The sequence below is a fragment of the Pseudoalteromonas sp. S2755 genome (genome assembly GCF_005886535.1).
GTDB lineage: Bacteria > Pseudomonadota > Gammaproteobacteria > Enterobacterales > Alteromonadaceae > Pseudoalteromonas.
Genome location: NZ_PNDS01000063.1, coordinates 1 through 48,294, shown reverse-complemented (window position 1 = coordinate 48,294; position 48,294 = coordinate 1). Strand labels below are relative to the sequence as shown.

At 43.8% G+C, this 48,294-nt stretch carries 44 protein-coding genes and 1 pseudogene; 13 read left to right on the top strand and 32 right to left on the bottom strand.

The annotated features are described in order from the left end of the window. Positions 1–99 precede the first annotated feature (99 nt). The 4 genes from CWC03_RS12005 (at position 100) to CWC03_RS11990 (ending at position 4,159) form a co-directional block, all read left to right on the top strand. Entirely contained in the window at positions 100–795 is a 696-nt protein-coding gene (locus tag CWC03_RS12005; protein ID WP_069018565.1) for a 3-keto-disaccharide hydrolase, read from the top strand. 2 nt (positions 796–797) lie between these two features. Further along, a complete protein-coding gene (locus CWC03_RS12000) occupies positions 798–2,477 on the top strand; it encodes a GMC family oxidoreductase (protein WP_138582125.1) in 1,680 nt (559 codons plus the stop codon). Beyond that, positions 2,477–3,226: a gluconate 2-dehydrogenase subunit 3 family protein gene (locus CWC03_RS11995; protein WP_128726847.1), complete on the top strand. Its 750-nt coding sequence runs from the start codon at positions 2,477–2,479 to the stop codon at positions 3,224–3,226. The genes CWC03_RS12000 and CWC03_RS11995 overlap by 1 nt, the downstream gene beginning before the upstream one ends. A 78-nt stretch (positions 3,227–3,304) precedes the next feature. Further along, positions 3,305–4,159, top strand: a complete 855-nt coding sequence (locus CWC03_RS11990; RefSeq protein WP_138582124.1) for a sugar phosphate isomerase/epimerase family protein — start codon at positions 3,305–3,307, stop codon at positions 4,157–4,159. A 206-nt stretch (positions 4,160–4,365) separates the two neighbouring features. On the opposite strand, the gene CWC03_RS23880 is transcribed toward CWC03_RS11990, so the two are convergent. Beyond that, complete coding sequence (locus CWC03_RS23880; protein WP_171040241.1) at positions 4,366–5,022, bottom strand: GIY-YIG nuclease family protein; 657 nt, start codon at positions 5,020–5,022, stop codon at positions 4,366–4,368. 202 nt (positions 5,023–5,224) lie between these two features. Continuing rightward, complete coding sequence (locus tag CWC03_RS11980; RefSeq protein WP_017216159.1) at positions 5,225–5,614, bottom strand: GIY-YIG nuclease family protein; 390 nt, start codon at positions 5,612–5,614, stop codon at positions 5,225–5,227. 237 nt (positions 5,615–5,851) lie between these two features. Here CWC03_RS11980 and CWC03_RS11975 point away from each other — a divergent pair. After that, a pseudogene (locus CWC03_RS11975) lies at positions 5,852–6,214 on the top strand (transposase); the annotation flags it as partial. Between the two features lie 168 nt (positions 6,215–6,382). Here the strand turns inward: CWC03_RS11975 and tyrA are convergent. From tyrA to rpsP, 5 genes are all read right to left on the bottom strand, one after another. Further along, the gene (gene tyrA, locus CWC03_RS11970; protein ID WP_138582123.1) at positions 6,383–7,531 is read right to left on the bottom strand and encodes a bifunctional chorismate mutase/prephenate dehydrogenase; all 1,149 of its coding nucleotides are present in this window, start codon (positions 7,529–7,531) and stop codon (positions 6,383–6,385) included. A 211-nt stretch (positions 7,532–7,742) separates the two neighbouring features. Continuing rightward, a complete protein-coding gene (gene rplS / locus CWC03_RS11965) occupies positions 7,743–8,102 on the bottom strand; it encodes a 50S ribosomal protein L19 (protein ID WP_128726853.1) in 360 nt (119 codons plus the stop codon). Positions 8,103–8,135: 33 nt separating this feature from the next. After that, positions 8,136–8,903: a tRNA (guanosine(37)-N1)-methyltransferase TrmD gene (trmD, locus tag CWC03_RS11960; protein ID WP_138582122.1), complete on the bottom strand. Its 768-nt coding sequence runs from the start codon at positions 8,901–8,903 to the stop codon at positions 8,136–8,138. Next, entirely contained in the window at positions 8,903–9,436 is a 534-nt protein-coding gene (gene rimM, locus CWC03_RS11955) for a ribosome maturation factor RimM (protein WP_128726855.1), read from the bottom strand. Before rimM ends, trmD begins: the two co-directional genes overlap by 1 nt. A gap of 17 nt (positions 9,437–9,453) precedes the next feature. Next, the gene (rpsP, locus tag CWC03_RS11950) at positions 9,454–9,702 is read right to left on the bottom strand and encodes a 30S ribosomal protein S16 (RefSeq protein WP_017216164.1); all 249 of its coding nucleotides are present in this window, start codon (positions 9,700–9,702) and stop codon (positions 9,454–9,456) included. A gap of 258 nt (positions 9,703–9,960) precedes the next feature. Here rpsP and CWC03_RS11945 point away from each other — a divergent pair, with 258 nt between their 5' ends. Then, complete coding sequence (locus CWC03_RS11945) at positions 9,961–11,619, top strand: tannase/feruloyl esterase family alpha/beta hydrolase (protein ID WP_138582121.1); 1,659 nt, start codon at positions 9,961–9,963, stop codon at positions 11,617–11,619. Positions 11,620–11,678: 59 nt separating this feature from the next. Here CWC03_RS11945 and ffh read toward each other — a convergent pair whose 3' ends face one another. After that, positions 11,679–13,055, bottom strand: a complete 1,377-nt coding sequence (ffh, locus tag CWC03_RS11940; protein ID WP_138582120.1) for a signal recognition particle protein — start codon at positions 13,053–13,055, stop codon at positions 11,679–11,681. Between the two features lie 207 nt (positions 13,056–13,262). Between ffh and CWC03_RS11935 the strand changes: the two genes are divergently transcribed. Both CWC03_RS11935 and CWC03_RS11930 read left to right on the top strand, forming a co-directional pair. Further along, the gene (locus CWC03_RS11935) at positions 13,263–14,069 is read left to right on the top strand and encodes a cytochrome C assembly family protein (protein WP_017216167.1); all 807 of its coding nucleotides are present in this window, start codon (positions 13,263–13,265) and stop codon (positions 14,067–14,069) included. 68 nt (positions 14,070–14,137) lie between these two features. After that, the gene (locus CWC03_RS11930) at positions 14,138–15,400 is read left to right on the top strand and encodes an HlyC/CorC family transporter (protein ID WP_095727508.1); all 1,263 of its coding nucleotides are present in this window, start codon (positions 14,138–14,140) and stop codon (positions 15,398–15,400) included. Positions 15,401–15,667: 267 nt separating this feature from the next. On the opposite strand, the gene CWC03_RS11925 is transcribed toward CWC03_RS11930, so the two are convergent. From CWC03_RS11925 to rluD, 6 genes are all read right to left on the bottom strand, one after another. Beyond that, positions 15,668–16,276 (bottom strand): transglycosylase SLT domain-containing protein, encoded by a 609-nt coding sequence (locus CWC03_RS11925; RefSeq protein WP_128726857.1) that lies wholly within the window; start codon positions 16,274–16,276, stop codon positions 15,668–15,670. A 130-nt stretch (positions 16,277–16,406) separates the two neighbouring features. Beyond that, positions 16,407–17,984, bottom strand: a complete 1,578-nt coding sequence (gene gshA / locus CWC03_RS11920; protein WP_138582119.1) for a glutamate--cysteine ligase — start codon at positions 17,982–17,984, stop codon at positions 16,407–16,409. 128 nt (positions 17,985–18,112) lie between these two features. Next, positions 18,113–19,048 (bottom strand): NADP-dependent oxidoreductase, encoded by a 936-nt coding sequence (locus tag CWC03_RS11915; protein ID WP_138582118.1) that lies wholly within the window; start codon positions 19,046–19,048, stop codon positions 18,113–18,115. A gap of 129 nt (positions 19,049–19,177) precedes the next feature. Next, entirely contained in the window at positions 19,178–21,751 is a 2,574-nt protein-coding gene (clpB, locus tag CWC03_RS11910) for an ATP-dependent chaperone ClpB (protein ID WP_138582117.1), read from the bottom strand. 90 nt (positions 21,752–21,841) lie between these two features. Continuing rightward, a complete protein-coding gene (gene pgeF / locus CWC03_RS11905) occupies positions 21,842–22,558 on the bottom strand; it encodes a peptidoglycan editing factor PgeF (protein ID WP_138582116.1) in 717 nt (238 codons plus the stop codon). Between the two features lies 1 nt (position 22,559). Next, positions 22,560–23,537 (bottom strand): 23S rRNA pseudouridine(1911/1915/1917) synthase RluD, encoded by a 978-nt coding sequence (rluD, locus tag CWC03_RS11900; protein WP_138582115.1) that lies wholly within the window; start codon positions 23,535–23,537, stop codon positions 22,560–22,562. Between the two features lie 123 nt (positions 23,538–23,660). Here rluD and CWC03_RS11895 point away from each other — a divergent pair, with 123 nt between their 5' ends. Then, entirely contained in the window at positions 23,661–24,425 is a 765-nt protein-coding gene (locus CWC03_RS11895; RefSeq protein WP_128726863.1) for an outer membrane protein assembly factor BamD, read from the top strand. A gap of 217 nt (positions 24,426–24,642) precedes the next feature. On the opposite strand, the gene glnB is transcribed toward CWC03_RS11895, so the two are convergent. Further along, positions 24,643–24,981, bottom strand: coding sequence for a nitrogen regulatory protein P-II (gene glnB / locus CWC03_RS11890; RefSeq protein ID WP_010371023.1), 339 nt, complete (start codon positions 24,979–24,981; stop codon positions 24,643–24,645). A 137-nt stretch (positions 24,982–25,118) separates the two neighbouring features. On the opposite strand from glnB, the gene CWC03_RS11885 reads away from it, so the two are divergent. After that, the gene (locus CWC03_RS11885; RefSeq protein ID WP_249314018.1) at positions 25,119–25,655 is read left to right on the top strand and encodes a GspH/FimT family pseudopilin; all 537 of its coding nucleotides are present in this window, start codon (positions 25,119–25,121) and stop codon (positions 25,653–25,655) included. A 99-nt stretch (positions 25,656–25,754) separates the two neighbouring features. Continuing rightward, positions 25,755–26,261, top strand: coding sequence for a GspH/FimT family pseudopilin (locus tag CWC03_RS11880; protein WP_249314017.1), 507 nt, complete (start codon positions 25,755–25,757; stop codon positions 26,259–26,261). 62 nt (positions 26,262–26,323) lie between these two features. Here CWC03_RS11880 and CWC03_RS11875 read toward each other — a convergent pair whose 3' ends face one another. The 13 genes from CWC03_RS11875 to murJ all read right to left on the bottom strand — a co-directional run bounded on the left by CWC03_RS11875 (position 26,324) and on the right by murJ (position 41,024). Next, positions 26,324–26,761 carry a type IV pilin protein gene (locus tag CWC03_RS11875; protein WP_138582113.1) on the bottom strand — a complete coding sequence of 146 codons (438 nt, stop codon included), beginning with the start codon at positions 26,759–26,761 and terminating at the stop codon, positions 26,324–26,326. Further along, a complete protein-coding gene (locus CWC03_RS11870) occupies positions 26,748–29,882 on the bottom strand; it encodes a pilus assembly protein (RefSeq protein WP_138582112.1) in 3,135 nt (1,044 codons plus the stop codon). Before CWC03_RS11870 ends, CWC03_RS11875 begins: the two co-directional genes overlap by 14 nt. A gap of 22 nt (positions 29,883–29,904) precedes the next feature. After that, positions 29,905–30,366: a pilus assembly protein PilX gene (locus CWC03_RS11865; protein ID WP_138582111.1), complete on the bottom strand. Its 462-nt coding sequence runs from the start codon at positions 30,364–30,366 to the stop codon at positions 29,905–29,907. Next, positions 30,354–31,361 carry a PilW family protein gene (locus CWC03_RS11860; RefSeq protein ID WP_138582110.1) on the bottom strand — a complete coding sequence of 336 codons (1,008 nt, stop codon included), beginning with the start codon at positions 31,359–31,361 and terminating at the stop codon, positions 30,354–30,356. The genes CWC03_RS11865 and CWC03_RS11860 overlap by 13 nt, the downstream gene beginning before the upstream one ends. Then, a complete protein-coding gene (gene pilV, locus CWC03_RS11855) occupies positions 31,358–31,915 on the bottom strand; it encodes a type IV pilus modification protein PilV (RefSeq protein ID WP_138582109.1) in 558 nt (185 codons plus the stop codon). The genes CWC03_RS11860 and pilV overlap by 4 nt, the downstream gene beginning before the upstream one ends. 122 nt (positions 31,916–32,037) lie before the next feature. After that, positions 32,038–32,724: a LytR/AlgR family response regulator transcription factor gene (locus tag CWC03_RS11850; protein WP_138582108.1), complete on the bottom strand. Its 687-nt coding sequence runs from the start codon at positions 32,722–32,724 to the stop codon at positions 32,038–32,040. After that, positions 32,721–33,725 carry a sensor histidine kinase gene (locus CWC03_RS11845; RefSeq protein WP_138582107.1) on the bottom strand — a complete coding sequence of 335 codons (1,005 nt, stop codon included), beginning with the start codon at positions 33,723–33,725 and terminating at the stop codon, positions 32,721–32,723. The genes CWC03_RS11850 and CWC03_RS11845 overlap by 4 nt, the downstream gene beginning before the upstream one ends. Positions 33,726–33,738: 13 nt before the next feature. Next, positions 33,739–34,668, bottom strand: coding sequence for a 4-hydroxy-3-methylbut-2-enyl diphosphate reductase (gene ispH / locus CWC03_RS11840; protein WP_138582106.1), 930 nt, complete (start codon positions 34,666–34,668; stop codon positions 33,739–33,741). Further along, a complete protein-coding gene (gene fkpB, locus CWC03_RS11835; protein ID WP_138582105.1) occupies positions 34,668–35,108 on the bottom strand; it encodes an FKBP-type peptidyl-prolyl cis-trans isomerase in 441 nt (146 codons plus the stop codon). Before fkpB ends, ispH begins: the two co-directional genes overlap by 1 nt. After that, on the bottom strand, positions 35,105–35,608 hold the full coding sequence (lspA, locus tag CWC03_RS11830) for a signal peptidase II (RefSeq protein ID WP_138582104.1): 504 nt from the start codon (positions 35,606–35,608) through the stop codon (positions 35,105–35,107). Before lspA ends, fkpB begins: the two co-directional genes overlap by 4 nt. 9 nt (positions 35,609–35,617) lie before the next feature. Next, positions 35,618–38,446, bottom strand: coding sequence for an isoleucine--tRNA ligase (ileS, locus tag CWC03_RS11825; protein ID WP_138582103.1), 2,829 nt, complete (start codon positions 38,444–38,446; stop codon positions 35,618–35,620). Between the two features lie 21 nt (positions 38,447–38,467). After that, positions 38,468–39,394 carry a bifunctional riboflavin kinase/FAD synthetase gene (ribF, locus tag CWC03_RS11820; RefSeq protein WP_010370985.1) on the bottom strand — a complete coding sequence of 309 codons (927 nt, stop codon included), beginning with the start codon at positions 39,392–39,394 and terminating at the stop codon, positions 38,468–38,470. Between the two features lie 67 nt (positions 39,395–39,461). Continuing rightward, positions 39,462–41,024 carry a murein biosynthesis integral membrane protein MurJ gene (murJ, locus tag CWC03_RS11815; RefSeq protein ID WP_138582102.1) on the bottom strand — a complete coding sequence of 521 codons (1,563 nt, stop codon included), beginning with the start codon at positions 41,022–41,024 and terminating at the stop codon, positions 39,462–39,464. Positions 41,025–41,452: 428 nt separating this feature from the next. On the opposite strand from murJ, the gene rpsT reads away from it, so the two are divergent. Next, positions 41,453–41,713: a 30S ribosomal protein S20 gene (gene rpsT / locus CWC03_RS11810; RefSeq protein WP_010370978.1), complete on the top strand. Its 261-nt coding sequence runs from the start codon at positions 41,453–41,455 to the stop codon at positions 41,711–41,713. 92 nt (positions 41,714–41,805) lie between these two features. Here rpsT and CWC03_RS11805 read toward each other — a convergent pair whose 3' ends face one another. Next, the gene (locus CWC03_RS11805) at positions 41,806–42,189 is read right to left on the bottom strand and encodes a response regulator (RefSeq protein WP_138582101.1); all 384 of its coding nucleotides are present in this window, start codon (positions 42,187–42,189) and stop codon (positions 41,806–41,808) included. Positions 42,190–42,281: 92 nt separating this feature from the next. Here CWC03_RS11805 and CWC03_RS11800 point away from each other — a divergent pair, with 92 nt between their 5' ends. After that, positions 42,282–42,752 carry a hypothetical protein gene (locus CWC03_RS11800; protein WP_138582100.1) on the top strand — a complete coding sequence of 157 codons (471 nt, stop codon included), beginning with the start codon at positions 42,282–42,284 and terminating at the stop codon, positions 42,750–42,752. 116 nt (positions 42,753–42,868) lie between these two features. Here CWC03_RS11800 and CWC03_RS11795 read toward each other — a convergent pair whose 3' ends face one another. Genes CWC03_RS11795 through imuA form a run of 3 tightly spaced genes read right to left on the bottom strand, consistent with a single transcriptional unit; the run spans position 42,869 to position 48,032 of the window. Continuing rightward, positions 42,869–45,946 carry an error-prone DNA polymerase gene (locus CWC03_RS11795; protein ID WP_138582099.1) on the bottom strand — a complete coding sequence of 1,026 codons (3,078 nt, stop codon included), beginning with the start codon at positions 45,944–45,946 and terminating at the stop codon, positions 42,869–42,871. Next, the gene (locus CWC03_RS11790; RefSeq protein WP_138582098.1) at positions 45,946–47,343 is read right to left on the bottom strand and encodes a Y-family DNA polymerase; all 1,398 of its coding nucleotides are present in this window, start codon (positions 47,341–47,343) and stop codon (positions 45,946–45,948) included. The genes CWC03_RS11795 and CWC03_RS11790 overlap by 1 nt, the downstream gene beginning before the upstream one ends. A 2-nt stretch (positions 47,344–47,345) precedes the next feature. Further along, positions 47,346–48,032, bottom strand: coding sequence for a translesion DNA synthesis-associated protein ImuA (gene imuA, locus CWC03_RS11785; RefSeq protein WP_138582097.1), 687 nt, complete (start codon positions 48,030–48,032; stop codon positions 47,346–47,348). Between the last annotated feature and the right edge of the window lie 262 nt (positions 48,033–48,294).

Here is a 48,294-nt window from a genome sequence, read left to right as displayed (position 1 = left end):
ACGCAGTTAGCGTCAGATTTGCTCCTTCAAATTGAGCAAGTATTAAGACTAATTGGTATATGTAGCAACAAGTAAAAAGTGAACAGACGAGGTTCCAATATGCTCAACTCTATAAAAATACTAACGCTGGCATTGGCCGTTAGTTGTGCGGCTTGCGCTAGTACAACTGACAACCAATTGAGCCCGCAAGAACAACAAGCTGGATGGCAACTGCTATTCGATGGCAAAGATATGTCGCAATGGCGCAACTTTAAAAGTGACGGCCTAAATAGCCAGTGGCAAGTTGAGGACGGCGCGATGACACTTACCCAAGGTGGTGGCGGCGATATTCTGACCAAAAAACAGTATCAGAATTTTGAGCTCCAGCTCGATTGGAAGATTTCTAAAAAAGGCAACAGTGGGATCTTTGTATTGGCGGATGAAAAAGGCGGTGCAATTTACTCCCACGCCCCGGAAATCCAAATTCTAGATAACAAAGAACACCCAGACAATAAAATAGACTCTCACCTTGCAGGTTCTATTTATGACCTGTTCGCCGCACCAAGTACGGCACATAAACCTGCTGAAGTTTGGAACCAAGTTCGTATTAAGCTGCAAGATAGCCACCTACAAGTTTGGCAAAATGGTGTAAGCACGACGAGTATCGTGATTGGCAGCACCACTTGGAATGCTTTGGTTAAGAACAGTAAATTTGCAACATGGCAAGGGTTTGCTGAAGGTAAAAAAGGCCACATCGGCTTGCAAGATCACGGCGACAAAGTTTGGTTCAAAAACATTAAGATCAAGGAGCTGTAACCATGGCAACATTTGATCATAAAGTATTGGTCGTTGGCTCAGGTGCTGGTGGCGCAATGGCCGCTTATACACTCACTAAGCTAGGCCACAAAGTTTTAATGCTAGAAGCTGGTCGAAATTACGACCCAAAAACAGAAAGCCCGATGTTCCGCCGAAATAGCGAAGCCCCACTCATGGGCGCTGGCAATAAGGATAAGAACTTTGGGTTTTACGACGCGACAATTGATGGCGGTTGGCAAGTACCAGATGAACCATACACGCGCGCTGAAAACACCGATTTTTATTGGTGGCGTGCACGTATGCTCGGTGGCCGCACCAATCACTGGGGTCGCTACTCGCTGCGTTTTAGTGAACATGACTTTAAGGGCAAAAGCCGTGACGGGCATGGCGCTGATTGGCCGTTTGAATATCAAGACATTGCGCCTTGGTATGACAAAACAGAAGAAATAGTTGGGATCTGTGGTACTAATACAGGCTTGGATGACATGCCCCCTTCTGCGCCTGGCGTGTTACAGCCACCACCAACACCAAGAGTACCCGAATTATTGGTTGCAGCCGCCGCGAAAAAAATGGGGATCCCAGCGGTTCCTATGCACAGAGCTGTGCTGACTCGCAATAAAGACGACCGCTTAGCGTGTTTTTACGCCACACCTTGTGGCCATGGTTGCTCAATTGGTGCGGCATTCCAAACCACAACTTCGCTTATTCCTATGGCCAAAGCGACAGGGAACCTTGAAGTGATCACCGATGCCATGGTGAAGTCGGTCGCGGTGAATGAAGATGGCAAAGTAACTGGTGTGACTTACGTCGATAAAAAGTCTGCGCAAGAACATGCACTCAATGCAGATGTGGTGATTTTGGCGGCCAGCGCCTGTGAATCTGCCCGTATTTTGCTTAATTCCAAACATGCAAAACATCCCAAGGGACTTGCAAACTCAAGTGGTCAGGTAGGTCGCAATCTAATGGACTCTACCGGTGCTTGGCTTGGTGCACAAATCCCTGCGTTAAAAGGCCGCCCACGTTATAACGAAGACGGCCACACCGGTAACCACCTTTTTATTCCTTGGTGGGGACACAAAGCCCATGAGAAAGGTGAGCTTAATTTCCCACGCGGCTATCACTTTGAAATTAGCAGCGGCTTTAATCAACCGGGCTCTGGCGTGTCTGGCAATAAACAAGGTTATGGCCCCAAGTTAAAGCAACAAGTGCGTGACGCTTATGGTTCCTATGTTGGATTTGCACTGCGCGGAGAAATGCTACCGAATAAAGATTCTTACATGGAAATTGACGAAAACGTCAAAGATAAATGGGGGATCCCGGTTGCTAAGTTCCATTTCAAATGGTCTGACAGAGAGCTCAAGCAAATCGAGCATGGTCTCAAAACCGCGAAACAGATCCTTGAGAACATGGGTGCCGAAGTGGGCGAGCTACCACCTGCGGTAAAAGCCATTTCAAAAGGCGGTGAGATCATTCATGAGGTCGGCACGACGAGAATGGGCAGTTCAGCAAAAGAATCGGTAACGAATCAGTGGGGTCAAACATGGGACTGTGACAATCTATTTGTGATGGATGCCGGTGTCTTTGCGTCGAACCCTCATAAAAACTGTACGTTAACTATTATGACGTTAGCAATGCGCAACTCGACTTGGTTGGCTGAACAGATTGATAAAGGAGTACTGTAATGAATACACCTGATCGCGTTGATTCTTATAAATATATCTCCGGTATGACGCGCCGCGAGTCGCTAAAATGGTTAGGCTTACTGGCGGCAGGCTCTGCGGTAACACTCACCACTGGTTGCAGTAAGGCCATTGAAGGTGAAACGGCTACTGCCGGGCACTGGCCAGATATTGAAATACAGCCAGTTAGTGCTCAAGGGTATGGCACCGATCCAAACATGATCATGCCGCCAGAGTCACCTTGGCCGCTCACCCTCACCGAAGCGCAGCTCACGTTAGTTGCAGTACTAGCTGATTTTATTGTGCCCAAAGAGGGCAAACACCCTTCAGCTTCTGAAGTACAAGTACCAAGTGTGATCGACGAATGGGTAAGCGCACCGTATCACGGACAACAAAAAGATAGAGTGACAATACTCCATGCACTCGCTTGGATTGACGATGAGTCGACTTTGCGCTTTAAAAAGCCATTTTTGCAACTTAGCGCAACGCAGCAAAGTAAGATTATGGATGATATTGCTTATTTTAATGCGCAAACACCTGAGCAATTTCAGCGTATAGGTAAAGCATTCTTGCGCTTTAAAGATCTCGTTCTCGGCGCTTACTTCTGCACACCTGAGGGCTGTCAAGATATAGGCTATCTGGGCAATGTACCAATTGCAGGTGATTATCCAGGACCTACTGCTGAAGCCAAGGCGCATCTAGATGGCGTACTCGCAGAGCTTGGGCTAAGCCAGTATGCCTACCGCGACTAACCCTTGAGTCATTTTGTTATGGCTAATCCCAAGCGAAGCAGAGTTAGACTCTGCTTTTTTTAGTTTTAGGAAGAAGTGATGTTTAAAAAAATCGTATTGTTTAAACAAGTAATGCTGTTCATTGCTTTTATTATCGCGCTGCCGCTATACGCGCAGGCATCTTATCAGTCGTTACCAATTAGCGTTCAACTGTGGTCGGTAAAAGAGGAATTGGCAAGAGACTTTGATGGCACCTTGCAAGCACTCGCCAACATGGGATTTGATGGCGTTGAATTTGCGGGAAACTTTGGCAACTATGCCGATAACCCAAGCAAATTAAAACAAAGGTTAGCAGAGCTTGGCTTAGTTGCGAGCAGCGCCCACATCGGCTTTGACGCATTAGCTGAAGAAAAACGAGCAAGCACCCTACTCTTTTACAAAACCTTAGGCGTATCCACGCTCTTTATTCCTTGGGATGAAAGGGCATGGGATAAAAACCAAGTGCAAGCATTTGTAAAACAGCTTAACCAAGTGCACCAAATTGCCCAGCGCTACGATATGAAGATCGGATTTCATAATCATGAAAAGGAATTTAACGCGTACGCTAATAGCACATTTTGGGATTATATCGCCACCAACACCCCAAGCGATTTCCCACTGCAGCTCGATGTCGGCTGGGTGAATTACGCAGGTAAATCACCCAGCGATTACGTTAAGCGATATGCAGGAAGAACCGTGTCGACACATATTAAAATACGCACTCATCAAGGAGATGACAAAAGCCCAATCATTGGCGAAAACCACTACCCTTGGAAAGCGCTCATCCAGACCATGCAGCAACACGGCGGCACACAGTGGCTGGTCATCGAACAAGAAGAATACCCAAGCGGCCTAACACCACTAGAAAGCGTCGCCCGCTCAAAAGCGAATTTAGATAAGATACTGAGTGAGTAACAAGCGGGAATATGTTTATCTGAAATAGTTAATTGTCACTGTCAGGTTTGATCGTGGGGTTCGATCGAACTTGACTGTTGTTGCGGTGCTAAGAGTCGGGGCGGTAACGCCGTGCTAATTTGCCAAAACGGACGCTTTTGCTTTGTGGTAGCGTAGCGTTAAACCGTAAAACAAGCGTCGCAGAGGAGATCAAATTGAGCACTTTTTTAGGCGCGGTGCGGATTATACTTTTCGTTAACTTCATTTGCTCCCTCATCATGAAATAGATCAGTTGTATTTATGATAGAGTACGGGTCAAATTCATTGATAAACTTCTCTGCGTTTTTTGAGATTGGATTACCTGGGGAGAAATACAGATCCTTCTCTCCTTTACCACCGGTAATAAACCCCAAGTCTGTACGGTTGACTATTTGATCCACCAGATACCCTGCAATCTCTTTTTCCTGCGTTATTTCCAGCCAAACCCGATCCAGAGGTTGAACTATGCGAACTGAGACAACATCTGTTTTCATCCAATGAGAATATTTTGACATTAAGTCTTTGGTAATATCTATTGCTGCAAAGGTATCCTCTTCGAATGAGCTATTGCCCATGCTTTGTAGGAGACTAATTGCTTTATCCAAAGGGTACCTAAAAAACTCTCGATTACTGTTTATGCGAAAATCTGAAAGTCGATCGTGGATTTCACTCTCAGTTCGAGCATGGTTATCACAAAATAACTCAAATGCGACTTGATAAGGGGTTGGAACTCCCGTTTTATACAACTCTCTAGCCCTTGAACGACTATCTCTTCGTGTCTTCCCTATTTTTATCAATCCAGGCATGGACTCATTAATTAATATGTATACGTATCCTGGGTTCAATAGCTTCTCCGTTTTCGCCTAGCGCTTTAGTATTTATGCGTACGCAGTACGCATAGTCGCTTGTTGAAATGGGCCGCGATATTTAAACCTGAAGATTTAAACCAGACACCCACCACTAATTTGCAACAAGGTTCATTTCTACCAACTTTCATCATACCTACCTTTTTGCCACTAACGCACGCCTAACAGGCATTTGTTATATTTACAACCACTCACTAGCGACAACCGCACTTAATGGCTGATATGCCCGTTGTACATTTAACACATTCGCATTACTGTCAAAACGATAGAGATGCCTGAATAAACCTTCAAGTTCCTCAATTTCAATGTTTGTAATATTGTCCCATACTTCAAATGCTGAGAAGTGAGACCATAAACCATCTTTACTTTTTAAATGTGATTCTAATCTATTTTTTATGCTGCTTCTGGCCATCCCGACATAAACAACATCATAATGATGGGCGGGATCATTTCTGAAGCCCCTCCGTTTGTAAAGAACGTAGATACCCCGAGTTCCTTTTCCCACGTCAATTATGTTCTCAAGAGGTAGATACTCCATCGCATTCTTAATCAAGCGCATTTGACTTTTCACTGTAAGCTATCCTTGTAAACATACGCCCGGTTATGGGGCGGATAATGCTTGGCTAAAATAAGTGAGGAACGAACGCCAGCCAAGCCTTGGGCATCCCATCCATTAACTAGATTTAAACCATAGTTTAAGCCAGACACCCACCACTAATTTGCACCCTCCAAAGATGCCGCCTAAGCTTTAGTTCTGCACTCAAAGGATTGAGGGAACTAAACTACGGCAACTGCCCGTAAAAGACAAATCAGTTTAACCGACACCAAATACTACCACTGTATCTCCCGCTGTGTAAGGCTTGCGTTTCTGTGCGGTGAAAATAAATTTACCGGAAAATCATACGAATACCGCCGGGATTGGGTTGAAGAAAAGCTCATGATGTTGGGCTCCGTGTTTTGTATTGATGTCTGTGCTTATGCCGTGATGAGTAATCACACCAACATTGTTTTATATGTTGATGATAAAAAGGCTAAGCGCCTGTCGGATGAAGCGATTGTGATACGGTGGCACAAGTTGTTTAAAGGTAATTGGATAACCAGTAAGCTTACTGAAGGTGAGCCACTCTGCGAGTCGGAGCAATTGATACTCAGTGAGCATGTCGCCAAGTACAGTACGAAATCGCTGACACCCACCTTAAACTTGGAGCTGCATTATCAGCATTGATGCAGATAGTCACGGGTGTTATTTGCGCTATAAATGGCGACCTACATAAAATCGTAGCGTAAAGCCACTCCCACAACACTATTTGACCCGTGATGTAGGAGGCATAACTTGGCGCTAAATACTTTCCTCATAATCTAACACTTTAGCGTCATTGGCTTTGTTAAGCAGGCCTCGGCTTTGTGATAGGAAGTGTTTCGCGCTTTCTGAGAAATACTGTTTGGCCTCAGAGAAAGATTGCATTAGGCCTTCTTTATCGCCTTGTTGTAGCTTGGTCAATGTCTGCTCAAAGGTATCTTGATAGCTTGCCAACAACCCTTCTACATCATTAAATTGCGCGAGCATAATATCTGAATAAAGTTCAGGGGATTGCGCAAACAGCCGTCCCACCATCATCAGCTCTAATTGGTAGATAGGCGATGAGCAGCTTCTTAACTCTTTTAATGAATGGCATTGCTTTGATAAAAACTGCCCATACACAAACGTGGTTAAATGACGCATCACTTGAATGATCTGCATAGATTGGTCGTGCTTTTTAGCATCCATTGATACCAGCTGGCTGCCCCAGATCTTTAGTTGCTTGATTAACCCTTCACATTGCTTTGGCAAACGCCCTTCACACACCACAACAGTTTGCTTAACCCAATGAGATATATCTGGACCAAACATAGGGTGTAGACCAACCACAGGGCCGTTGTGCTTGTTCATCAGTACTTTTAGCGGGGCTTGCTTTACAGAGGTAATATCAGCAAGAATACAGTCATCAGGTAGCGCGGGTAGCTCGTTGACGACTTGCTCTAGCGCATTAATTGGTACGCTCACCAATACTAGCTTAGCATCACTCAGTAGCTCAGTAGCCTGTGATTGATTGTCTTTGTCTAAAATGCGTACTTCATAGCCTGAGCGTCTAAACTGTTTCGCAAACAATTTACCCATGGCGCCTTGACCGCCGACAATAACGACTGGTGACATTTTTGGTGCAGCACAGGCAAGTTCACTTTGTTGGTTTTCGTAGGCTTCTCGCATCATACGACGCAGAATATCTTCGACTAAATCAGGGTTTACCCCTTTGGCATCAGCTTCTGCGCGCCGGGCTTTGATCAGCTCAGCTTCGCGCTTCGGCACATGTAGCGGTGCGCCCTTTTGCTGTTTTATTTTTCCAACCTGTTCGGTCAATGCTTTGCGCTTTGCAAGTAGCGCGACAAGCTCGCTATCGCAATCATCTATTGCAACGCGTATTGCTTCTAAATCGTTAGCCCCATTCATGATGTAAACTTATATACACAGTAGTAAATTAAATAATACACCGAGTCTAACAAGAAGTACGCCGCTTTAAAAGTAAACAACCATGAAAATATCGTGACAAGACGCCTGATATGTCAGTGAGTATTCACAGAATGGAAATAATAAGAGAGGTAAAACCAAAACAGGCCGCATAAAGCGGCCTGTTTTATCTGCATTTGATAAATGCGACGTATTAGTTAAGTTTCTCTTTAATACGTGCAGATTTACCAGAACGCTCACGTAGGTAGTAAAGCTTAGCACGACGAACCGCACCACGACGCTTAACTTCTACGCTGCTGATAAGAGGGCTGTGCGTTTGGAATACACGCTCAACACCTTCACCGCTTGAAATCTTACGAACAGTGAAAGATGAGTGTAGACCACGGTTACGCTTAGCGATTACAACACCTTCAAAGGCCTGTAGACGCTCTTTGTTACCTTCTTTTACGCGTACCTGTACAACTACTGTGTCACCAGCGCCGAACGCAGGTACGTCTTGCTTAAGCTGTTCAGCTTCAAGCTCTTTAATAATATTTTGGTTTACTTTTGCCATTTTATTTCTCACATTCCTAGGTGTAACTGTCTTCTAGCCACAAGCTTGGCCATTTTCTTGCTGAAATTCAGCAAGTAATGCCGCCTGCTCCTCAGTCAGAGCTAGGTTACGCAACAAGTCAGGACGACGTTGCCAAGTTCTACCCAAAGACTGCTTTAAGCGCCATTTGGCTATTTCTTGGTGGTTTCCGCTGAGTAATACAGCAGGCACCTGTTTATCATCCAATGTTTCCGGCCGAGTATAATGAGGACAATCTAACAAGCCATCCGAAAATGAATCTTGTTCTGCTGATTGGTTATGACCTAACACACCTGGCACTAATCGTGCTACTGCATCGATTAATGTCATGGCAGGTAACTCACCACCGCTCAGTATAAAATCGCCGATGGACCACTCTTCGTCTATATAAGACTCGATGATCCGCTCATCAATACCTTCATAACGACCCGCTACTAAAATCAACTTTTCTGAATGCGCCAATTCAGTCGCACCTTGTTGATCTAGCTTTCGCCCTTGAGGGGACATGTAAATTACTTTAGCGCCATCTCCTGCTGCCGCTTTGGCATCAAGAATGGCCTTTTTAAGAGGCTCAACCATCATCAACATTCCCGGGCCACCACCATAAGGGCGATCATCCACGGTTCTGTGTTTATCAGTGGCGTAGTCTCTCGGGTTCCAACAATTAAACTCAATCAAGCCGTTTTTCACAGCTCGACCCGTTACGCCTTGCTGAGTTATCGCATCAAACATTTCAGGAAAAAGTGAAACCACTCCAACCCATAGCTTTTGCTGATCACTCATTAAAACGCTGGATCCCAATCTACAGTAACTTTTCTCTCTTCATGGTTAACATCCAAAATAACAGAGTCTGTTAAGAATGGAATTAACCTTTCAGATTGCCCAAATGCATCTTTTTTGTTTGCTTTCACAACCAAAACGTCATTTGAACCTGTCTCCATCAAGTCATCAACTGTGCCTAAGTCGTAACCTTTATCGGTTACTACTGACATGCCGATGAGATCTCGCCAATAAAACTCCCCTTCAGGTAATTCAGGAAGCTGCTCAGCATAGACAGCGATTTCGGCATTGGTATAAGCCACGGCTTCGTCTCTGTCGTTTACTTGAGCAAATTTAGCGATATATCCCTTGTTGTGACGACGCCAGTCGCTCACTTCAAGGTTTTGCCATTTACCTTGTTGCCCTATCAACCATGGGCTGAAATCGAAGATCCCTTGGGGATCATCAGTAAATGAATGCACCTTAAGCCAACCCTTGATGCCATAAGGAGCACCAAGCTTACCAACAACGATTGTCGAGGTTTTACTTTGACTCATGGTTACACTTACGCCTATTAAGCCGCTTTACGAGCGTCTTTAACCAGCTTAGCAACGCGATCTGAAAGAGATGCGCCTTGACCTACCCAGTGATCAACACGAGATAAATCTAAACGTACTTTTTCTTCCTGACCTGCTGCGATCGGGTTAAAGAAACCTACTTTCTCGATGAAACGACCGTCACGCGAGAAACGGCTATCCGCAACCACGATTTGATAGAATGGACGCTTTTTAGCGCCGCCACGTTGCAAACGAATAGTTACCATACCGTCCTCTACATAGATTGACTGTTTTCATTAATAAGTTTGTACTTCCCATTACGGGAAGCTCGGGCATTTTACGCATTTTCACGCGCAATGCAAGTTAATTCCATAGTTGATGCTTTATTAGGCCTTGCTAAAGCATCAACGCTGAAGTTTCATACGCCACATTCGTCTCAATAGCGGTACGAAAAATTGACTTTTCAGCACAACTGGAAAGTCGAAAACCCCTATTGTTTCATTATTCATAAGGAAAGCACACATATGAACCAAATGTGGAAAGAAAGACGTTCAATTAAACACCTATTCCTAAGTATACCACTCATTTCTTTTACGCTCGTTGCAACTTCAACACTGGCAGCAAGCAATGAGGAAATAACAGCTTGTAAACTGTTACGTTTTGGTGACTTTTCGCAGCTAGAACAAGGCAATGCTGCAATGAGTATCACCAATGCCAAATATGTACCAAGCCAAACCCTAGATGCCGACACCGAACTCTGGACATATAAGTATAGTCGCCTATTAGGTGCGCCTGTACCAAAAGGAACAAACTCTTTACCTGAGCACTGTTTGGTTGAAGGCTATGCTGCACCGACGATACGTTTTCAGCTTAGGTTGCCAATGGAGCAAATTTGGAACCAACGTTTCTTGCTCAATGCCTGTATGGGCTTTTGTGGCGAAGTATCTAACTACCCAACAATGGCTGGCGTTATGCGTAATTACGCGACTATGTCTCATGATGGCGGCCATACCGCTGCTGGATTCGATGGTTTATGGGCTAAAAACAATGTGCCATTAAGAGAAGACTTTGCCTACCGAGCGAACCATGTGGTTGCTGTTGCAGCAAAAGCGGTTATTGAGCGCTTTTATAGTAAACAACTTACGTACTCTTTTATATCGGGTTGTTCGAAGGGGGGTCATGCTGGGATAATGGCCGCAAAGCGTTACCCTAATGATTTTGATGGCGTGATTGCCAGAGGGCCGACGATTAATTACACCAAAGTTAACCTAATCAACTGCATGGATAATGCAAAAGCTATTTTGGATGAAAACGATAACGCACTGCTCGATGCAAGCTATACTGACTTTATTTCACAGGCCGTCATGCAAGCTTGTGACTATAAAGATGGCTTAGTTGATGGGTTAATAAGCGACCCTAGACGCTGCGATTTTGACCCGCAAACGCTCCTATGCAGCGACAACACCACGGGTAAATGCCTGACACCTCGCCAAGTCAACGCAATTAAGGAAATATATGCACCGTCCTACGACCAACAAGGTAACGTGATTTATGGCGGCCTCCCCTATGGCTCCGAACCTGAATGGACAGGCTGGCTGTTTCCTGAAGCACCGTTTATCAAGCCTTATCACTATTATGCTGCAACCGAGTATTTAAAGTACTTGGCTTTTCCTCGAGAAAGATACAATCAAGGCAACTGGAGAGACTTTTCTTATAACAATGAGGTTGGCGAGCTTTCACCTATCTCAAGCTTTATGGACGCCGATCACCCTGATCTCACTGGATTTAAAAATAGCGGTGGCAAAATGATTGTATTACATGGATGGTCAGACGCTGCAATACCCGCATATGCAACTATTGATTGGTATGAGTCAGTTATCAATTATATGGGTAAAGATAACACCTACGACTTTGCTCGGCTATTCTTGCCACCAGGATTGGTGCATTGTGGTATCGAGGGACCTGGCGCTGAAACCTTTGATGCTATCACAGCGCTAGTGCATTGGCTTGATACCGGTAACGCCCCGGATACGCTTATGACACAAAAAGAAGATCCACAGGGCAATATTCTTTTCACTCGCCCTGTTTATCCTTATCCACAAGAAGCCCAGTACATTGGTACAGGCGATCCCAAGAAGGCAGAAAACTTTAGGCCAATAGTACCCAATTTTAAAAATAACTAAGTAAACAAAAAGGCAAGCCCCATGGCTTGCCTTCATATTATAAAAACTATAAAACGGTGTTAGAACTTAGGCCCACCACCAAACATGCCCGGCGGCATCATGCCTTTCATGTTCTTCATCATTTTCATCATGCCGCCTTTGCCTTTCATCTTTTTCATCATCTTCTGCATTTGGGTAAATTGCTTCAGCAACTTATTAATGTCTTGCACTTGCGTACCAGAACCCGCAGCGATACGCTTTTTACGCGAGCCTTTGATGATTTCAGGACGTGCACGCTCTTTAGGCGTCATTGAGCTTATGATGGCTTCCATTTGGTTAAAGGTCTTATCGTTTACTTGACCTTTTACTGCATCCGGCAAGTTCGACATACCAGGCAGCTTTTCCATCATCGACATCATACCGCCCATGTTTTTCATCTGGCGCAGCTGCTCAGCAAAATCTTCCAGTGTAAAACCATCGCCTTTAAAGACTTTCTCAGCCACTTTTTGGGCTTTGTCTTTATCGACTTTCATTTCGACTTCTTCAATAAGCGACAGTACATCGCCCATACCTAGAATTCGAGATGCAACACGGTCAGGGTGGAATGGCTCTAGAGCATCGGTTCTTTCACCCACACCGATAAACTTAATGGGTTTACCGGTAATATGACGAATAGACAACGCTGCACCACCGCGCGCATCACCATCCGTTTTAGTTAAGATAACACCGCTGAGTGGCAGCGCTTCATCGAACGCTTTTGCTGTATTTGCAGCATCCTGACCTGTCATTGAGTCAACGACAAATAAGGTTTCGATTGGGTTAATCGCCGCGTGTAAATCTTTGATTTCGTCCATCATGTCTGCATCTACGTGCAAACGACCCGCGGTATCCACAAGTACCACATCAATGAACTTTTTCTTCGCGTGAGAAATAGCACCCGTTGCGATATCTACCGGCTTTTGTGAAATATCACTGGGAAAGAATTCTACGTCAACTTCTGCAGCTAACGTTTCAAGCTGTTTGATAGCCGCTGGCCGATAAACGTCAGCACTCACCACCAACACAGATTTCTTTTTGCGCTCTTTAAGGAATTTAGCCAGCTTACCAACACTGGTGGTTTTACCCGCACCTTGAAGACCTGCCATCATCACGACAGCTGGCGGCTGCGCGTTTAGGTTCAGCTCTTCGTTGGCCTCACCCATCGACTTTTCAAGTTCTTCACGAACAATCTTGATGAAAACCTGGCCTGGACTCAGACTCTTTGTGACTTCTACACCAACCGCGCGTTCTTTTACTTGTTTTACAAAGTCTCGCACAACCGGCAAGGCAACGTCAGCCTCAAGCAATGCCATGCGTACTTCACGGAGTGTTTCTTTAATATTGTCTTCAGTTAGTCGGCCACGGCCACTGATGTTTTTAAGCGTTTTTCCTAAACGCTCTTGGAGGTTTTCAAACATGTATCGGTTCCAAAATCTCGAAATTGTCGGGCATTATACTGATATGCGAGCTACTAATACAGTATTCAAGCCGATTGTTCTGCTTTTTACGCTTTCGTTGAACGAAAATAAGAATAAGTTAACGGATTGAAATAAAACCCTATGCAAGCGCAGAGGCTTTAAATACAATAGCTAAAAAAGGAAAGCAAAAATTAGGCACTTATTTTTATGTTGATTATTAGCTTGTCATTAATCGCCTGTCTCTTTTACATCATGGCCACCAGCCATGTTTTATCGCGCTTATTTGACAAACAAGGTCCAGATCAAAAGAAAACCTTAATATTAAGCACTGTCGCCATTTTGACTCATATGCTAGTGTTGGTAAATTCAGTGTTTACGCACCAAGGACAAGATCTCAGTACCGTCAACGTTGCCTTGTTAACCTGTTGGGTTATCGTTGTTTCTGTAACGACCGTATCTTTACGCTTCCCTGCAACATTATTGCTGCCCGTGGTGTATGGCTTCGCGGCTATTTTGTTATTAGCAAGCCTATTTATTCCACACCACATTATTATGCATACGATAAACATAGATGTTGGCCTCGTTTTACATATTTCACTTTCTTTATTGGCTTACTGTGTGCTTATCATCGCCACGCTCTACGCCATTCAATTTATGTTTATTGATAAACGCTTAAAACAGCGCGATTTGGCGATCATGACCAGCCATCTACCGCCACTTATGCAAGTGGAAAGGCAGCTTTATCAGCTGTTATTTGTAGGCACAGGTTTATTAACACTGGCATTAGCATCCGGTTTTTACTTTTTAGACGGTATGTTCGCCAAAGAGACTATTCACAAAACCATTTTATCTATCGTTGCATGGCTTATTTATGTCGTCGTCGCCTTTGGGCATAAGCAGTTCGGCTGGCGCGGTAAGTCTGTGGTGATTTCAATCATAGCGGCTTCTGGCATCGTGACTTTAGGTTACTTTGGTAGTCGCTTTATACAAGAAGTGATTTTAGGCAGGTTTTAAACTTTAACTTGACTATCGTAACTCACTAACGCTTAATACTCTTTCGTAAGTAAAAAAGGGATCCACTGTTGGAAGACATATCGACCAGCGCCTTGTTTATCATACTCGGCGTGCTCATTTTGATGTCGGCTTATTTTTCTAGTTCAGAAACCGGTATCATGTCAATCAACCGTATTCGTCTACGCCATCTTGAAAAAGAGAATCACCGTGGTGCGAAGCGTGTAAGTAACCTCCTTAACCGTCCTGACAGACTGATTGGTCTGATCCTGATCGGAAATAACCTCGTCAATATTGCCGCTGCGCAGGTGGCTACTATCATTGGATTACGCCTATATGGTGATATGGGTATCGCAGTTGCTACTTTTGGTCTCACACTCGTGGTCCTTATCTTCGCTGAAGTTACACCTAAGACTCTCGCAGCTTTATACCCTGAGAAAGTCGCGTTCCCAAGCTCTGTTATCCTAAAAGTATTGTTGAAGGTCTTGTTTCCTTTAGTTGTGGCGACCAACTGGATCACCAATGGTATGTTACGTTTGGTCGGGATCACACCACAAGAGATTGAAGAGCACAGCCTAAGTAAAGAAGAATTAAAAACCGTGGTAAATGAGTCAAGCGCTATGTTGCCCTCAAACCACCAAAACATGCTTACCTCTATATTAGACTTAGATCACGTGACTGTAGAAGACATTATGATCCCGCGCAGTGAAATCAATGCGATAGACATCAATGACGAGTGGAAAGATATTGCTCGCCAGCTCACGAACGCGCAGCACACCCGAGTGCTACTTTACCGTGACCAAATTGATGACGCGGTTGGTTTTATCCATGCTCGTGATGCGCTACGTCTGCTAACAAAAGAGCAGTTTGATAAGCCGTCACTACTACGTGCGGTAAGAGAGATTTACTATGTGCCGGAGAATACCTCACTCAATACACAGCTGATCAAATTCCAAGAAGCCAAAGAACGTATTGGTCTTGTTGTTGACGAGTATGGTGACATTCAAGGTCTGGTTACGCTTGAAGATATTCTTGAAGAAGTCGTTGGTGACTTTACCACCACGCAGACGCGTGCGCCGAGTGAAGACGTAAACATGCAGCGTGATGGCTCAGTTATGGTTGACGGCAGTGTAAACGTGCGTGACTTAAATAAAGAAATGAGTTGGGACTTACCTACCGAAGGTCCTAAAACTCTCAGCGGTCTGATTGTAGAGCACCTTGAAGATATTCCAGATGCGCCTCTTGGCTTAACGATTTCTGGTTATAAGATGGAAGTCATTGAGATTAAAGAAAACATGATCAAGATGGTGAAAATTTCTTCTACTACCAATTAGCTTGATTAAGTGGTCTATTTTGAGGCAAGAAAATCTTGTCGATAACACCGCTACCGCGTCCTGCTATCGCCAAGGTACCTACATCCATATAGGCAAGGCAAAAATTTTACTATTTAGTTGCTCTAAATGAGAAATTTTTAACGCAGTTAGCGTCAGATTTGATCCTTCAAATTGAGCAAGTATTAAGACTAATTGGTATAACTCTTAAGCGAGTAAAAGCTAAACCCTAAACTCAATTGCGGTGTTGAAAATAACACCGCAATTTACTCAAGAAAAAATTCTCTCGAACCAGTTCTTATCTAAATCATCTTCACAGCGTTTAAGTTGAACGGCATAGCGCGCAGCACGATGCTTTACCTTATTTGCGACTTGCATTAACCATTTCTTATTCTTATATGTACCACGACGATAACCGCCCCAACCTTCATGATAATTGAGGTATTGTGCGTAGGCGTCCCATTTCGACACGCCGTTTACCTTGTGAGTTTTGTATACGAACCAAGCCATAAAATCGATGGCGTCTTCAAAGTCATCGCGATCTGCACCTGAGTTTCCAGTTTCACGAATATAATCAGACCAGGTCGGAGTTTTGGCTTGAGAGTAGCCATAAGCAGAGCTTACTCTGCCAACAGGAATAAACCATAGGAAATATTCCATTGGAGGCGCCGCATCGTGACGAAAAGAGCTTTCTTGGTACATCATGCTCATCAGTACATGCTTTGGTGAGCCCCATTTATCTTGAGCATCACGAGCGTCATAATACCAATCTTCTTTTTCCTCAAAAATCTTACAAATATCATGAGGTTGTTTAGGTGGTGCAGTAGCACATCCGGATAAAACAGCGACGAGACTAATTAAAATTAATTTTTTTTGCATTTTTTTCGAAACCTAATGAACTTTTACAATTTGCATTGGTCTGAACTTATGAATGCAGCAGTTTAGCATTGTTTCATCCCTGAAATTTATTTGCGCAGCCTTATGGCTGCGCTTTTTTATGCCTTGTGCATTATGCCCTTGAAAAATAATCGTCAAGGAAAGCAGTAAAGTCTACAGAATCAGCCGCTCTAACCGCTGCCTCATCTTCAAAAGACTGACGTGCAAATGACTTCAGCGTATCTTCATCGTAATAGCCGTATTTGATATCTTGATGAAGCTGCTTATATTTGTTCGCTAGTTCAATGCCCATTGAGCCTTGTTCTAAGGTACGACTCTTCAGCTGAGATAGCAACTGCCCAGAAAAAGTAAGTGCAGGCGTTTCAATTGCCAACATTAATTTTTCCACTGTTGCCACATAGACTGATTTTTCTGTACTCCCATCTAACATTTTTGCAACTTTAAGTAAGTCTGTAAAAATCTCAGTGCCCCACTGTTTCACACTCACAGGCTCACCCGCTTTACTCAGTTCAAGTGCTGTACAGCGACCTTGATTAACCACCTGATGTAAATTCTTACCAGCGAGCTTTTGCGCATCAAACGAGAGTTCAGGGCTTGGCTTTAACAAACAATAGGTTAAGAACACATCTAGGAAGTGGATTTGCTCAAGACTCACACCAGTATGCTCGAATGGGTTAACATCCAGCGCACGAATTTCGATGTACTCAATACCACCACGTTCAAGTGCCTGAGTCGGCGTTTCACCAGACTTGGCATTACGTTTTGGTCTAATTGGCGAGTAGAACTCGTTTTCAATCTGTAAAATGTTGCGATTCAGCTGTTTTGGCTCTGCCGCTCGATAGTCTGGAATTTCATGATATAAATTGGAGCGGCAACGAATGGCTTGTCGCAAGCCCGCAATATACTCATCCAGATCGTTATACATCACCTTAAGCGAACTTTGTGCGCTATTGGTATAACCTAAATCACCCAGTCTAAGTGCGGTGCCATATTCAAGGTATATAGAGCCATTTTCTAGCTTACTAAATGGCAAGTCGCTCTTTTTGCCTTGCAAAAATGACGGACAAAGCGCAGGAGATGCGCCAAACAGGTAGCTTATCAGCCACATTTCACGCTTGAAGTTACGAATAAGGCCTAAATACTGTTGGGAGATAAATGATTGCTGAGGTTTATCGTCTTCAGACATCACTTGCAGGCTTTGCCATACGGTCTCTGGAAACGAAATATTGAAGTGCACACCCGCAATGGCCTGCATCATACTACCATAGCGATTTTTTAGCCCTTCACGATATAGCGTTTTCATTTTGCCGATATTAGAAGTGCCAAACTGCGCTAGGACAATATCTTCTTCATCCTCAATAAAGCATGGCATCGACAAAGGCCACAGTAACTCATCACCCATGTTAGCCAAAGTAAACTTCTGTAGATCAGAAAGTTGCGCTAATGTCTCTTGTGGATCTTCACTCACTGGTGTAATAAATTCGAGCAGCGACTCAGAAAAATCAGTGGTAATATGACCATTGGTCAGTGCATGGCCCGTCTTTTCTGGATGCGGTGTTTTCGCTATTTTTCCCGACCCTTGGATCCGTAATGCCTCACGTTCGATACCTCTTTTGATACCTTTGAAAACGCCGCGATGCGCGCCGTCAGACAAAAAGTCCAGCTTAGTGTTTAAGTCTAATTGTTTCAAAAATTCTTCCTCGAACCTACAGGCCAATTTCAAGTTTATGGGGTCGAAACCAAATTATACCAAGTGTATTCATCAAATGAGTGATTTAAACCGAGCAATCAATTTAAATATGGCTACTTTTAGTACACTTAGGCCTTAATAATAACTTTGCCAACATGCTTACCACTTTCCATACAGTGATGAGCCTGCGCAATATCCGCCATCGCAAAGTAATGACTTACGTTGATGCTGATTTTGCCAGCTTGGTACGCCTGATACAAATATTTAAGATCGTCTAAATTACTCGCAACCAACATACCTTCAGCCCTTACATCCCTTGTCGTGGCTCGCTCACAGACGATTTCTTTGGTGACGCTGGGAATGGTCACTAGGTGCGAATCCGGCTTCATCGAGTCGACACACTGTAATGCAATATCGCCACCAATTAAGTCCAGTAAATCGCATTCAACTTGGTGCTGATAAAATTCGTCATAACTTATTGCCGTTACCTTGAGCTTCGACAACAATTCGTGCTCAGGGCGGGTCGAGACCGCGATAACTTTTCGCCCTTGGAGCTGTGCTAGTTGAATTGCTAAATGCCCCACGCCACCAGTTGGTGCCAATACATATAATGGACGATCACGATTAGAGAATTTATCTAACGCTTGTTTTGCTGTAAGACCCGCAAGACAAAGACCTGCAATATCTGGACTTTCTTGCAAAGAAACCTTGATGAGTTCTGACTCAAGCGCCACTAGATAATCACTATAGGCCCCGGGATTACTTGCAAATCCAATCATACCGATGACAAGATCGCCTACTTTAAATTGGCTATCTGAGCCATGAACCTCAACCACCTCACCATACAGATCGTATCCGAGCGGCAAAAAGGCATCTGCACTTTTTTGCGCTGCAACATAACCAAGACCTTGTCTGGTTTTCACTTCAATAGGATTAATACTGGTACTGCTTACTTTTACCAGCACTTGGCCTAAGGTTAGCGTTGGCAAAGAAATAGTGGTGCTACACAGTTGACTGCTATCACCAAATTCGTAAATACCATAAGTGGTTGAGTTATTTATCATATGCGGCTTGCTTAGAAAACAGTTTGGTATCTTTGTAGAATACGCGAAAGGGTAAGGAGTTTGAAGAAATTTACGGTATGGGAGGGAAAAACGCTCTTACAGTATGGCTGTAAGAGCGTTTAGCTATATTTAGTGATTGAACACTATCTGGTCATCAAGCACCTCGACTTTAATGGTATCACCAGTCACAAACTTACCTTGCAGCAAGTCCTGCGCCAACGGGTTTTCAATGTATTGTTGTACGGCTCGTTTAAGAGGACGAGCTCCATATACAGGATCAAACCCGCTTGCAGCGATTTTATCAAGCGCGGCATCACTAAGCTCGAGTGCAAACCCTCTTTCAGTTAAACGTTTACTCAATCTGTCTAACTGGATACTCGCAATTTCTTTAATGTGTTCATTGATAAGCGGGTGGAACACCACAGTTTCATCAATACGGTTAATAAACTCAGGTCTAAACTGACTAGCCAGCACGCCCATAACACGCTCTTTGAGTGTCGCGTAGTCGTTACTTCCTGCTTGCTCCTGAATGACATCCGACCCTAAGTTGGAGGTCATAATGATCACTGCATTTTTAAAATCAACCGTGCGACCTTGACCATCGGTCAAGCGCCCATCGTCCAAGACCTGTAATAAGATGTTAAATACATCTGGGTGCGCTTTTTCCACTTCATCAAGCAAAATCACAGAATAAGGACGGCGTCTTACCGCTTCTGTCAAATAGCCGCCTTCTTCGTAGCCAACATAGCCAGGAGGTGCACCAACCAAGCGCGCAACTGAGTGTTTTTCCATAAATTCGGACATATCAATGCGCACCATGGCATCTTCCGTATCAAACATAAAGTTGGCTAACGCTTTGGTCAGCTCCGTTTTACCCACCCCTGTTGGACCTAAGAACAAGAACGAACCAATTGGGCGATTAGGATCTGCAAGTCCCGCTCGCGAGCGACGGATAGCGTTAGCAACCGCATTAACAGCTTCGTCTTGACCAATCACTTTTTTATGAAGCTCGTCTTCCATTTGCAGTAACTTTTCACGCTCACCTTGAAGCATTTTTGCGACCGGGATCCCAGTCCAGCGAGATAAAATTTCTGCAATTTCATCTTCACCGACCTGGTTTTTTAGTAGACTCATTTCCTGCATTTCAGCCTGAGAAGCAAGGTCTAGTTTTCGCTCAAGCTCAGGGATCCGACCGTACTGTAGTTCAGACATACGTTGCAAGTCACTTGCTCGACGCGCAACTTCTAGATCTAAACGCGCTTGCTCTAGCTCAGCCTTAATCACTTGCGTGCCTTGTAATGAGGCCTTTTCTGCATTCCATACTTCATCAAGCTCACGGTACTCGGTTTCTAATTCATTGATGAGCGTTTGCATCTCGGTGCGACGCTTTTGACTCGCTTCGTCTTTCTCTTTTGCCAGCGCGTTATCTTCCAGTTTTAGTTGGATAATACGGCGCTCTAGCCTGTCTAATTGCTCCGGTTTTGAGTCAATTTGCAGTCGAATTGAAGACCCTGCTTCGTCTATCAAATCGATAGCTTTATCTGGAAGCTGCCGATCTGAGATATAACGATGTGATAAATTAGCCGCAGCGACAATCGCGGGATCGGTAATATCCACTGAGTGATGCAGCTCGTAACGCTCTTTTAAGCCACGTAGAATCGCGATGGTGTCCTCAACAGTTGGCTCTGCAACAAATACTTTTTGGAAGCGACGCTCAAGTGCTGCGTCCTTTTCAATATACTGACGATACTCATCAAGTGTGGTTGCCCCCACGCAATGAAGCTCCCCACGGGCTAGTGCGGGTTTTAGCATATTGCCCGCATCCATTGCACCGTCGGTTTTGCCCGCGCCTACCATGGTATGGATTTCGTCAATAAAGAGGATGACTTGGCCTTCTTCTTTAGCCAGCTCGTTTAATACCGACTTTAGGCGCTCTTCGAATTCACCACGGTATTTGGCTCCAGCCACCAACGCGCCCATGTCCAGCGATAGTACGCGCTTACTTTTCAAGCCTTCTGGAACTTCACCGTTGATAATACGCTGCGCGAGTCCCTCAACGATGGCGGTTTTACCAACGCCTGGTTCACCGATAAGTACAGGGTTGTTTTTAGTACGGCGCTGTAGTACTTGAATAGTGCGGCGAATTTCGTCGTCACGGCCAATAACCGGATCAAGCTTACCTTGCTCAGCACGCTCAGTGAGATCGATGGTAAATTTCTCAAGAGCTTGGCGAGTGTCTTCAGCATTAGGGTCATCGACTTTTTGACCCCCTCGAATAGCCTTAATGGCTTGCTCTATCTTTGGCTGGGTGATGTTAAGCGCTTTGAAAATCTCGCCTAATGGGCCTTTATCTTCGCACGCAGCAAAAACAAATAACTCGCTGGAGATATATTTATCTTTACGCTTTTGTGCATATTTATCACACAGATTGATCAGTGAAATAAGGTTATTTGAAAGCTGTACATCACCACCTACACCTTCTACTTTAAATAGCTTTTCAATGGCTTGTGACAGCTTAGTATTAAGCTCGTCGGCACTCACGCCAGCTTGTGCTAATAATGCACGCACACTTGAGCCGCTCTGTTGGAGCAAAGCATACATTAAATGAACAGGTTCAATAAATTGGTGATCGCGCCCAAGCGCTAATGACTGCGCATCGGAAAGCGCAGCTTGGAATTTGCTTGTAAATCTATCTAAACGCATGATTTATTTACCCATATAAAATATTGAATTACCTTATTTATGGGTATTAACTGAACGAAGATCAAGCGTAAAAGTAATAATTTACCCTGATTATTTGCGCCAAATCAAAGTTGCCATACGGCCCGTTGTTTTGTCTCTACGATAGGAAAAATATTGCTCGGGCATAGTTACTGTACAGTGTTTATCGCCGTAAAAATCCTTTACACCCTGCTCGCGTAATAACGATTGTGCAAGCTCGAAAATATCCGCAAGATATTTACCGTCTTTTTTAGCAACAAATGCCGTATTTCGTTGCGCCTCAAAAGCCTGTACAACGTCTTCACCCACCTCGAATGCACTAGGCCCAATCGCAGGGCCAAACCATACACAGATCTCTTCAGGTGCACAGTTAAACTTAGCCAGTGTTTGCGAGATAATTCCAGCAGCAAGAGGCTTCCAACCACCATGGATAGCGGCCACCTCCTCGCCATCTTTTGATGCAAGCAAAATGGGCAAGCAATCTGCCGTCATGATAGCCAGAGGTGTTTGGCGCAAGCGAGTATATAAGGCGTCGGCCTGATGAACCTGCGCGATTTCAAACTGCTCGTCGACCACTACTACTTCTGCGCCATGCACTTGCTCAAGCCATACAATCGGGTTGGCCACATAACCATGTAAAATTCTGCGATTTTCGGCTACATGTTCTGCATTATCACCAACATGAAAGGCTAGATTAAAGCTATCGTACGGCGGTGCTGAAACACCGCCTTTGCGTGTTGTTGATAATGTCCCAATGAACTGGGTTAATGGCCACTGAGCAAGTTGCATCTTATAACGTTAAATCCGGGTTTTCTTTGGTATCTTCTCTAAGCGCTGCTACCAGCTTAAGCATATCTTCAGGCACAGGCGCTTCCCATGTCATCATCTCACCAGTAATTGGATGAGCGATACTTAGTTTTATAGCATGCAATGCCTGACGTTTAAACTCTCTTAATTGCTCGGTTAATCCTTGAGTCGCATTTCTTGGTGGGCGAGGACGGCCGCCATAGAGCTGATCGCCAATTAACGGATGATTCAGATACGCCATATGTACACGAATTTGGTGTGTTCTACCGGTTTCTAGGCGCAGGCGCAGGCGCGTGTGTGCTCTGAACTTTTCAGCAACACGGTAATGAGTGATAGCAGGCTTACCCATCTCATGCACTGCCATATGTGTACGCTTGGTTGCGTGACGACCGATTGGCTTTTCAATCATACCACCTGCGGTCATCGTGCCATTACAAACTGCTTCGTATTCACGTGTGAAGTTTTCACGGGCCTGTAGGTTTTTCACCAAGTGCGTTTGTGCTTGGATGGTTTTCGCCACAACCATTAGGCCGGTCGTATCTTTATCTAGACGATGTACGATACCAGCACGAGGTACGTTAATGATCTCTGGGTGATGGTGAAGCAGAGCATTTAACACAGTGCCATCCGGGTTACCGGCTCCCGGGTGAACCACCAGCCCCATGGGCTTGTTTATCACGAGAATATCATCATCTTCATAAACAATGTCTAACTCTATATCTTGCGCTTCGTACTCACGTTGCGCTTCGATAACCGTCTCGATAGCGACACTTTCACCACCAAGTAACTTTTCACGAGGGGTGTTGAATACTTCACCATCTACGGTGACTTTATCTTCAAGGATCCAAGTTTTTATTCTTGAACGAGAAAAATCCGGGAACAATTGCGCCAATATTTGGTCTAGACGTTTACCACCGAGTTCAACTGGAACCTCCGCTTGGAGGGAAATTTGCTCTGACATCTGAAACTTTACCTAATTTACCAGTGCAAGCCGTGCTCGACTGGGTTAGAATCGTATTAATGCATAGTTTACTCGGTTTTGCCGAGTTGGCCTAGCCGAAGAAAACAAAGGTAGTAAAATAAAATGATTAAAAACTTAAGGACACACGCCTTTAGGCTGGCGTTAGCCGCGTCTGTTTTAGGTTTGGCAGCCTGTTCATCTGCACCAGAACAAGAAGATATTGAACGCGTACCAAACAAATCCGCCCAAGCGCTTTATGAAGACGCTAAACAAACATTAGATTCCGGCTTGTATGCCCGCGCCATTGAATTATTAAGTGCAATTAATGCTCGTTATCCGTTCGGCCCTTACGCAAGACAAGTTCAAATGGACCTAGTCTATGCATATTATCAAACAGGTAATACCGACCAAGCACTTGCGACTATTGATCGTTTTATTCGCTTAAATCCAAATCATAAAGACCTCGACTACATGTATTACATGCGAGGCTTGGTTAGCATCAAGGCTGATGAAAACGCATTCCAAGAATATTTCGGTGTAGACAGGGCTGACCGTGATGCCAATCGCACCCGTGTTGCTTTTCAGGATTTAACCACGTTAGTTAAAAACTATCCAAACAGTCCGTATGCACCAGAAGCGAAAAAGCGCTTAGTCTGGCTACTAAACAAAATGGCTCGCTATGAGCTCAGAGTCGCTGAATATTACTTCGAACGTGAAGCATACCTTGCCGCAGCAAATCGTGGTAAATATGTAGTCGAGCACTACTCTCAAAGTAGTTATCTGACCCAAGCTTTTGACATTATGGAAAAAAGCTATCGCAAACTTGGCCTTCAGGACCTTGCGGATAACGTGAAAAAAGCCAAATCGGTTAACGCACGTAACAAATAAATAGAGTGCTAAGTCACGATACCGCTGAGATCGTGACTTATCTCCCGCCAGTATTCACCTTCAAGCTTTCTACAGCAGTAAAAGCACTAGCTTCCTGTACATGGAAATTAATCGTCAGCGTGTTTTATTTGATTGTAGTTGTAATCAGGAAGGAATTAGGCTGCCCATAATGGAGGGAAAGCAGCCCTAAAAGGTAAGCATTTGACTGAGCGGCGTATTAAATTGCTTCTTCGTCCTCTTCACCGGTGCGGATCCGAACCACACGCTCAACATCCGTCACAAAGATTTTACCGTCACCAATTTTGCCCGTTTGCGCGGTTTTTAGGATAACTTCAATCGCTCTGTCCACGTCTTCATCTGCGGTAACAATATCAAGCTTTACTTTAGGCAAGAAATCTACCATATATTCAGCACCGCGATATAACTCAGTATGGCCTTTCTGACGACCAAAGCCTTTTACTTCACATACCGTCATACCCGTGATCCCCACATCCGAAAGCGCTTCTCGGACATCATCAAGTTTAAACGGTTTAATTATTGCTTCTATTTTCTTCATGACTATCTCGATTCCTTTGGTATAGCGTCGATTTTAGACAATCCGCTTGCCCAAGGCAAACAAAGACATTGAAAGTTGAAGTGATTTCACGCAATAATAATAATCATAAATTATTACTTTTTGGTTGTGAGGCGGTAATGAAACAATCAGCGGGATTCAATCTACTAGAACTAATGATAACCATCGCTATATTGGCTATCGTGCTGGCCATTTCATTTAGCTTTGATGGCAACCTGCTGCAACGTAACCGAGCAGAGTCCTTTTTACAAGAATTACAGCGCAATATTGCATTTGCTCGTGTAAAAGCAACCGCTGCAGACGAAATTGTCATTCTCTGCCCAGCTCCCCCAACCAATATTCAAGCTAGGACTGCATTTACTTGCCAAGATAATTGGGCAACGAACAGAATTAGCGTGTTTGTTGATAGTGATAAAAATGGCACATTTAGTAATGGTGATACTATCCATAGAACTATGGAGGTCGTAGACGATAACGACACTATGGTATTTTCTGGTGACAATCGTCTAAGGTTTGATTCAAGCGGACTCTTAAGTGGCTCAAATGCTGGCAATTTTACCTATTGTCCTGGCAGTGACGACAACAATCAACAGTTAAGTGTTTCAACCGCTGGCACAGCATTATATCGCGGAGATACAACAGATACCTGTGGATAGCCACAAAAGTACTGATACGTAAAATATCTCTTCGCTTCAACCTTGCCTTTAACATACAAACAACTAGGCTTAAGGAAAATGTAATTCGAGGCAAAGGATATGCGTCGCTATATGGGTTTTTCCCTACTGGAATCTTTAGTGTGTTTGGCGATTATCACCATCGTCAGTTTATTTTCTCTTCCCAGTCTTACGGCTTTATTTCAGTTTGATAAACCAAAAATAAAACTTGAAGCACTGCGGCGAGCGATTAATTTGGCTCGCATTCAAGCTGTTGCAAGCGGTGCAACCGTTACTTTGTGCCCACTGAAAAATAATCGCTGCGACAGCAAAGAATGGCACACTCAGTTAACGGTTTTTATTGATTACCACCCCCAAGGTGAGTTTTCAGGCGATGATTATAAATTAGCTGTTGTGGACTCAGTAGACTCAGGGGACATGCTCACCTACCCAAGAAACGCCATTATATTTCGCCGCTTTGGCCATCTTGCGGGACTCTATAACGGTACTTTTGTCTACTGTAATGCAAATTCTACCGTGGGATTGTCGTTGTCAGTTAGCTACACAGGGAGAAGCACTTTAAAAGATACAGATGAGTGTCAAAAGTAAATAACCTAAGCTTCGGATAAGTAGTATTAATACAAAGGGGGATCAATTACTCCCCCCGAAAATTAACGCTCCCAACACCTATCGATAGCGTCTTGATTCGTGGTCCCAGTAACACCACGAACGCCAAGCTCATCAATAGTTAAAGCTGGGCACTGTTCATCACCTCGAACGGGCCCTGCAGCGGCTGTTGCAACGATTCTGAAAGTATCGTTGGTGACATTTTCAAGTGTTACATTGAAGTAGCCATTTTCTGTTGCTGTTGGCACACCAATTGCTGCTAGATTATCGCTGTAAGCTCTATTATCAACAAAAAACTGCTCTTGCTTATTCGCGGCGTCAAGTAACAAAGTCATAGCATCAGCCCTCGCCCCTCTTCTCACATACTCAGTGTAATTAGGGTACGCAATCGCAGAGAGAATACCGATGATCACCACCACTATCATTACTTCAATCAGGGTAAAGCCTGACATTGCTTTGCCTTGGGTACTATTTCTTCTCATCGCTATCTTCCCTCTTATAAATATAAAGTTGCCTTGTTCTGATCCCAGAGGTTTTATCTTTAAAGATAATAACCTTGTCGTCATCGCCTACAACTGGCACTGGTTCACCCGGTATTCCTGGCGGCACAAATGGATTACTGTCATCAGCTATAATCCCAGGGCCTGCAATATAAGGAACTCTTTTACCATTTTCATCTTTGCGTACAACTAGAGTCGGTGTATCCGGTAGATCCTGCGAAGTCACGTAAGTTTTCCCTGTGCCATAATGTAAGTGGAACATGTATAGCTGCCCCTTACCACCCGTTAACGTGCATTGCTGGGTAGCCTGATCTGCAGGTGTAAATGAAGTAAAGTAAGCAACTCCTCCAATTACAGTAGCACCGGATAGCGATTTTTCACCACCTGATAACTGATACTTCCAGCCATTAAACTTAGCCAATTCTACTTCTAGTTCAACAAAGTCATCAATATCATCTACAGCGTTTCCAAACGGATCACTCTTCATTTCCATTAAATCAGAAATTAATATAGGGTCTGGAATATCGTTTACAAAAGATTGCGTTTTCGTATGAATATCCCTAATCATGAAAAGATAGTCAGTCACACTTGAATCTGTCGGCTTAGAGCGATTACCGCTGCCGATAACGATGGCGTCAAACGGTGTATCTCTGCGCTCTTTTATTAAATTCCCATTATATCTAGTCTCAGTTACCTTACTATAAAAGGTACGAGCAATATTTGGACGATAAAAGAAGCGCCTATCTTCATTAGCAGAGCTACTCCCCAAACGCGCCAATTCAAAATGCGTCCAAGGTTCCGTACTATCAGATGGGTTCGGACCGGGTATGTCAATTCTCCAGATACTCCCCGCGGTATCCGCTAGATAAATTCTGTCAATATAGCCATCATAGTCTGAGTCTGTTAACGTTGGCTCAGCAACAATACTGTGCTTACCTTTAAACGCATCTCCAGTAAGCGACCAGACGATATCAGCATTGTTTGACATGATATCAACCATGTAAATTCCTACGCCTTTATCATTATCATCGCTACGTGAAACATTGTCTTTATTGATATTGTATCCTGCGGCAAAAACCAATACCGGTCTATCCTTTTGCTTTTCAATAAAAGTCACCACAGGTTTGGACCACGTTTGCCCTAAATTCTTAAACTTATTTGAATCACCAGAAATAGGTCCACCCCACAACAGCTTGGGCGAATCTGGGTTGGTAATATCAAAACCATAGTATTTATTACCACCGCGACGCATTCCCACAAAGGCCCAAACCTTATCACCCGCTTCCACCTTACGATTTTTATTTACATCGTGAAAGTACACAGTAATTGGTCCATCTAGACCATACAGTTTGGTTTCTGCTTTACTTGTTTTGACTGGATTCAGGATAGGTAATAAAGAACCTGGGATAAATGCCCAGCTTTCAGTTACACTATTTCCTTGATCTTTAAACATATGAAGCATGCCCGCGTTAGTGCCAATGAGCACGCGAATATCGCCATTGCCATAGTCAACCGTTGCAGGCTTTGAATGTAGGGGATCGGCGAATATGTCTGCTCTTCTTTCAGATCTCAAACCGTCACCATCATCGTCGTCAACGTCTTGACCTATCGCCCAATTAAAAATACTTTGTATCTCGCTTTTACTTGCACCACTTAGCTCCATTGCGGTGGCAAGTTTGGTTAAATTACCATAGGCACTTTCGGCGTTATTATAAGTGAAATCAACTAAATCGCTGCCACCAAAATCAGAGAGGACTTTTCTAGTAAGCTGATTTTCAAGGGCATAGTTAACCCCGCCCTTTTCTATATTATTGCCATCTTTTGACTCCGCTTGCGACCAATACGTTGTGATGTTGCTATCAATAGCACCCTTGTTATCTATCGCTTTGGTTCGCTCCTGACCTACTATTTCTGTACCCACAAACTTTAGCTTTTTCAGGTTGCCACGCCAACGCGTATGTGTTTCCGGTTTAAACTGGGTGTAGTAAAGTGCATCACCTGTTTGGGTTTGATCTTCAGCATTTGCGGACACCGTTGGTGAACTAAAACTTGCACTCACATTTCTGATATTGGTAATGGTGGTTTTGAGCACGTCCGACAGTTCATTTGCAGTATGCGCATGAAGATATTGCCCACCACCTTGCGTCGCGGTTTCTTTAAGCAGATTTATGCCTGTACCCGACATACCATTACCAAAACCAATCGTGAAGACCCGTGCAAAATCGTGTTCATCAGGTGTAGAAGGATATAAGTCAACTTTAACTTGAGACGTACCGCGCATTGTTTTAGCTAATGCGGGTAAATAATTTTTAGTGACGCCAGAGCCTTCATTTATATCAAAGTAATTGGGATAAGAGCCATAGACTGAAAAATATTCATTCACTATGCTATTGTTAGAGCTAGTGTCACTGGTTGGATCTCCATCTGTCATTAAAATTAAATTAATTGAGGTATCGCAACGTTCCTCCGCGCCACGGGCTGGAGTAAACGCGGAGATATAATTACCACGACGCTCTATACTCTTATCTCTATCGTTTCCACCGTTTTCGCCCCAGTAGACATCCCCTCCTTTAAGGTAGTTATACAACTCCCATAAGGTTTCAGATAACGGCGTTGAGCCAGACGCTGGTAATGCATTTATTTTTTCTATAATGTCATCACTACTACTACCAATACCATTTAATATATAACCGCCACTTGAAGAATATAGGCGAGATAAACCAAATTGGATATCTGCGTTATCATTCACCAGTTTACGCATCGCGTTTTGCGCAACTTTGAGGCGGCTATCAGCACAGCCCTGTACAGCTTGATTGTACTGATTTGCTTGATAACAGTTACTACCGTTAAAGCACTCTGTTTCTCGGTAGCCATAACGTGTTTCATAACGCCAGCCAGTCCACACGCGATATGAGTAACGCTCATAACACGCCTTACCATTTTGCGAGTCCCACGCCATACTGCCTGATGTATCGAACAACATCAGTACCCGAGGTTGCTCACGAGTAGAAACATTATGTTTAACATAAAGCTCAATGTCTTCTGCTTGAGCGGTTTGTAATAGCGCCGTTAATGCAACTATCGTGTATATTAACTTATTCATATCAGTTACTCGAAAAAGGGGGTTAATTTGAAACGCTCACAATTTCCTGACCAATTCCCATCACGATAGTGACGTTGTGACGTCCCCTATCACCATATTCCACAGTGGCTTCGACTTCCGTCATGTTACACACAAACCCCTCGGTATAGTCATATTGACGTGGACAAAACAGCTCTAACTCTCCATTATTTAGGTTGGTTACAGTGGCTTGTAAGCCATTCGGTGTTTGTACTGTTGTGCCTTCGTCTGCTAACTGCTGCCTTGAACGCAGAAAAATATTGTCCGAACGCCGCTGCTCTTGCTGAATTAATCTTTGCATTTCACCGAATAATAAGCTTTCTGCTTCTTCTCGTTCCATGACGGCATGCGTCATTTTAATATCCAACGTGCTGGTACTCATTAACGTTACTGCGACCGCCATTATTGCAACTACCATGACCATCGCCATGATCAATACCACGCCCTGTTGTTTTACATTTCCCATGCCGAGCCTCCCATGTTGTACATTGATATTGTGGTTGTAAATACGGTACGTCTGATGGCATCGTTGTAAGTAACCGTCCTCCTATTAGGATCATTCCCTAATACATACGATCGCGACTGTACCCCAAAGTCAACATCCGGTTCCAAGACCCTGACTAATACAAACAGCTGTAAGGATAGAATACCTCTTGTAGCGCCCCAGTCAGCATCGGACATATTTGCTGTATTTCTATATCGATCAACTCGACCATCAAAGTTAGTATCTAAACCAAAAACGAAACGAATTTGTTCAACGCCTTCGATCACTAATTCGTCCTTCATACCACCATTTACATGTAGCCTTTGCCTTCTTAGAACCGGGATAGTAATAGTACGATTATTAATTACCTGTTGCTCTTCACTCACATAATATACATGATGACTATATGGCCAAAGTGTCGCATTCACGCTTGGCATGTTGCCAATATTGCCACCTGCAATGAATTCGGCTTGCTCTTGCTGTGCAATAAAATAATATTTGGTTGATTGGATAGCACTTGCATCTGGCACAAGACCTGTTACCTCTACAGGGCTCCCTTCCAGAAACTTCACCTGTAATACTTCTGACTGTGGTCGAGCTTTGGTTATACACCCCATTGCCGTTGCATTTGTTGTGAATGTTGCCCAAATAGGCCTGAAATTAGCGGGTTCATTGTTCGGAAAACTACCATTGTTTATCCCGCCAGAGCAGTCACTCCCTGGATTAGCTGGAGCGGCTTGATTATCATCGGTGAAACCTTGATCGTAAAATGTCCCCCAAAAGCCAACTTGCTCGATATCCCGCCTCATAATAGAAAGCGCTAAGCGTCCTTTCTCTTGTAGCTCTCCAATACTCATGGTGTCGTTGGTCGTCGCTTTCATACCGACGTAAGTTGCAATGACACCACCTAACAACAACACGCCGATAAACATCGCGATCATGAGCTCCAACAATGTAAAACCTCGGATTTTGTTCACGGCTGACTCCTTAACAACACAAAAGTTTCCATTACGACTGCACGCCGTCTATCGTCTTCAACACCACACCCGGCTGCTGGATTATTTTCCAATGCGGTCATTGCCTGGCGCCCTCGCCAAGTGACAATAACCTGTACATTCACCCCTGATGCGTTACCAGCATCCGAGGTAGGATTAATACATACAACTGCGTTATCCAATGAACCTGTATTTTCCCTTGCTCTTATCGCTTGACGCCAATTAGCAATATCTGTTTTCGCAAGCGTTTCTGCATTACAGCGCTGTGTATAACACGTGGTGTTTACCTGTACGTCTTCGGTGCTATTAAAGTCAACATCGTAAAGTGTGGTTATATTTGCCGCATCATTTGTTCTTATTCTGTGCATGATGTCACTGGCAAGCTCTACCGCAGCGGCTCGCTGCATAGAATCAAAACTTGCCTGTTTAGCTTTTGCTTGTAATGCCACAGCACCAAGCAGTCCAAAGCTTAAAATCATAAACGCAATAAGCACTTCTAACAGTGTGAAGCCATGTTGCTTTAGCGAAATATGCATATCTCAACCAGAATTCAATTGTCCTAGCTTCAGTGTAAGCCGTCGTCTTTGAAACTCAATATGGGATAGTATGAAAGGTCTATTGAGGCGATAAACGGTTTATTCACCACTTAGCTTAACACTCAAAATAATGTTTTTAGCTGGGTGTAAGCTCTACGGCTAACTTCATAGCGATTGGGCAGCGACTTGAGGCAAACATAGTGCTTTTGTTCATGTAGTTCTAAAGCAGTGATTTCCGTTCGCTTAACTAATGTGCTGCGATGGATTTGAATAAAATGTGTTGGAAACTTATCTAACAGTGACTTGAGTGACATGTCAATTAATGCTTGTAGACCGGAATTCAAGGTTACTCGCGTATATTTTTCATCCGCCTCGGCAACAATAACATCCGAAACCTGAACGCAACGCAACTCACTGCCAACGTAATAGCTGAGCGTCTCCATACTCGGAAAGATAGTAGTCAATAAAGCATCTAGCTTATCACTATCTAGTGGCTTCACTAAATAACCATTGGCGTGCAGTTCAAATGCTTCTAGCGCATATTCCGGATGCGCCGTTAGAAACACGATTTTCATCCTCGGAAATTGCAGGCGTAATTGACTCGCAAGCTCAACACCTGACTGACCCGGCATCGAGATATCAAGAAAAATTAGCTGTACAGGCTCCTGATTTAGTAGCGCTTCCACACCGTCAGTGCAGTCAACTTCACCGATACAACGAAAGCCTACGTGCTTTTGCATTAATCGTTTAACGCGAGCTCTTGCCAACGGCTCATCATCCACAATAAGGTAAGATATTACTGTTTTCATAGCGGTAGCGAAAAACTGACGGTATAGCTATCTTGACTGGCTTCGGTTTTAAAATCAATTGGCTGATTGTAGTGTAAAGCCAAGCGGCGTCTGATGTTACTTATCCCAATGCCATGCCCTTGGTGCGTCGGCTTTAATTTTGCGTCATAGCTGTTAAAAATTACCACCGACAAGGTGCGTTTACTACAGTGAATATGAATACGAATATCCGCTCCATTTGGGTTTGGCTCTACCCCGTGGCTAACCGCGTTCTCCACCAATGGCTGTAATATCAACGCAGGGATCAAGACATCTCCCAAGACATTGTCTAACTCCCACTCTACCCTCAAACGCTCTGCAAAGCGCCACTGCTCAAGTGCTAAATACGCTTTGCATAACGATATTTCACTTTCCAACGGAACAATATTTTGTGTGGACATCGCAGCGCGAGATAAATCGGCAAGGGCTAATGCTGACTTTTCTGCTGCATTTGGATCGATATGAGTCAATTCGGCCACGGTATTGAGTGAGTTATATAAAAAGTGCGGCCGAATTCTCGCATGTAACGCTTCAAGTTCCGCTTGAGATAGCGCTTTCACCTTACGAATATTATCGGTAAAGATAGCTAAGAAATGCGCGAAAAGCGTGATAATGCAAAGACATATTGCGATGTTACGCCATAAGCTCAATTCAATTTTTGCCTCATCAATCCAACCGAGCAATGTAAAACCATAGGGAAAAGCCGTACTAGTGAAAACAGTACAAAGCACGAAGACAGAAATGAGAATACCTGCTTCAACTAGATCTGAGCGCTTCTCAACAGCGTGGCGCACAACCGCTATCACAGCAAGTGATAAAAAGGCAGTGAAATGAATAAATAAGCTGGTTAATCCAAGGGATTGCCAAAACGCTGTCGCGGAAATCAGCGTATATAAAAAGGCTAGGATTTGCGAGGCAACTAGCAATGCTAGCACACCTCGCTCACTCAATAGTGCAGACAACAACCTGATCCGCGGCGTCATCGTGCTAACTCTCTTATCTGAGTTCTACAGGCACGGCAAACACGACATTTTCTTCTTGTCCAGGGTTCTCAATTACCGTTTCCCCACCAAGCTCTTTAAGTCGTGAGATAACCTGTTGAACCAGCACTTCAGGTGCAGAGGCACCGGCAGTTACACCAACCTTTACAACCCCATCGAACCAAATTTCTTCGATGGAAGAAGCATCATCAATGAGAAATGCCTTAGTTCCCATTTTATCCGCAAGTTCTCTTAAGCGGTTAGAGTTAGAACTATTTTTCGCACCTACCACAAGCAACAACTCAACTTTGTCCGCTAAGTCGCGAACCGCATCTTGACGGTTTTGCGTAGCATAACAGATATCATCTTTTCGAGGGCCACTGATGTTCGGAAACTTGCTACGCAGTGCGTCAATTACATCTGCAGTGTCATCTACTGATAGCGTCGTTTGACTACAATAGAACACATTGTCAGCATCTTTTACTTCAAGTGCTTCTACATCCTCTGGTTTTTCAACAAGATAAATACCACCGTTCGGATTGTCATACTGACCCATAGTACCCTCAACTTCAGGGTGGCCGTGATGCCCAATCAAAATACACTCAGTACCTCTGCGGCTAGCACGCGTCACTTCCATATGCACCTTTGTCACCAACGGACAAGTTGCATCAAAGACTTTTAACTCTCGGCGCTTCGCTTCATTACGTACTTGCTGAGAAACACCATGCGCGCTGAAAATAACAATACTGTCGTCTGGCACTTCATTTAGCTCTTCAACGAATACCGCACCACGAGACTTCAGACCATCAACAACATATTTGTTATGAACAACTTCATGGCGAACGTAAATAGGCGCTTCGAAAATATCGAGTGCACGCTCAACAATGCTGATCGCTCTATCTACACCTGCACAGAATCCTCTTGGGTTTGCCAGCAAGATATCCATTAGTTATTTACCTCAAGAATTTCAACTTCAAACGTTACTTTTTGGCCTGCAAGCGGGTGATTGAAATCAACCGTTACCGAGTCGCCAGCTACTTCTCGGATCAATCCAGGCAAGTCAGTACCATCTGGTTGCGTAAATGCAATGATGCTACCTACTTGAGCGGGGGTTTCTGCGCCAAATTTGCTTCTGTCAACATAATAGACGTTATCAGGATTTGGTTGTCCAAACGCGTCTTCTGGCTCTAGCTCAAAAGATTTCTCATCGCCCGCTTTTAATCCAAGCAAACACTTTTCAAAATTTTCCGTCAGGCTGCCATCACCCATAAACAACTTAGCGGGTTTATTATGAACTTTGGTAGAATCTGCTGCTGAACCGTCTGATAACTTAATTGAAAAATGGAACAAGACTTCAGACTTTGCTCCAATTAGTTGCTCACTCACGCATTTTTCTCCTGTGGTTTATCGCCACTGGTAAAGGCATCGAAAATTAATAGTGCAGCACCGCCGACAATCGCCATGTCTGCCACATTAAACGCGGGATAATGCCAATCTTGATAATAGAAATGAAGGAAGTCAATCACATAACCATGAATGATACGGTCATATAAATTCCCTACGGCGCCACCTAATACCATTGCATAGGCTAATCCCAACTTCCAATTTGATGCGGGCAATTTGCGTAGCCAGAAAACCAGTAAAGTGCTAATCGCAATGGCAATACCACTTAAAAAGTAACGCTGCCAGCCACCTGCTTCACTTAGGAAGCTAAAAGCCGCGCCGTAGTTATGCATATAGGTGAGATTGAAAATAGGCAAAATATCAATGGACTCATAGAGTTCCATTTCAGCCATAACCAGTGCTTTGGTGAAGTAGTCTACTGCAAAAAGCAGTAGACTAAGCCACAACCACACCAGACCACTTTTCTGTGTAGTTTGTGTCACGTTTTACTCCTAGGCGAATTGACGCTGCTCGCCGTCACCTTCAACGTTACTAATACAACGGCCACAGATATCTGCATGTTGCTCATCCATACCTACGTCGTCGGTATAGTGCCAACAACGATCGCACTTTTTAGCCGATGTTGCCGCTACACTAATGTATAAACCATCAATTTCTGATGAAATTGCATTATCTGGCTTGCTGTTGACCACTTCTACCGTTGCTTTCGAAGTCAGTAAAACGAAGCGTAATTCGTCACCAATGGTATTGAGCTGCTCAGCTAAGTCACCGCCTGTATATAGCGTTACTTCGGCCTGTAGCGTCGCACCGATCACTTCTTCTTTACGTGCATTCTCAAGCACACGGTTTACTTCATCACGCACTGCCAGTAGGTTTTGCCAGTACTCGTTGTTCAACGAGCCTTCTGTCGCCCCTTCAATTGCATCATACCAAGTGTCCGTGAATACAAACTGGCCACGCTCACCTGGTAATACTTCCCAGATTTCTTGCGCAGTAAAGCTCATGATTGGCGCCATCCAACGTGTCATCGCTTCGGCGATATGATAAAGCGCTGATTGACAAGAACGACGGGCATGGCTATCACTTTTCGCCGTGTACTGACGGTCTTTAATCACGTCTAGATAGAACGAACCCAATTCACCAGTACAGAAGTTCATCAGCTTTTGTGTTACTTGAAGCATTTGGTACTTGTCGTACGCTGTTTTTATCTCAGTTTGTAGCTGCGCTGCACGCGCTACAATCCAACGATCTAGCTCAACCATATCTTCAATTGCTACTAAATCCGTTTTTGGATCAAAGCCGCTTAGGTTCGCAAGTAGGTAACGACTTGTATTACGAATACGACGATAACGGTCAGCTGAGCGCTTAAAGATTTCATCAGACACGGTCATTTCCGCCGTATAATCCGTAGAAGCTACCCATAGGCGTAAAATATCTGCACCTAGCTTGTTCATGATGTCTTGCGGCGAGATCACGTTGCCTAATGACTTAGACATCTTATGGCCTTTTTCATCGACCGTGAAGCCGTGCGTTAACACTTGCTTATAAGGTGCATGACCATTGATAGCAACTGAAGTCATCATTGATGACATAAACCAACCACGGTGCTGATCCGAGCCTTCAAGGTAAAGATCTGCAGGGCCTGTTAATTCTTCACGTGCATCAACAACACACGCATGTGTTACACCTGAGTCAAACCATACGTCCAACGTATCTTGTACTTTTACGTACTGTTGAGCATCTGCTTCACTTAATAGTGCGCTAGGCTCTAAGTCATACCACGCCTGAATACCCTTTTCTTCCACTAATTTAGCAACGGCTTCAATTAAAGCTTCCGTTTCAGGATGTAAGCTACCGGTGTCTTTATCTACAAATAATGCGATTGGTACACCCCAAGTACGCTGGCGTGAAATACACCAGTCAGGGCGACCTTCAACCATGTTTGCGATGCGGCTTTCACCCCACTCTGGTAACCATTCAGTCTTTTTGATTTCATTCAGTGAATCAGTACGTAGATTAGCCTGATCCATGCTAACGAACCATTGTGGCGTCGCACGGAAAATAATCGGAGTTTTGTGACGCCAGCAATGTGGATAACTATGCGTTAGTGCCTTATGGCGGAATAGCACACCTTTCTCAGTTAATAACTCAATGATACTATCATTTGCTTTAAATACGTGCTGACCCGCAAAAATCGGCGTATCAGGTAGATAAACACCATTTGCACCAACCGGATTTGCAACTTCTAGACCGTAAGCCTGACCCGCTGCAAAGTCTTCTTGACCGTGACCAGGTGCTGTGTGAACGATACCAGTACCTGAGTCTGTTGTTACGTGCTCACCTAAAATAACAGGCACATCGAAATCTAAGAATGGGTGTGCAACGCGCAGATTCTCAAGCGCAGCGCCTTTCGCGTAACCTAGTACGTGGAAGTGCTTGAATCCAAAACGATCAACAGCGTCTTTGACTAATTCAGAACCAAGTACAATACGCTGCTCTTGACCTTCATCTTCGATTTGTACCAGCGCATACTCTAGCGCGCCGTGTACTGCCACAGCGCGGTTTGCAGGCAATGTCCAAGGCGTTGTAGTCCAAATTGCGGTACTTACTTCGCCTTTGCCTTCGTGACCTTCGGCCAAGCCAAACGCACCAATGATTGCCGCTTGATCAGCAAACACAAATTTCACGTCGATTGCTGGCGATTGTTTGTCTTGGTATTCAACTTCCGCTTCTGCAAGTGCTGAACCACAATCCGTACACCAGTGAACTGGCTTTGCACCTTTGTGCAGGTGACCATTTTTGATAATACGACCAAGCACACGAATAGCATTGGCTTCAAAATCAAAGTTCATGGTTAGGTATGGCTTATCCCAGTCGCCTAACACACCAAGGCGTTTGAAATCTGTTTTTTGGCCATCAACTTGCTTTTTAGCGTAGTCGCGGCACTTTTCACGGAATTCAGCAGCCGATACTTTCTTACCTGGTTTGCCTACTTTCTTTTCGACCTGTAGCTCAATTGGAAGACCATGACAGTCCCAACCAGGTACATAAGGCGCATCAAAATCAGAAAGCGTTTTTGACTTAATAATAATATCTTTTAGGATTTTGTTTACTGAGTGACCTAGGTGAATATCACCATTTGCATACGGAGGACCGTCATGCAAAATAAATGGCTTTTTACCTTTTTTCGCAATGCGAATTTGACCGTATAGATCTTCTTCATACCATTTTTTCAGCATCTTTGGTTCGCGTTGCGCCAAATTACCACGCATCGGAAACTCTGTTTCCGGTAGATTTAAAGTATGTTTGTAGTCGCTCATTTATCCTACTTTCCGTATCGGCTACGTTAAAGAAAAACACTGTTTTGCATTGCTAACATCACGACTTATTTGTTCTGTTAACTGCGACAATGTTTCGAATTTTTGCTCATCGCGAAGCTTTTCAATTAGCTCCACTTTCATAAACTGACCATAGATGGTCTCATTAAAATTAAACAGATGCACCTCTAAAAGCGCTTTCGTTCCGTTTAGGGTTGGCTTAGTGCCAACATTCGCTACGCCATAATGTGTTTTGTGATTCACGGTCGCTTTGACCGCATACACACCGCGTACAGGGCTCACTTGGCGTTTTAACGCAATATTTGCGGTATGAAAACCAAGCTCTCTGCCTTTCTTCCAACCGTGAATAACACGGCCTGAAATGGCATAGGTATGGCCCAACATATCATGTGCTTGACGCAAATCACCAGCCGCAAGCGCCGTGCGGATTAACGTGCTACTTACACGACAATCTTGCTTGCGAAAACTTGCCGTGTCTTTTACTTGCATACCTAGTGGTTCGCCCACTCGTTTTAGCATTGCAAAATCACCAGCTCGCTCACGGCCAAAACGAAAGTCATCGCCCACCGTGAGCGCCTTGGTTCCTAACTTTGTCACTAGGACTTCTTTGATAAATTGCTCTGCATCTTGCGAGGCAAATTTGCGATTAAAGTTGACGCAAATGACTCGCTCTATACCAAGCTCTTGCAACAGAACTAGTTTATCACGTAATCGCGTCAGTCTAGCTGGTGCTTTATCTTTGGCAAAAAACTCCAAGGGCTGAGGCTCAAATAACATCACCGTGCTTGGAAGTTGATAGTGTTTTGCGTCGCTAATCAGCCCCTTCAAAACCTCTACATGTCCAAGATGAACCCCGTCAAAGTTTCCAATCGTCAACACACAACCAAAATGATGTGGTCGAATATTATGGATCCCTCGGATTAGTTGCATAGTGCCGTGCCTTTGTGCAGCAAATATCAAAGAGCCCGATTATACCCAAGTTGCTTAAAAATGCGAATCAAGCATCTCGGATTGTGCTCAACCTCACCCCTAGTATAAATAGTAAACTAAAATAGCTCACCATTGCGGTTACTAATAATCCGCAAAGTAATAACACCTGCTCCATCAGTCCCCACTCAAGCCATTCAAAGCGGGCGCCGAGAAAGTATACGCATACAGCCATCACGACCGCTGAAATAAAGCATTTGGCAGTAAAGCCAAGAGAAAATCCGCTTAGCTGATACACACCTTGATGTGACAGCTGGCGATAAAGTAAAAACGCGTTACAAGACGCTGATAATGAAGTTGCCAATGCAAGGCCTAGATAACCAATAAAAGGCGCTAAGATAAGATTGAAAACCATATTGAGTGCCATGGTAATAATACCAATACGAACAGGCGTTTTAGTATCTTGTCTAGCGTAAAATCCCGGTGCCAGTACTTTAATTAGCATAAAGCTTAATAAACCAACGGAATATGCGGCTACCCCTAAGCTGACTTTTTCTATATTATCTGCATTTTGAGAAACAAACTCACCATGACCAAATAGTACTGAAATGATAAGTGGGCTTGTCACCATCAGTCCTAGCATCGCTGGTAATCCCAAAAAGATGACAAAACGCACACCCCAATCTAGTGTTTTCTGAAAGTCTTCACTTTTTTCTCCTGCGTGAAGTTTAGAAAGTGCAGGCAGTATCACGGTCGCAATACCGATTCCAAATAGGCCGAGTGGAAATTCAATTAATCTGTCTGAATAATAAAGCCAAGCAATCGATCCCGTCACGAGGAAAGAGGCAATGACGGTGTCCAGTAGTAAGTTAATTTGGCTAACAGAAACACCAAATAATGCAGGGATCATTAATGTTCTGACTTTGGTTATTTCAGGGCTTCGCCATGCAAATTGAGGGCGACTCAAGACTTTTAAGCGCAACAAGAATGGGATCTGGAATAATAGTTGAACAATACCACCAATAAATACACCGAGTGCTAGCGCGTACGCACCTTGTGCAAACTTATCATGGAGAAAAATAGCGCAGCCAATAATCGACACGTTGAGTAAAACTGGCGTAAAGGCCGCTGCGGCAAAGCGGTTATAAACATTCAGTACTGCCCCGCTAAGTGCAACCAATGAAACAAAAAATAAGTAAGGAAAGGTAAGCTTTAATAGTGCGCTTGCAAGCACAAACTTTTCGGCGTCTGCACCACCTTGCCACCAATCTATGAACCAACTCGTACCGAACAATGCCGCAATGACAGGCGAGCCAATCACTCCAAAAATAGTAACAATGAGCAACACGGTCCCGAGTGTTCCAGCGGCTTGTGCAACGAATAACCTTACTTTATCGTCTCCATGTTTTTCTTTAATTTCTGAAAGTACAGGGACAAAGGCCTGAGCAAACGCGCCTTCAGCAAATAACCTACGTAAAAAATTAGGGATCCGGTTGGCGAATAAAAAAACATCGGCGGCCAATCCTGCGCCCAATAGGTTTGCCACGACGGCATCTCGAACGAGGCCCAGAACCCGCGAAATCATAGTCATGGCACTGACAATCATACCCGATTTAAATAACCCTTTTGCCACCTTAACTCCTAAATTCAGTGAATCGCGGCAGATTATGCCACAGTCGTTGTGCATTTAGCACTAGGCGTGCCCTGTCAGCTTTGATACAATACGCGCCATTAACCTCGGTAGGCCTATTTCACCTTGTGAAATTTAACTGTTTACTTTGGTTCAGACCTGAGATTTTCAAGGCACTTTGTGAAGTTACGCTTTGCAAATTATTAGTGCAACTTGGGATATTACGGGTTTACTTGCCTGCTATAAAAGTAAAAATGTCGCATCGCAACGTTTTGGTTTGTACAGGTTAAGAATTGAGAATAGCCCAAGTCGAGTCTTGGGTGTTGAACATTAGGCCGCGCTTGTTAATTTATATTGACTTTTGCGATTAAAACAGGCATATTCCTCGGCCTTTAAATTAAGCTTATTTTTAAGATTGTTAGGAGCAAACCTTGGCTAACATCAAGTCTGCAAAAAAACGCGCTATCACTAGCGAAAAGCGTCGTAAGCACAACGCAAGCCGTCGTTCAATGATGCGTACATACTTCAAAAAAGTAATCGCTGCAATTGAAGCTGGTGATAAAGAAGCTGCAACTCAAGCATTCGCTGTTGCTGCACCTATCCTAGACCGTTACGCAACTAAAGGTCTAATCCACAAAAACAAAGCTGCTCGTCATAAGAGCCGTTTAGTTGCTAAGATCAAAGCACTTTAATTTGTTGCTGGATTGAAAAAACCGACATTATGTCGGTTTTTTTATGTCTGTAATTTGTACCTTTGGTATCAAAAGATAAAATCAGTGCAATTTTATGCCAATTCTAAATCTGGGTAAAACTTCTTCAGCATAGCTGCGATTTTCTTTGGTGAAAATGGCTTAACAACAAAACCTTTAGCACCACGCTCAATCGCATCCTTAACATTGTCTACAGTTGAGTGTGCCGACACCATAACGACATTAATACTCGGGTTTATTTCATTTAGGGTTGCAATTAACTCTTTACCATCACCATCGGGCAGCTCAATATCTAAAAAGACAATATCAAAATGTTGCTCTTCACATGACTTTACGCACTGCGTTGCAGTGGAGGCTTCTCTCACATGATCAATGCCTAAATGCATTAAGGTTTGATGTAAAAAGCTGCGAACTGTCCCTACATCATCAACGATTAAAATAGAGATATTTTGATCCATAGTCCTTTCCCGTAGGCTGTAGTGTAAAAATAAGCTATTATACTTAGCATAGAAGCATTATAGAGACCTGCAACTAAAAGGCTACTTAAAGCATGGCAAAACCATCAAAAAAACAATCGCTTTTAGGTCAAGTACAGTCCAACCAAAAGAAACGCACTAGTACAACAAAAAACCGTCGACCATCGCCACAACAAATTGCAGCGATGAAGGCGCAGCAAACCGCACAAGCGCAGCAAACACAAACCACTACAGATGATGATAAACCTAAGGGAAAGAGTAAGTGGATAACACTTGCAGTCGTTGGAATACTACTCATTGTCTTGCCAAAACCACAACTGATTACTTACGAGAAATTAGGTCTTGTGGCTAGTAGTGTATATTGGTCAGGCCTTCCTGGTATTGATCCTGTGCTATTTGACTCAAATTTACATCCAAAGCCAGCGCTTGAGCGCAATACACTATACCTATGCCACGATTTGAAAAACCCAGACTCGTGCCAAAAGTACCAAATAATCAAGCAAGAAGGTTTTATAGCAGCCATGATGAAGCTGCTCCAAGACTAAAGTGAAGACATGACAGAAAGCCTCTTTATTGGGGCTTTAACTTTATAAAAATATAGAGCACATTTACGAAAACAACATTCCTCTGCTTTAAGCCACAAAAAATCACTAAAAAGCAACTAATGAAAAGCGCGAGCCTTAATTGTCATCGCTTCTAGTAATTCACTTCTATCGATTAGCCTACCAGCAATAACATGTACCACTTCCCCTTCCTTTTCGACTATACCTTTTACTTCTAATAACTGTGCACCCATATAGGCTTGCTTCTGCGCTCGAGCAGTACCAGACCACACAATCACATTGATGTTGCCTGTTTCGTCTTCCAAAGTAAAAAAGGTCACGCCTTTTGCGGTACCCGGAGCTTGCTTTCCTGTCACCAATCCTATCACTGTTACTAACGATTTATGCGGTCGATAAAGCAGTTCGTCAGCCTTAACGGTTCGGACTATAAGTTTTGCTTCCTCAAGTTGCTTGATTGGGTGAGTGCGTAAGGAAACCTTAGTGCTATTATAATCTTCCTGTAGGTTTTCAAACTCTGTGGCGCTGAAGTGACTATATTGCGACTCTTTCTCTTCAATATCGCAGAATAGTGGCAACGCTTTACTTTGATCTGCAAGCGACCACCTAGCAGCATAACGGCTATCCACAAAGTGATGTAAAGCATCCGCGGAAATCAACTTTTCAATAGTACTGTTGGTAATACCAGCTTGTTGTAACTGCACGATTTTACCAAACCCCTCTTGAGGTCTGCATTGTAATAATTGCAGTGCTTCTTCTTCACTTAATCCTTTTATAAGCCGAAGTCCTAAGCGGATCGCAAACGTTGCTTGTCTTGGCTCTTTTACGACTTGATGTTCGTAATCGGACTGGTTAACACAGATAGGTAAAATGCTAACCTTATGCCTTGATGCATCTTGCAACAGCTGTGAAGCCGAATAAAATCCCATTGGTAAACTATTAAGTAAAGCGGTATAAAACATTGCGGGGTAGTAGTATTTCAACCACGCAGAGGCATAAGCCAGCACAGCAAAAGAAGCTGAGTGGCTTTCAGGAAAACCATATTCACCAAAGCCACAGATCTGCTCAAAAATCCGCTCAGCAAATTGTGCTTCATAGCCCCGAGCCAGCATACCTCGAATAAGCTTTTCTCTAAACTGCATCAGCTCTCCGGTTTTCTTCCATGATGCCATGGCTCGGCGTAGGCTATCTGCTTCTCCTCCAGTGAACCCAGCTGCAACCATAGCCAGTTTTATTACTTGTTCTTGGAAAATGGGAACCCCCATGGTCCTCTCTAATACCGATTTAACCGCTTCGGATGGATAAGTCACTTGCTCTTCACCATCCCGTCGCTTTAAAAATGGATGCACCATATCCCCTTGAATAGGGCCAGGACGTACGATTGCTATTTGGATCACTAAGTCGTAGTAATTCGCGGGTTTCAGCCTTGGCAACATACTCATTTGTGCGCGAGACTCTACTTGAAACACGCCAACACTATCCCCTTTTTGCAACATCTTATAGACCAAAGGGTCGTCTTGCATACGAGTCAACTGGGCAAGATCCAGGTTTCGCTTCGTATGCGCTGCAATATAACCAAAGCACTTACGGATAGCGCTTAGCATACCCAAAGCCAAGATATCGACTTTGAGTAACTTGAGGGTTTCAAGGTCATCTTTATCCCATTGAATAATAGTACGCTCTGGCATAGCTGCATTTTCTATGGGCACTAGTTCATGTAATGGGCCTTCTGAGATCACAAAGCCACCAACATGCTGCGATAAATGCCTTGGAAACCCCATAATGTCATTAACCAACTGAATAAAGTGCTGACCTTTTAATGAGCTTGGCTCTAACCCTAGCTCCACTAATTGGGCCTGCCAGTTAAGTCCTTTATCACGGCGGTTGAGATGCTTAATAAAGTACTCTATTTGCGCCATTTCAATGCCCAAGGCTTTGCCAACATCACGCATGGCACTTTTTAAACGATACGTGATCACCGTTGCTGCTAATGCTGCGCGCTTACGACCATATTTTTTGTAGATATATTGGATCACCTCTTCACGACGTTGGTGTTCAAAATCTACATCTATATCGGGTGGCTCATTACGCTCTTTACTAATAAAACGCTCGAACAATACACCCACTTGCCGAGGGTCAACCGCGGTTATCTCTAAGCAATAACAGACCACAGAGTTAGCGGCTGAGCCTCGCCCTTGGTATAAGATTTGATGCTGTTTTGCATACATCACAATGTCATGAATAGTGATAAAGAAAAACGGATAATCAAGCGCTTCAATAAGCGCTAGCTCTTTATCAATAATGGCTTCTACATCTGGCGGCACGCCATCAGGAAAGCGAACTTGTTTACCCTTTTCAACCAACGCGCGTAAATAAGCCATTGGAGTAAAGCCTTTAGGCACTAACTCCTGAGGATATTGATAATGCAATGAGTCTAAATTGAATACACATCGCTTCGCGATATCGGCACTTTCTTCAAGAAAGGTAGGTGAAAACAACTTATTAAGCTTAGAGATAGATCTCAGTGCCGACTCGCTATTGCTTATCATTTTCTCAGGGATCTCGCTTATCACACGGTTTTGTCGAATAGCTGTCAGAGTATGCTGTAGCGCAAGTCTAGACGAGCAGTGCATAAGCACCCCACCAACAGCGCAAATAGGTATTTGGTACGCTTTTGACAGTTTTACACAGTGGGTAAAATAATGTACATCTTCTGCACTTAAGTTACGTCGATAGCCAATCCATATTCTATTTTGGTGGTATTTACATAGCCACAGTAATGATTGAATATCCTGGTTATTACCCTTTGGCAACCACAACAATAAAACATGCTTAAGCGACATAATATCCCACTCACTAAGCCGATATTGTCCTTTCTCCGTTCGCTGGCGAGCATTACTGATCACTCGACATAACTCTGTATAAGCGAGCTGGCAAGGACAAAGAGCGACCAATTCAATATTGTTGTACTTTAGTAAGCTCCCAACTATCAGTTTTATCTTGAGCTTATGATCACGAATATAAGCATGAGCACGGACAATGCCAGCCAAAGAGCATTCATCAGTAATGGCTATGGCGCTATAACCTAAAAAATCTGCTTGTTTGACCAACTCTTCTGGTCGCGATGCGCCAGTCAAAAACGAAAAGTTGCTTTGGCAAAAAAGCTCGGCATAAGACATTAGCTAAATACTCCATGAATATACCAATGATTATTTTGCTCTCGAAATACCCATAACCGCTGCGCTTGTTCATTTTGTACAATAAAATAGTCTCGCTGGACCGGCTCACCGTCCCACCACCCTGAAGCGATGCGCTCTGGACCAGAAATAATATTGACTCTTTCACATAAAGGCTGTGGCTTCGGAAATAAAATGTTGGGCCTTAACTTACTATCTAGTGCCGTGAAACAGGGCTTATGGCTATAAGTGCTGGCCTTTTCAGGACGAGGATCGCCTGTAAGTTGTAAACCTTGCACTGCCTGCTCACCGAGCTTGGCACATAGAATAGCTCGCAGTCCTTGCGCTGACATCACACTTTGCTGCGTTGAGAAAAGATCTTTTATTGTGGCATGCTGCGTTTCTAAAGCATCAACTTTGAGTGAAACACTTTGTACGGGCGCATCTAAGGTTATGGATTCTAGCTTGAGGTTTAACAAACGCTGCCAATTTGCCGCCTTATATTCAGGCTCTGCGCTGTTTAATGTGATCTCTAAAGCCTCTTTATCTCGAAGTGCTAAGGTAAAATAAAGCGTTCGAGTTACCAAGTTACGTTGCTGTAGGAATAGCGCTAAACGCGATAGCAAATGTTCGATTGGCTTTTCTAACCAAGCCATTACTTCGACTTCGTAAAGTAAAGGTGCAGTAAGTTCAAAGGTTTCCGTAGGTTGGAAATAGTTAAGGGTTTCCTTTAGTTTTCCAAACAAGCAGCCTACATAATGTACGAGTTCAGTATCAAAACGCTTAGCCAGCTCACTGAGTGCAAACTGCTCTAACTGCGCCACATTTTTAACTCCGGTGCGAGCAAGCAGCTCAATCACCCGGCTGTCTAGACTTGTACGTGTTAGTCCTATTTTCCCCAAGTAATGACGCTTTTGGCAGGGCGTTAGTACAAGCACATTGCAACGCTCTCGCGCCAAGAGCTTAGCCATTATTGTGGACTCACCCATGCCGTAATAATAACTCTTGCCAAGCTGCGCTAATTGTCCAGATATTACTTGCCAATAACTTGGCAAATCATGATAGAGCGACAGCATAGAATCGACTTTAAGCACAAGGCCATTAGGTTCATCGATTACAATATCTGCACTTACTTGATAAAGCATATTGGCAATTTCTAATAGCTGCTGTCTTTCTAGCAAGTCGTCGTAGGGCAAAACATGAAGCTGTGTACACAATGCACAAGCAGTCCCAAGGCCCATTCCTATTTTTATACCTCGCTGCTGCGCTGCATCATTTAACTGCACTATCTGGTTTTTGCGGCCATCAATAATAACAACGGGTGTAACAAAATCACCGGAAACCGTTTGCTTCGTCATTCCCTCTAGTTGCAGCATAGGAAAATAGAGATATAACCACATAACTAGCTCGTTAAACGCCGCTCATAGCCCGAAAATGCAACTATATTATCGCTAACATGAGGTAGATTTGGCTTTTCAAGCTCTGGCCAATAGTGGGTATTTTCTAGTTTAAGACTGCGATGTGCAAAGTGCCCCTTGTGCTTCTTTACTGTCACATCCAAGCTGCTGTGCTGTGCTTGTAAAACCACTGAAAGTGTAAATGGTAAAGTCTGGGCGTACTGTGCTTGATGTAAAACAAATAACCTACAACTCCCCGTCTGTGCACCTAACTGCAAACGCTTTACAGCAGCAATAGAAAGCGCTTCGTGCCAAAGTACAAGTGCACTACACACACCACTTTTTACGCATTGCTCCGCAGCCCACAGCGCTTCTTTTTCACTTGGAGGCTGTACAATCATAAATTCACTCAGATCTAACGATAAATAATGCAATGCTGCGGCATGTATTTGCCCTGGAGGATTAATTAATACCTTCAAACGGTTATCATCCACAAAATGGGGCAATATCAACCTTAACTCTCCTATTCCCATTGCAGTTTTCACACCAATCACACCTTGTTGCGGCCAACCACCGCACAGTAAATCGTCAAGCGCAGCAAAGCGAGTACTGACGACATCATGCTGCGCGGCCTGTCCACGTCCACGCCAAAGCAAGTTTTTACGCTCAAGAAGATCTATATAATTCGCCATACATCACCAAAAACTGTTTATATATACAGTATATTTAAATAAAGGCAGATCGCAAGTAGATCACTAGAAAAGAGGCGAGTTAAAAATCACCATAGTTTGCGCTTTAAGTTAATCGTGCTTTGCTTAGAAGAAATGAGATCTACAAAGTGTATTTGTATAAAAGGCGACGAGAACTGAGACGTAAAACAATGAGTGTGGCGCGTAGATAATCGTCTTTTGGCTTAGCTAAGTGCTATCTACTTAAGCAACAGCTAACCAACTG

Bases quoted from the DNA above. Each gene is read 5' to 3' on its own strand.
- CWC03_RS11850 (WP_138582108.1), bottom strand. From the start codon at position 32,724: ATGAAAACAGTAATATCTTACCTTATTGTGGATGATGAGCCGTTGGCA.
- CWC03_RS11845 (WP_138582107.1), bottom strand. From the start codon at position 33,725: ATGACGCCGCGGATCAGGTTGTTGTCTGCACTATTGAGTGAGCGAGGT.
- CWC03_RS11795 (WP_138582099.1), bottom strand. From the start codon at position 45,946: ATGTCTTATGCCGAGCTTTTTTGCCAAAGCAACTTTTCGTTTTTGACT.
- pilV (WP_138582109.1), bottom strand. From the start codon at position 31,915: ATGCATATTTCGCTAAAGCAACATGGCTTCACACTGTTAGAAGTGCTT.
- CWC03_RS11945 (WP_138582121.1), top strand. From the start codon at position 9,961: ATGAACCAAATGTGGAAAGAAAGACGTTCAATTAAACACCTATTCCTA.
- CWC03_RS11800 (WP_138582100.1), top strand. From the start codon at position 42,282: ATGGCAAAACCATCAAAAAAACAATCGCTTTTAGGTCAAGTACAGTCC.
- ffh (WP_138582120.1), bottom strand. From the start codon at position 13,055: ATGTTTGAAAACCTCCAAGAGCGTTTAGGAAAAACGCTTAAAAACATC.
- CWC03_RS11885 (WP_249314018.1), top strand. From the start codon at position 25,119: ATGAAACAATCAGCGGGATTCAATCTACTAGAACTAATGATAACCATC.
- tyrA (WP_138582123.1), bottom strand. From the start codon at position 7,531: ATGAATGGGGCTAACGATTTAGAAGCAATACGCGTTGCAATAGATGAT.
- CWC03_RS11805 (WP_138582101.1), bottom strand. From the start codon at position 42,189: ATGGATCAAAATATCTCTATTTTAATCGTTGATGATGTAGGGACAGTT.
- rluD (WP_138582115.1), bottom strand. From the start codon at position 23,537: ATGTCAGAGCAAATTTCCCTCCAAGCGGAGGTTCCAGTTGAACTCGGT.
- CWC03_RS11790 (WP_138582098.1), bottom strand. From the start codon at position 47,343: ATGTGGTTATATCTCTATTTTCCTATGCTGCAACTAGAGGGAATGACG.
- pgeF (WP_138582116.1), bottom strand. From the start codon at position 22,558: ATGCAACTTGCTCAGTGGCCATTAACCCAGTTCATTGGGACATTATCA.
- CWC03_RS11925 (WP_128726857.1), bottom strand. From the start codon at position 16,276: ATGCAAAAAAAATTAATTTTAATTAGTCTCGTCGCTGTTTTATCCGGA.
- clpB (WP_138582117.1), bottom strand. From the start codon at position 21,751: ATGCGTTTAGATAGATTTACAAGCAAATTCCAAGCTGCGCTTTCCGAT.
- CWC03_RS11915 (WP_138582118.1), bottom strand. From the start codon at position 19,048: ATGATAAATAACTCAACCACTTATGGTATTTACGAATTTGGTGATAGC.
- CWC03_RS12000 (WP_138582125.1), top strand. From the start codon at position 798: ATGGCAACATTTGATCATAAAGTATTGGTCGTTGGCTCAGGTGCTGGT.
- CWC03_RS12005 (WP_069018565.1), top strand. From the start codon at position 100: ATGCTCAACTCTATAAAAATACTAACGCTGGCATTGGCCGTTAGTTGT.
- CWC03_RS11875 (WP_138582113.1), bottom strand. From the start codon at position 26,761: ATGAGAAGAAATAGTACCCAAGGCAAAGCAATGTCAGGCTTTACCCTG.
- CWC03_RS11990 (WP_138582124.1), top strand. From the start codon at position 3,305: ATGTTTAAAAAAATCGTATTGTTTAAACAAGTAATGCTGTTCATTGCT.
- CWC03_RS11895 (WP_128726863.1), top strand. From the start codon at position 23,661: ATGATTAAAAACTTAAGGACACACGCCTTTAGGCTGGCGTTAGCCGCG.
- rpsP (WP_017216164.1), bottom strand. From the start codon at position 9,702: ATGGTAACTATTCGTTTGCAACGTGGCGGCGCTAAAAAGCGTCCATTC.
- imuA (WP_138582097.1), bottom strand. From the start codon at position 48,032: ATGGCGAATTATATAGATCTTCTTGAGCGTAAAAACTTGCTTTGGCGT.
- CWC03_RS11880 (WP_249314017.1), top strand. From the start codon at position 25,755: ATGCGTCGCTATATGGGTTTTTCCCTACTGGAATCTTTAGTGTGTTTG.
- CWC03_RS11865 (WP_138582111.1), bottom strand. From the start codon at position 30,366: ATGGGAAATGTAAAACAACAGGGCGTGGTATTGATCATGGCGATGGTC.
- CWC03_RS11935 (WP_017216167.1), top strand. From the start codon at position 13,263: ATGTTGATTATTAGCTTGTCATTAATCGCCTGTCTCTTTTACATCATG.
- CWC03_RS11870 (WP_138582112.1), bottom strand. From the start codon at position 29,882: ATGAATAAGTTAATATACACGATAGTTGCATTAACGGCGCTATTACAA.
- ribF (WP_010370985.1), bottom strand. From the start codon at position 39,394: ATGCAACTAATCCGAGGGATCCATAATATTCGACCACATCATTTTGGT.
- CWC03_RS11995 (WP_128726847.1), top strand. From the start codon at position 2,477: ATGAATACACCTGATCGCGTTGATTCTTATAAATATATCTCCGGTATG.
- ispH (WP_138582106.1), bottom strand. From the start codon at position 34,668: ATGGATATCTTGCTGGCAAACCCAAGAGGATTCTGTGCAGGTGTAGAT.
- trmD (WP_138582122.1), bottom strand. From the start codon at position 8,903: ATGAGTGATCAGCAAAAGCTATGGGTTGGAGTGGTTTCACTTTTTCCT.
- rplS (WP_128726853.1), bottom strand. From the start codon at position 8,102: ATGGCAAAAGTAAACCAAAATATTATTAAAGAGCTTGAAGCTGAACAG.
- rimM (WP_128726855.1), bottom strand. From the start codon at position 9,436: ATGAGTCAAAGTAAAACCTCGACAATCGTTGTTGGTAAGCTTGGTGCT.
- ileS (WP_138582103.1), bottom strand. From the start codon at position 38,446: ATGAGCGACTACAAACATACTTTAAATCTACCGGAAACAGAGTTTCCG.
- glnB (WP_010371023.1), bottom strand. From the start codon at position 24,981: ATGAAGAAAATAGAAGCAATAATTAAACCGTTTAAACTTGATGATGTC.